General features: G+C 51.6%; 51 protein-coding genes, 1 riboswitch and 1 other annotated feature (1 of these 53 running past the window's edge). Of the genes, 6 read left to right on the top strand and 45 right to left on the bottom strand.

Annotated features, from left to right (window positions below):
• Window positions 1–30 precede the first annotated feature (30 nt).
• The 41 genes from QW71_RS18815 to QW71_RS18625 form a co-directional block, all read right to left on the bottom strand.
• Complete coding sequence (locus tag QW71_RS18815) at window positions 31–1,125, bottom strand: prephenate dehydrogenase (protein WP_039301851.1); 1,095 nt, start codon at window positions 1,123–1,125, stop codon at window positions 31–33.
• A 57-nt stretch (window positions 1,126–1,182) separates the two neighbouring features.
• Entirely contained in the window at window positions 1,183–2,280 is a 1,098-nt protein-coding gene (gene hisC / locus QW71_RS18810) for a histidinol-phosphate transaminase (RefSeq protein WP_039301848.1), read from the bottom strand.
• Window positions 2,281–2,336: 56 nt separating this feature from the next.
• Window positions 2,337–3,158 (bottom strand): tryptophan synthase subunit alpha, encoded by an 822-nt coding sequence (gene trpA / locus QW71_RS18805; RefSeq protein ID WP_039301845.1) that lies wholly within the window; start codon window positions 3,156–3,158, stop codon window positions 2,337–2,339.
• Complete coding sequence (gene trpB, locus QW71_RS18800; RefSeq protein WP_039301842.1) at window positions 3,158–4,354, bottom strand: tryptophan synthase subunit beta; 1,197 nt, start codon at window positions 4,352–4,354, stop codon at window positions 3,158–3,160. Before trpB ends, trpA begins: the two co-directional genes overlap by 1 nt.
• Window positions 4,351–5,031 carry a phosphoribosylanthranilate isomerase gene (locus tag QW71_RS18795; protein WP_039301839.1) on the bottom strand — a complete coding sequence of 227 codons (681 nt, stop codon included), beginning with the start codon at window positions 5,029–5,031 and terminating at the stop codon, window positions 4,351–4,353. The genes trpB and QW71_RS18795 overlap by 4 nt, the downstream gene beginning before the upstream one ends.
• Complete coding sequence (gene trpC / locus QW71_RS18790) at window positions 5,024–5,854, bottom strand: indole-3-glycerol phosphate synthase TrpC (protein WP_039301837.1); 831 nt, start codon at window positions 5,852–5,854, stop codon at window positions 5,024–5,026. The genes QW71_RS18795 and trpC overlap by 8 nt, the downstream gene beginning before the upstream one ends.
• Complete coding sequence (trpD, locus tag QW71_RS18785; RefSeq protein ID WP_039301835.1) at window positions 5,844–6,884, bottom strand: anthranilate phosphoribosyltransferase; 1,041 nt, start codon at window positions 6,882–6,884, stop codon at window positions 5,844–5,846. Before trpD ends, trpC begins: the two co-directional genes overlap by 11 nt.
• 133 nt (window positions 6,885–7,017) lie before the next feature.
• Complete coding sequence (trpE, locus tag QW71_RS18780) at window positions 7,018–8,574, bottom strand: anthranilate synthase component I (RefSeq protein WP_039301833.1); 1,557 nt, start codon at window positions 8,572–8,574, stop codon at window positions 7,018–7,020.
• Between the two features lie 351 nt (window positions 8,575–8,925).
• Window positions 8,926–9,297, bottom strand: coding sequence for a chorismate mutase (gene aroH / locus QW71_RS18775; protein WP_039301832.1), 372 nt, complete (start codon window positions 9,295–9,297; stop codon window positions 8,926–8,928).
• Window positions 9,291–10,394: a 3-dehydroquinate synthase gene (gene aroB, locus QW71_RS18770; protein ID WP_039301830.1), complete on the bottom strand. Its 1,104-nt coding sequence runs from the start codon at window positions 10,392–10,394 to the stop codon at window positions 9,291–9,293. Before aroB ends, aroH begins: the two co-directional genes overlap by 7 nt.
• A 1-nt stretch (window position 10,395) precedes the next feature.
• Complete coding sequence (gene aroC, locus QW71_RS18765) at window positions 10,396–11,565, bottom strand: chorismate synthase (RefSeq protein WP_039301829.1); 1,170 nt, start codon at window positions 11,563–11,565, stop codon at window positions 10,396–10,398.
• A gap of 186 nt (window positions 11,566–11,751) precedes the next feature.
• Window positions 11,752–11,928 (bottom strand): hypothetical protein, encoded by a 177-nt coding sequence (locus QW71_RS40990; RefSeq protein ID WP_171716680.1) that lies wholly within the window; start codon window positions 11,926–11,928, stop codon window positions 11,752–11,754.
• 108 nt (window positions 11,929–12,036) lie between these two features.
• Window positions 12,037–12,840, bottom strand: coding sequence for a protein-glutamate O-methyltransferase CheR (locus QW71_RS18760; protein WP_039301821.1), 804 nt, complete (start codon window positions 12,838–12,840; stop codon window positions 12,037–12,039).
• Between the two features lie 27 nt (window positions 12,841–12,867).
• Entirely contained in the window at window positions 12,868–13,311 is a 444-nt protein-coding gene (gene ndk / locus QW71_RS18755) for a nucleoside-diphosphate kinase (protein ID WP_039301819.1), read from the bottom strand.
• Window positions 13,312–13,448: 137 nt separating this feature from the next.
• Window positions 13,449–14,417 carry a polyprenyl synthetase family protein gene (locus QW71_RS18750; RefSeq protein ID WP_039301818.1) on the bottom strand — a complete coding sequence of 323 codons (969 nt, stop codon included), beginning with the start codon at window positions 14,415–14,417 and terminating at the stop codon, window positions 13,449–13,451.
• Window positions 14,414–15,274 (bottom strand): menaquinone biosynthetic enzyme MqnA/MqnD family protein, encoded by an 861-nt coding sequence (locus tag QW71_RS18745; RefSeq protein ID WP_039301817.1) that lies wholly within the window; start codon window positions 15,272–15,274, stop codon window positions 14,414–14,416. The genes QW71_RS18750 and QW71_RS18745 overlap by 4 nt, the downstream gene beginning before the upstream one ends.
• 3 nt (window positions 15,275–15,277) lie before the next feature.
• Window positions 15,278–15,880: a UbiX family flavin prenyltransferase gene (locus QW71_RS18740; protein ID WP_039301816.1), complete on the bottom strand. Its 603-nt coding sequence runs from the start codon at window positions 15,878–15,880 to the stop codon at window positions 15,278–15,280.
• Window positions 15,877–16,752 (bottom strand): UbiA-like polyprenyltransferase, encoded by an 876-nt coding sequence (locus QW71_RS18735; RefSeq protein WP_039301813.1) that lies wholly within the window; start codon window positions 16,750–16,752, stop codon window positions 15,877–15,879. Before QW71_RS18735 ends, QW71_RS18740 begins: the two co-directional genes overlap by 4 nt.
• Entirely contained in the window at window positions 16,745–17,473 is a 729-nt protein-coding gene (locus QW71_RS18730) for a demethylmenaquinone methyltransferase (protein ID WP_039301884.1), read from the bottom strand. The genes QW71_RS18735 and QW71_RS18730 overlap by 8 nt, the downstream gene beginning before the upstream one ends.
• A gap of 27 nt (window positions 17,474–17,500) precedes the next feature.
• Complete coding sequence (locus QW71_RS18725; RefSeq protein WP_039301811.1) at window positions 17,501–18,370, bottom strand: heptaprenyl diphosphate synthase component 1; 870 nt, start codon at window positions 18,368–18,370, stop codon at window positions 17,501–17,503.
• 113 nt (window positions 18,371–18,483) lie between these two features.
• Entirely contained in the window at window positions 18,484–19,023 is a 540-nt protein-coding gene (locus tag QW71_RS18720) for a hypothetical protein (protein ID WP_039301809.1), read from the bottom strand.
• 107 nt (window positions 19,024–19,130) lie between these two features.
• Window positions 19,131–19,379: a trp RNA-binding attenuation protein MtrB gene (gene mtrB, locus QW71_RS18715; protein ID WP_042138627.1), complete on the bottom strand. Its 249-nt coding sequence runs from the start codon at window positions 19,377–19,379 to the stop codon at window positions 19,131–19,133.
• 110 nt (window positions 19,380–19,489) lie between these two features.
• Complete coding sequence (locus QW71_RS18710) at window positions 19,490–19,762, bottom strand: HU family DNA-binding protein (protein ID WP_019909963.1); 273 nt, start codon at window positions 19,760–19,762, stop codon at window positions 19,490–19,492.
• A 364-nt stretch (window positions 19,763–20,126) separates the two neighbouring features.
• Window positions 20,127–21,605, bottom strand: a complete 1,479-nt coding sequence (gene spoIVA / locus QW71_RS18705; protein WP_039301803.1) for a stage IV sporulation protein A — start codon at window positions 21,603–21,605, stop codon at window positions 20,127–20,129.
• A 755-nt stretch (window positions 21,606–22,360) separates the two neighbouring features.
• Window positions 22,361–23,113: a DUF3939 domain-containing protein gene (locus QW71_RS18700; protein ID WP_039301800.1), complete on the bottom strand. Its 753-nt coding sequence runs from the start codon at window positions 23,111–23,113 to the stop codon at window positions 22,361–22,363.
• A gap of 51 nt (window positions 23,114–23,164) precedes the next feature.
• Complete coding sequence (locus QW71_RS18695) at window positions 23,165–23,533, bottom strand: 2Fe-2S iron-sulfur cluster-binding protein (protein WP_039301797.1); 369 nt, start codon at window positions 23,531–23,533, stop codon at window positions 23,165–23,167.
• Window positions 23,534–23,558: 25 nt separating this feature from the next.
• The gene (locus tag QW71_RS18690) at window positions 23,559–24,176 is read right to left on the bottom strand and encodes a hypothetical protein (protein WP_039301794.1); all 618 of its coding nucleotides are present in this window, start codon (window positions 24,174–24,176) and stop codon (window positions 23,559–23,561) included.
• 80 nt (window positions 24,177–24,256) lie between these two features.
• A complete protein-coding gene (locus QW71_RS18685) occupies window positions 24,257–24,436 on the bottom strand; it encodes a DUF2768 family protein (RefSeq protein ID WP_039301791.1) in 180 nt (59 codons plus the stop codon).
• 191 nt (window positions 24,437–24,627) lie between these two features.
• Entirely contained in the window at window positions 24,628–24,903 is a 276-nt protein-coding gene (locus QW71_RS18680) for a stage VI sporulation protein F (RefSeq protein WP_039301788.1), read from the bottom strand.
• Between the two features lie 66 nt (window positions 24,904–24,969).
• On the bottom strand, window positions 24,970–26,010 hold the full coding sequence (locus tag QW71_RS18675; protein WP_039301785.1) for an NAD(P)H-dependent glycerol-3-phosphate dehydrogenase: 1,041 nt from the start codon (window positions 26,008–26,010) through the stop codon (window positions 24,970–24,972).
• The gene (gene plsY, locus QW71_RS18670) at window positions 26,003–26,620 is read right to left on the bottom strand and encodes a glycerol-3-phosphate 1-O-acyltransferase PlsY (protein ID WP_039301782.1); all 618 of its coding nucleotides are present in this window, start codon (window positions 26,618–26,620) and stop codon (window positions 26,003–26,005) included. Before plsY ends, QW71_RS18675 begins: the two co-directional genes overlap by 8 nt.
• Before the next feature lie 12 nt (window positions 26,621–26,632).
• Window positions 26,633–27,958, bottom strand: coding sequence for a ribosome biogenesis GTPase Der (der, locus tag QW71_RS18665; protein WP_039301779.1), 1,326 nt, complete (start codon window positions 27,956–27,958; stop codon window positions 26,633–26,635).
• Window positions 27,959–28,131: 173 nt separating this feature from the next.
• Window positions 28,132–29,445, bottom strand: coding sequence for a 30S ribosomal protein S1 (gene rpsA / locus QW71_RS18660; RefSeq protein WP_081970066.1), 1,314 nt, complete (start codon window positions 29,443–29,445; stop codon window positions 28,132–28,134).
• A gap of 156 nt (window positions 29,446–29,601) precedes the next feature.
• Complete coding sequence (locus tag QW71_RS18655; RefSeq protein WP_039301777.1) at window positions 29,602–30,189, bottom strand: 1-acyl-sn-glycerol-3-phosphate acyltransferase; 588 nt, start codon at window positions 30,187–30,189, stop codon at window positions 29,602–29,604.
• On the bottom strand, window positions 30,186–30,896 hold the full coding sequence (gene cmk / locus QW71_RS18650; RefSeq protein ID WP_039301774.1) for a (d)CMP kinase: 711 nt from the start codon (window positions 30,894–30,896) through the stop codon (window positions 30,186–30,188). The genes QW71_RS18655 and cmk overlap by 4 nt, the downstream gene beginning before the upstream one ends.
• Window positions 30,897–31,109: 213 nt before the next feature.
• Window positions 31,110–31,763 (bottom strand): flagellar brake protein, encoded by a 654-nt coding sequence (locus QW71_RS18645; protein ID WP_171716691.1) that lies wholly within the window; start codon window positions 31,761–31,763, stop codon window positions 31,110–31,112.
• Window positions 31,764–31,950: 187 nt separating this feature from the next.
• Window positions 31,951–33,309: a germination protein YpeB gene (gene ypeB, locus QW71_RS18640; RefSeq protein ID WP_039301768.1), complete on the bottom strand. Its 1,359-nt coding sequence runs from the start codon at window positions 33,307–33,309 to the stop codon at window positions 31,951–31,953.
• A gap of 151 nt (window positions 33,310–33,460) precedes the next feature.
• Window positions 33,461–33,607 carry a hypothetical protein gene (locus tag QW71_RS40985; RefSeq protein WP_171716693.1) on the bottom strand — a complete coding sequence of 49 codons (147 nt, stop codon included), beginning with the start codon at window positions 33,605–33,607 and terminating at the stop codon, window positions 33,461–33,463.
• Window positions 33,608–33,683: 76 nt separating this feature from the next.
• Window positions 33,684–34,379 (bottom strand): glutamic-type intramembrane protease PrsW, encoded by a 696-nt coding sequence (gene prsW, locus QW71_RS18635; RefSeq protein ID WP_039301765.1) that lies wholly within the window; start codon window positions 34,377–34,379, stop codon window positions 33,684–33,686.
• 150 nt (window positions 34,380–34,529) lie between these two features.
• Window positions 34,530–35,144: a genetic competence negative regulator gene (locus tag QW71_RS18630; protein WP_039301763.1), complete on the bottom strand. Its 615-nt coding sequence runs from the start codon at window positions 35,142–35,144 to the stop codon at window positions 34,530–34,532.
• Between the two features lie 286 nt (window positions 35,145–35,430).
• The gene (locus QW71_RS18625; RefSeq protein ID WP_039301760.1) at window positions 35,431–35,802 is read right to left on the bottom strand and encodes a hypothetical protein; all 372 of its coding nucleotides are present in this window, start codon (window positions 35,800–35,802) and stop codon (window positions 35,431–35,433) included.
• A gap of 85 nt (window positions 35,803–35,887) precedes the next feature.
• Between QW71_RS18625 and QW71_RS18620 the strand changes: the two genes are divergently transcribed.
• Complete coding sequence (locus tag QW71_RS18620) at window positions 35,888–36,814, top strand: polysaccharide deacetylase family protein (protein WP_235441497.1); 927 nt, start codon at window positions 35,888–35,890, stop codon at window positions 36,812–36,814.
• A gap of 918 nt (window positions 36,815–37,732) precedes the next feature.
• Here the strand turns inward: QW71_RS18620 and QW71_RS18615 are convergent.
• Genes QW71_RS18615 through QW71_RS18605 form a run of 3 tightly spaced genes read right to left on the bottom strand, consistent with a single transcriptional unit; the run spans window position 37,733 to window position 39,527 of the window.
• Window positions 37,733–38,563 carry a metallophosphoesterase gene (locus tag QW71_RS18615; protein ID WP_039301757.1) on the bottom strand — a complete coding sequence of 277 codons (831 nt, stop codon included), beginning with the start codon at window positions 38,561–38,563 and terminating at the stop codon, window positions 37,733–37,735.
• Complete coding sequence (locus QW71_RS18610; protein WP_039301754.1) at window positions 38,560–38,937, bottom strand: hypothetical protein; 378 nt, start codon at window positions 38,935–38,937, stop codon at window positions 38,560–38,562. Before QW71_RS18610 ends, QW71_RS18615 begins: the two co-directional genes overlap by 4 nt.
• Window positions 38,934–39,527 carry a CPBP family intramembrane glutamic endopeptidase gene (locus QW71_RS18605; RefSeq protein WP_039301751.1) on the bottom strand — a complete coding sequence of 198 codons (594 nt, stop codon included), beginning with the start codon at window positions 39,525–39,527 and terminating at the stop codon, window positions 38,934–38,936. Before QW71_RS18605 ends, QW71_RS18610 begins: the two co-directional genes overlap by 4 nt.
• 65 nt (window positions 39,528–39,592) lie before the next feature.
• Between QW71_RS18605 and QW71_RS18600 the strand changes: the two genes are divergently transcribed.
• Entirely contained in the window at window positions 39,593–40,498 is a 906-nt protein-coding gene (locus QW71_RS18600) for a hypothetical protein (protein WP_039301748.1), read from the top strand.
• Between the two features lie 113 nt (window positions 40,499–40,611).
• Window positions 40,612–40,838 (top strand) — a binding site (T-box leader).
• 239 nt (window positions 40,839–41,077) lie between these two features.
• A complete protein-coding gene (gene serA / locus QW71_RS18595; protein ID WP_039301745.1) occupies window positions 41,078–42,670 on the top strand; it encodes a phosphoglycerate dehydrogenase in 1,593 nt (530 codons plus the stop codon).
• A 128-nt stretch (window positions 42,671–42,798) separates the two neighbouring features.
• Here serA and QW71_RS18590 read toward each other — a convergent pair whose 3' ends face one another.
• Complete coding sequence (locus QW71_RS18590; protein ID WP_039301742.1) at window positions 42,799–43,650, bottom strand: SDR family NAD(P)-dependent oxidoreductase; 852 nt, start codon at window positions 43,648–43,650, stop codon at window positions 42,799–42,801.
• Between the two features lie 216 nt (window positions 43,651–43,866).
• On the opposite strand from QW71_RS18590, the gene QW71_RS18585 reads away from it, so the two are divergent.
• The 3 genes from QW71_RS18585 to QW71_RS18575 form a co-directional block, all read left to right on the top strand.
• Entirely contained in the window at window positions 43,867–44,826 is a 960-nt protein-coding gene (locus QW71_RS18585; RefSeq protein WP_039301739.1) for a YafY family protein, read from the top strand.
• A gap of 123 nt (window positions 44,827–44,949) precedes the next feature.
• On the top strand, window positions 44,950–46,200 hold the full coding sequence (locus QW71_RS18580; protein ID WP_039301736.1) for a methyl-accepting chemotaxis protein: 1,251 nt from the start codon (window positions 44,950–44,952) through the stop codon (window positions 46,198–46,200).
• A gap of 504 nt (window positions 46,201–46,704) precedes the next feature.
• A riboswitch (cyclic di-GMP riboswitch) is annotated at window positions 46,705–46,801 on the top strand.
• Window positions 46,802–46,949: 148 nt separating this feature from the next.
• Window positions 46,950–47,092, top strand: the 5' end (the start) of a protein-coding gene (locus QW71_RS18575; protein ID WP_235441496.1) for a thiamine pyrophosphate-binding protein. It continues 1,471 nt past the right edge of the window; only the first 143 of its 1,614 coding nucleotides appear in the window; its start codon is at window positions 46,950–46,952; its stop codon lies off the right edge, out of view.

Genomic DNA, 47,092 nt, shown 5'->3' with positions numbered 1-47,092 from the left:
AAAGCCGGGGCATCACGCCCCGGCTCTTCGCTACACATATACCGTATAATCATTCTGCTGCAATACAACCTTGGCCCGCTCCATATCATGCTCCTGGCGGAACGACAGGCGCATGATCCCGGGAACATCCTCCCGGCTCTCAATAATCTGCACGTTGCTAAGGTTGATGCCCTGGTCGCCAAGCTCTGTAGTGATGCGTCCGATAATCCCGGGATGATCGGGAACATCAATATGAAGGTCGAACAACGGGACAATCATTCCCTTCCGGCGCTCTGGCAGCTGGCTGCGGAATTCATTCGCCTCATGGAAGGCCGACTCGATCCCTGCACCATCCCCCTGCTCCAGCAGATGAATGAATGAAGAAACCTCGTCATTCCAGTCTTTGAGCAGACGCAGCATAACCGAGCGGTTATTCAGCAGGATATCGCGCCAGATGATCGGATCACTTGAGGCAATCCGCGTAATATCCCGGAAGCCGCCGGCCGCAAGTGTGCTGTACAAAGAGTCTGAATCATGGTAAGCATGAATCTGATTGACCAGCGCCACCGCAATTATATGCGGCAGGTGGCTGATCGCTCCGACAATCTCATCATGGCGCTCCGGGTCAAGCCGGACAATATGCGCTCTGGTATGTAGAAGCAAGGATTCCAGTGCATGATAAGCTTCCTCCGGAACTCCGGGCGGAGGCGTCAGCACGTAATAGGCATTCTCGAACAGCAAGGAGGAGGCTGCCTCTACACCCGAGCGTTCCGAGCCGGCCATCGGATGGCCGCCGATGAAATGCACACCGGGAAGGTCAAGGGAAACTGCGCAGGCGGCTATGCTGGCCTTGGTGCTGCCGACGTCGGTGATAATACAGCCCGGCTTCAGCGGCAGGCGGCTTAGCTGCTGAAGATAATCCTCTATCATGCCAACAGGCACACACAGAAAAATATAATCGGCGCCAAGCGCCGCTTCTTCAAGCGATAGGGTAGCCTCGTCGACTACACCTCTGCTGACATATTTGATTGCTGATTCAGGACGGTGGGCATGCCCTACTACGGTCAGGCCCTCCTTGCCTTTGAAGCAAAGGGCCAGTGAGCCGCCGATCAGACCGACACCGAAAATTGCTATTTTTGTCGTCATGTTCTTAGAACTACCTGCCTTCTGTGATATCGTCAATCCTGCTTCTTCTGATATAGGTTATGCGCGTACTCCCTGTTCTTCAAGCGCCTTCTCCAAAGCAGCGATGAAGGCCGTATTCTGCTCGGCAGAGCCGACAGTAACCCGGATGTAGGTCGGGTAGCGGTGGTGGCCTGCTCTCACGATAATACCTTGCCGCAGCAGGGCATCGAAGACCTCAAAGGCCGGCTTGCGCACATCCACCATGATGAAATTGCCGTGTGCCGGGAAGGACTCAAGGCCTAGGCGCTGGAATTCAACCTGCAGCTGGACAATACCCGCACTGTTAAGCGACCGGCACTGCTGGACATATTGCTGATCAGCCAATGCAGCCAGCGCCCCTACCTGGGCTAAGCGGGTGGTATTGAACGGTTCCCGCACTTTATTGATCAAGGAGATAATCTGCGGGCTGGCCACGCCGTAACCGATGCGGAGTGCTGCAAGACCGTAGATCTTGGAGAACGTGCGGAGTACAACGAGATTGGGGTAAGTATCCAGCAGCTTAATCCCGTCAGAGTAACTCAGATCGGTCACGTATTCGAAATATGCCTCATCCAGTATAACCATAACTCCGGCCGGTACTGCATCCAGGAAAGTAATCAGGGCATCCTCCGGCACAATGGTTCCGGTCGGATTGTTCGGATTGCAGATCCAGATTGCCTTGGTACGGTCCGTAATCTTCGCCAGCATGGCATCCAGATCATGGGTACCATTCTTCAAGGGCACTTCAATAGATACAGCACCCTCTATATCTGCGTTACTCTTATAGACGGAGAAGGTCTGGTCCGCCATTATGGTCTCGTCACCGGGCAGGAAAAAAGCACGTGCGATCAGAGCAATAATCTCGTCAGACCCGCAGCCAAAAATAATGTTGTCACTTGCTACTCCCAGATGCTCTGCCAATGCTGCAGTCAGCTCGGCAGCGGAACCGTCCGGGTATAAATACAGATTATCCAGTTCCGCTACAATAGCGGCTTTTGCGCTTGGTGCTGCCCCGTAAGGGTTCTCGTTGGATGCCAGCTTAATAACATCACTTAAGCCCAGCTCCTTCTTGACTTCTTCGATCGGTTTCCCCGGCTTGTAGACAGGGAGGTCGACGATATTAGGTTTCGGGTTCATGGCCCATCCTCGCTCTCTAGAAGTAATTGGCTAGTATCAGGTCAGTATGCAGACCGTTATGGTCTTAATTGTGCCACAAATTCACGAATTTGCAACAGTCCTGCACTTCTTGTCTCCGGCTGGGCCAGCAGAGGAATGACATCCTCTACCTTGCGGACAATGGCACTGCCGACGACTACACCATCGCAAATCTTCGCAAACCGGGACACCTGTTCTCCAGTGGAAATCCCGAATCCTACAGCGATCGGCAGGTCTGTAGAGCGGCGGACGGACTGAATGAAGTCATCCACCCCGGTATGAAAGGTAGAACGTTCTCCGGTTACACCAAGCGAAGATACGCAGTAAACGAACCCGCTGGCGCCGGAAACAATCCGTGCAATCCGCTCACTGGAAGTCGGGGCTACCAGCGGAATCAGATTCACTCCGGCTGCACGGCTGCGCTCACGCATGTCCTCCGACTCTTCAACAGGCAGATCGGGAATAATCAGCCCGCTGATTTCATGGGCATCCAGCTCAGCGAAGAAGGTATCCAGTCCCATCTGCATCACCGGATTATAGTAGGTGAACAAGATGAAGGGCAACTGGCTGCCGGCCTGACGTGCCTTAAGGGCTGTCTCCATGCAGGTGCGGAGATGAATGTTGCTGCGCAGGGCTCTGGAGGAAGCCCGCTGAATGACCGGACCGTCGGCTAACGGGTCGGAATAGGGAACTCCGAGCTCGAGAATGTCCGCACCGGCCGCCTCCAGCTCAGCGATAATATCCAGCGTAGTCTCAAGATCGGGATCGCCTACGGTAAGAAAAGGAATCAGGGCTGCCCGGCCCTCTGCCCGCAGCTTTTTGAAGGTCAAATCCATCCGGTTTGTAGTTTCGGTAGTCATTATTTCCCCGCCCCTTCCGTATAGGCCATGATCGATTCCACGTCTTTGTCGCCGCGTCCGGACAGGCAGATGACTACAATATCATCCTTGGTCAGTGTCTTGCCGAGCTTAACCACATGGGCAATCGCATGGGCAGATTCCAGGGCAGGGATGATGCCTTCCGTCTGACAGAGCAGCTTCAGCGCATCCAGCGCCTCGTCATCCGTAACCGGCACATACTGTGCGCGGTGAATATCCTTCAGATAGGAGTGTTCGGGTCCGACACCGGGATAATCCAGTCCGGCCGATATGGAATGCGCTTCAGTCACCTGTCCGTGCTCATCCTGCAGCAGGTAGCTGAGCGATCCCTGGAAGACGCCATGACTCCCCTTACTCATGGTTGCTGCATGGAACGGAGTATCAATTCCCTTGCCGGCAGCTTCAACACCAATCATGCCAACCTGCTCATCCTCCATAAAAGGATAGAACATGCCGATGGCATTACTGCCTCCGCCTACCGCGGCAACCAGCAGATCCGGCAAGCGTCCTTCAGCCTCCAGAATCTGGCGGCGGGTCTCATCCCCGATAATCCGCTGGAAATTACGGACCATCATTGGATAGGGATGCGGGCCTACCGCAGAACCAAGAATATAGAAGGTATCCTCAACGTTGCTCACCCAGTAGCGCAGTGCCTCATTACCGGCGTCCTTCAGGGTTCTTGACCCGGAGGTTACAGGAATTACCTCTGCACCAAGCAGCTTCATACGGAAGACGTTCAGTGCCTGGCGGCGGGTATCCTCTTCGCCCATGAATACCTTGCATTCCATACCGAGCAGGGCTGCAACTGTAGCGGTAGCCACGCCGTGCTGCCCGGCTCCCGTTTCGGCAATCACCTTGGTTTTACCCATCATTTTGGCCAGAATGCCTTGTCCGATAGCGTTGTTGATCTTGTGCGCACCTGTATGATTCAGGTCCTCACGCTTCAGATAGATCTTGGCTTCGCCCAGATGCTTGCTTAGCCGCTCCGCATAATACAGCGGGGTCTCGCGTCCGGAATACTGCTTAAGCAGGTAATCTATTTCCTCCTGAAAAGCCGGGTCTGCCGAGAATTTACGGTAGGCCTCCTCCAGCTCAATCAGTGCATTCATCAAGGTTTCAGGAACGAAGCGGCCTCCAAAAGAACCAAAACGTCCGTTCTTGTCCGGTACTTGTATCATGATTGCTTCACCCTTTCCACGAAAGCTGTCATTTTTGCGATATCCTTAAGGCCGTTACTCTCCACTCCGCTGGATACATCCACGCCATATGGCGCGTAGCCGTCCAGCAGCTCATTCACGTTGTCCGGGTGCAGTCCTCCGGCTATAAATAAAGGCAGCGCTACTTCCGCCGCGGCCTGCTGATATAGCGGAATCTGTTCCCAGTCAAACGTACGTCCGGAGCCTCCGCTGCCCTGCGGATCATAGGTATCCAGGAGAAGCGCATCGATTGTACCTGCGTAGCTCTCCAGGAGAGCATGAATGCCGGTTCCGGCATCAGGGGCATGGCCCGCCACAGAAAGTGCCTTCCATACTTGAATCTGCGGAAAAGCCTGCTTGACCCCGCTGCAGAACAGCGGGCTCTCTTGACCATGCAGCTGCACGACGTCCAGCGGTACAGTTCTGAGCAGTTCAGTCAGCTCTTTAAGCTGCGGATTGACGAAAACTCCCGCAGCGTGGGGTGCCTTCCCAGTCTCCCACTCCTTCAGCTCTGCAACAAGCTCGGCAGCAGCTTCAGCAGTCACTCTGCGGCGGCTCGTGGCAAATACGAATCCGATATAATCCAGTGGCAAACTCTTCATAGATTTTAGCACTTCAACGTCCTGAAGTCCACAGATTTTTACGAGTGTGTCAGCCATGCACAGCACGGTCCTTCCCTGCGGGAAGCGGTCCGAGCAGCTGATTCACTGCCTGCTCTACATCCGGCTGGCGCATCAGATATTCTCCTACCAGCACGCCGGTAGCCCGGGTCTTGCTTAAGAATGCGATGTCCTCCGGACCGGTAATGCCGCTCTCACTGATGACCGGCAGTCCCTCCGGAAGCAGTTCTGCAAGCTCGGCTGTGGCAGAGAGTGAAGTTTCAAAAGTCTTCAGATTCCGGTTATTGATGCCAAGCAGCACGCCGGGATGGACAGCCTTGCCGGTGGCCAGCACCATTTCCAGTTCGGCGCGGTCATGTACTTCAATCAGGATATCCAGGCCAAGCGCTGCAGCGGTATCGGTGAATGCGCTCAGCTGCTCAGATGTCAGAATAGCGGCAATGAGCAGAATAGCATCTGCTCCCAGTAGGCGCGCTTCGTAGATCTGCTTCTCATCAATGATGAAGTCTTTGCGCAGCAGAGGAAGCTCCACCGCTTCCCTTACCTGCTGCAGATACGATCCGCTGCCCTGAAAATATTCCCGGTCCGTAAGCACCGACAGGCAGTCCGCGCCTCCTGCTGCATAGCCTTTAGCAATCGCAACCGGATCAAAATCGGCACGGATCAGGCCTTTGGAAGGCGAAGCCTTCTTCACCTCGGCGATCAGCCCCATGTCCCTGTTCCGCCGCCCGGTCAGCGCAGCGCGGAAGCCTCTCGTTGCAGGCAGAGCAGCGATAGCCCGTTCAGCCTCTTCCAATGAAAATGTCTTATTTAACGCCTCAACCTCTTTCACTTTGGTGGCAACAATCCGGTCAAGATACATAATCAAGCTCCTTCGTCATGGCTTTTAACTGTTCCAGCTTGCGCAGTGCTGCTCCTGAATCCACTACCTCTCTTGCCCGGTCTACGCCTTCCCGTAGTGTATCTGCAAGACCGGCAACATAGATGCATGCCCCGGCATTCGCTAATACGATATCACGGTATGGATTGATTTGTCCTTCCAGTACTGTAGTGATAATTGCCGCGTTCTCGGCTGCATCACCTCCGAGCACATCCTCCAGCGGATGCTGGCTCAGCCCGAGCTCCTGCGGTGTAACCTCGTAGGTTGTGACCACACCATTTCTCAGCTCAGAGACTTGGGTCGGCGCCGAGATGCTGATTTCATCCAGACCGTCCAGACTGCTGACAATCATTGCCCGCTTAGAGCCCAGCTCGCCCAGCACTTTGGCCACAGTTTCCGTTTTGTTGCGGTCATAGATGCCCATGAGCTGCCGGTCAGCCCCTGCCGGATTTGTCAGCGGGCCAAGCATATTGAATACAGTACGTACACCCAGCTCACGGCGGGGAGCAGCAGCATGCTTCATTGACGGATGGTAGATTTGTGCGAACAGGAAGCAGATCCCTATGCTGTCCAGACATTGACGGGCCTGCTCCGCATTCAGATGAATATTGACGCCGAGCGCCTCCAGTACATCGGCGCTGCCCGCTCTGCCGGAAGCCGAACGGTTGCCGTGCTTCGCAACTCTTACAGAGGCGGCTGAGGAGATGATTGCCGAGGCGGTGGAGATATTAAATTTATGGATACCGGAGCCTCCGGTGCCGCAGGTATCGAGCAGCTGGCTACGTTCCGTAAGTACCGGAGTCCCGAAACCGCGCATCGCTTCCGCGAACCCGGTGATTTCCTCTACCGTTTCACCCTTGATACGCAGCGCCGTGAGCAGTGCACCGATCTGCGCGTGTGTTGCCGCTCCCTCCATAATGGTCCCCATTACCTCCCGTGCCTGTGTGCGGGTAAGATCCTTTCCTTCGATTAATCCGGCAATTCCTGATTGTATTAACTGGCTTGCTTCCATATTGATTCCCTCCTAAGAGTTTTGTAGGCGGACTTCCTGAATCAGCTTCTTACAAACCGGCTCCGGAAGCATACGCCAAAAATAGTATGGAGCATTCTCTGCTCGTCTTAGCTCATCTCTGCTTATCCCCGGCTCACGGGGTGTATTCGTACATATAATCCTGGTTGATAACCTGCTTCTCCTTAACCTCGGCGGGGAACATGGCTTCGGCCATCCGGATCGCCTTCAGCATGCCCTTGGCCTTGTTCAGGGTCTCTTCATATTCCTTCTCCGGAACCGAGTCCCAGACAATTCCCGCTCCAGCCTGCACATAAGCCCGGCCTTTGCGGAAAATAATTGTGCGAATGGTTATGCAGGAATCCATATTCCCGGAAAAGCCGAGATAACCGATGGCGCCGGCATAAGCGCCGCGTGCTTCCTTTTCCAGTTCGGCAATGATCTCCATCGCCCGCAGCTTCGGTGCCCCCGATACAGTCCCTGCCGGGAGGCAGGAGAGGAAGGCATCGAAGAAATCTTTATCGTCTGCCAGCGTCCCGGACACGTTCGAAACGATATGCATCACATGCGAGTATTTCTCGATCTCCATGAACGAGTCGCATTTCACCGTGCCGAACTTCGACACACGGCCCAGGTCATTACGGCCCAGATCCACGAGCATCAGATGCTCCGCGCGTTCCTTCTCATCCTCCAGCAGTTCAGCGGCGAGCTGGCGGTCCTGCGCCTCGGTCTCTCCGCGCGGCCGGGTTCCGGCAATCGGGCGGGTCTCAACCCGTCCGCTGCTATCCACCTTTACCAGCGCTTCCGGTGAAGTGCCTACGATGATCTCTTCGTCCATTTTTAGATAATACATATAAGGTGAAGGGTTCAGCGTCCGCAGCATCCGGTACACATGCAGTGGAGATACCTCGGTTTCTATATGCAGCCGCTGGGACAGCACCACCTGGAAGATATCACCGGCGCGGATGTACTCTTTGGCCTGCTCCACATTGCTGATGTATTGTTCCTTGGTCAGGTTGGAGTGAATCTCACCCAGCTCAATGTCCTGCGGGATGCTGCGGCGGTTAACATTCTCCTTCGGTCCTTCCTTTTGCAGCTCTTCAGCCATGTTTTCCAGGCGGCGGCTCAGTTCCTCATAACCTGCCCGGATCTCGGAATCGGTATCTCCATCCTTGATATGCAGATTGCCCACCAGCAGAATCTGCTGCTTCACATGGTCGAAGACGATGATGCGGTCACAGAACATGAAGCGGATATCATCCATATTGAGGTCATCTACGGCATGAGCAGACAGCTTCTCGTAATACTGCAGCAGATCATAACCGAAGAATCCGATAGCACCGCCCGTAAACGGAGGCATCCCGTCCAGCTTGGGACTGCGGTAGGAGCGGAGCAGCGCCTTAAGCTCCTCGACAGGTTTGCCGGGCAGCTGTTTTTTTTCACCGCCTACTTCAACGTGGATCAGGCCTTTTTTGCCTGAAATCATCAGGAACGGATCACTGCCGATAAAGGAATAACGTGCCCATTGACTGCCGCCCTCTACACTCTCCAGCAGGAATGCACGATCCTGCTCGGCAAAACGCTGGAACAAGCGGATGGGTGTTTCCATATCAGCCAGCAGCCTCTTCACTACCGGGATCAGATTATACTTCCGCGACAGCGACACTACTTCTTCAATGCTCGGATTCGTCACTTGGCTAACCTCCTGGGATTCTATAGGTAATGTCCGAAATACAGAAAAACCTCTACCGGAGTAGAGGTTTGTGTTAGCAAGTATGTGAATAAGCGCCTGGGACCGGCAAAAACCAAATCGAGTACAGATCATCCCCTCAAAGGATATACTTATAGCGTATGGGCAGCTGCTGCACAAACTCTATACGGGTATACCAAAAAAGAATGCTGATAATCAATGGTCTGCTCTTCAAAAAAAGTCCTGCACTCTGCTCAACTATACTCATCTAAACTAAACTATACTCTGCTTCACTCGGCTAACTACACTATACATGATGACGGCAGTTCATGACAACCCCGCATATGTAATTTATTACTTGCCCTGTGAGAGATCCGGACGAAGCCGCTGGGCTTCATTCAGATACACATGGCGGATGTCCTGCTGTGATTTATCCGTATTAACCTGGACCATCAGGCGGATGCACTGCGGCAGGCTGCCTTTGACCGGAATCTCTACCGAACACATCAGCGGCACCATTTCCCAGCCTTCAATCTCACGGATGGCACGCGCCGGAAAAGTGGCGTCCAGGTCTGCGGTCATCGTGATCCACACACTGCAGATATCCTCGGCAATAACATCGTTGCGCTCAACAATTTCCCTTAGCAGCACAACAGTCTCGCTTAAAATTTCTGTTTCCTCATTCTTCGTTACGGTTGTTGCACCGCGTATCCCCCGGTTCACCATGGGCTTTCCTCCTTCTTGAGCTGGGCGATAACCCCGCGCACATCACTTGCCTGCACATCGCCCACAATACTGACAGCACCGATGTCGTCCGGCACGATAAAGGTCATTCTGCCTTCCTTGAACTTCTTGTCATGCATCATGGCTTCCATCAGCTCATCCTCATCGTATTCCACCGGCAGTCTGACCGGTAGAGACAACGCGGTGAGCATAGATACCGTATCTTCATAGATCGCTCTGTCCCGGCCCAGCTTCGCGGCCAGCAGGGCTGAACCGGCCATTCCAATAGCAATAGCCTCACCATGAAGAAATACGCCGTAGCCGCCTACTGCTTCAATAGCATGTCCAATGGTATGTCCCAGGTTCAGAATTGCACGCTGCCCCTGCTCCGTCTCATCATTGCAGACAACGTCAGCCTTGATCGCACAGCCGCGTTCCAGCGCGTAACCCAGAGCCTCCGGGTCCAGGGCAAGCAGCTCTCCGGCATGCTCACGGCACCAGTACGCGAACTCTTTGTCAAGGATCAGACCATGCTTCACAACCTCAGCTAGTCCCGAAGCAACCTGTCTTGGAGGAAGTGTAGCAAGGGTGTCCAGATCGTACAGCACCATGGACGGCTGGTAGAAGGCGCCAAGCATATTCTTGGCCAGCGGATGGTTGACCGCAACCTTGCCGCCTACACTGCTGTCGTGGGCGAGAATCGTAGTAGGAATCTGCATGAATCCGATTCCCCGCATATAAGAGGCGGCAACGAATCCGGCCAGATCCCCTACTACTCCCCCGCCAAGCGCTAGCACTGCAGAGCTGCGGTCCAGCCCGCCCTGAATGGCTGTCGTAATGACCTCTTCATAGACGGCCAGAGATTTGGAAGCTTCACCAGCCTGAATTACATGGCTGACCACCGTATATCCGCTGCCGCGCAGGGAAGCCTCTACCTGATTCAGATAACGCGGAGCCACTTCACTGTCCGTGACAACCAGCAGCGGACTGCGCTGCGGGAAACCGGCTTCTATGCAGAGTTCACCAATATTCTGCAGCAGTCCGCTGCCGATATAAATAGGATAAGAGCGTTCACCCAGAGCTACCGTAATGCTGCGCATCTTAATAGCTCTCCAGCTGCGCCAGGTAATTATTATAGTTGGCTTGGATCTCTTCCATTGAATCGCCGCCGAATTTATCCAGGAAAGCCTTGGCAATCTCCCAGGCCACTACATTCTCCAGGACAACGCAGGCTGCCGGAACCGCACAGGCATCCGAACGTTCCACCTGGGCAGTGAATGGTTCTTTCGTATCGATATCCACGCTTTGCAGCGGCTTGTACAGGGTCGGTATCGGCTTCATCACTCCACGGACCACCACCGGCATCCCGTTGGTCATACCGCCTTCAAATCCGCCAAGCCGGTTGCTCGCCCGGTAGTATCCCTGTGAGGCTTCATACATAATCTCGTCATGAACCTGAGAGCCGCGCAGCTTGCCGGCCTCGAAGCCGATGCCGATCTCCACGCCTTTGAAGGCATTAATTGACATAACGGCTCCGGCAATGGCTCCGTCCAGCTTGCGGTCAGACTGCACATGACTGCCAAGGCCGACCGGCAGACCCTCGACAATACATTCCACAATCCCGCCGATGGAGTCGCCTTCTTCCTTGATCTTGTCTATGTAAGCCTCCATCTTCTGTTCCGTCTCTTTGTCGACGACTCTCACAGAGGACTCTTCGGTCTGCACGATCAACTCATCTACCGTGAGCTGGTTGGCAGGTGCTTCGATTTCACCGATGCGGATCACTTGTCCGGCAATCTTCACCCCGAATGCCGCCAGCAGCTGGCGGGCTACTGCGCCTACTGCAACCCGGGCAGCCGTTTCACGGGCGCTGGAGCGCTCAAGTACATTGCGCAGATCCGTAAGGTTATACTTCAAGCCGCCGTTCAGGTCGGCATGTCCGGGACGCGGACGGTTGACCCGGCGCTTCTCCTCATCACTGCCTGGAATCGGCTCGATATTCATGATGTTCTTCCAATGCGTCCAGTCCTTGTTCTCCACCACCAGGGCAACAGGAGCACCCGTTGTGGAACCATGGCGCACGCCGCCTACAATCTCGGCGGTATCCTTCTCAATCTGCATCCGGCGTCCGCGGCCGTAGCCCTTCTGTCTCCGGTGCAGCTGGAAATTAAGCTCTTCGAAATCAAGTGTCAAATTGCTGGGCAATCCCTCAATAATGGCTGTAAGCTGGGGGCCGTGCGTTTCCCCCGCTGTTAAATAGCGTAAACTCATGCTGCGTTCCCCCTTCACACTTTTAGACTGTAAACCGCTAAAATGTTAAATGTCTTTGCTTATTATAGTATAGGCCATCGGCTTTGACAAGAAAGTGATCACCTTCAAGAGCTACTCTATTCCTGAACAAGAATAGCGCCGCTCCTGCTCTTTCGAGCAGAAACGGCGCTGCTGTGCATCCCCGCCCTAAGAGCCTGTCTCCAGCTGCCGGTCACCCGGTGCGGGAGGCAGGCTGCCGGTTCTGCCCTCCTCCGCTGCAAGCAGGCTCTGCAGCTGCAGCTCCTCAATCCCGAGAACCTGTCCGCATTCGCGGACTGTGAGGAAGCCGCGTCGATACGCGGCTATAACCTTGCTTTTGTCCATCTAATATAACGACCTTTCACTTGGCATACGGTTTCTACTCTTCAGTATCACTGAAAAGAAGTTAAAGTATACCTGTAGTGACAGGCAATGCGGATAAGCAGCAGCTGCCTACTTCTTGCGGTAGAAGAAGGTTTCTGTAGATTCGAAGCCATACTGCGCAGGCGTGAAAATCTGTTCCGTGCTGCCCACGAACAGATAGCCGCCGGGACGCAGGCTGGCCGAGAATTTGTGATACAGCTTATTCTTGGCTTCTTCTGTGAAATAGATCATTACATTCCGGCAGATGATCAGGTCGAAGCCTTCATCAAACTTATCGAGCAGCAGATTCTGCTTGCGGAAATCGATACTCTTCTTCAGTCCTTCACTGACCTTGAACACTGGTCCCTCCGGAGTGAAATACCGGTCAGCCACATCTTTAGGGACATCTTTCAAGGAGCGCTCCAGATATAACCCCTGCTTCGCTTTGGCCAACGCCCCGTCATCAATATCCGTTGCCAGAATACCGGTCTGGGCCAGAATATTCTTGTCTGACAGGATCATCGCAAGGGTATATGGTTCTTCTCCGGTAGAGCAGGCGGCACTCCACAGCTTCAGTCTGCGGCCGGAACGCTGAAGATCAGGCAGAATAACATCCCTTAATACTTCCCAGCGGTTCGGATTACGCCAGAATTCGGAGACATTAATGGTCATCCGGTCGAGAAATTCATAGAATAAAGCCTTGTCCTTCATCATTGCGGCATAAAAATCACTAAAAGAATTGTAACCGTTCTTCATGCGGAGCGTCGTAAGACGCCGCTTCATCTGCGCTTCCTTATACTGGGCGAGATCAATTCCGGTGCTCTGTTTGACATTATGAATAAATCCGGTGTAATCCGGGTCTGGGGTTAATGCGGGTTCTTCACGTTCTGCCATAAATATTCTCCTGTCTTCCGCCGGACCTTACATCCAGACTGAGATGTCTTTGTTATACTGGGCCAGTTCAGACGGAGCAAAGAAATTGGCAATTTCACGTGCTGCGCTTTCCGGCGAGTCTGATCCGTGGATCAAATTAAGCGGGGTGTGGCTGGCATAGTCACCGCGGATCGTTCCCGGCAATGCCTCGCCCACTTTGGTTTTGCCGATCAGCAGACGCGACAACGTTACCACATCATCGCCTTCCCATACCATGGCAAACACAGGACCGGAGGTGATAAAGCCTACCAGTTCCGGGAAGAAATCTTTACCTTCATGCTCTGCGTAGTGCTTCTTGGCTTGTGCTTCTGTAATGGTAATCAGCTTCGCCGCAACCAGCTTGAATCCCTTATCCTCCAGGCGGGCGACAATACGCCCGATCAATCCGCGTTGTACACCGTCCGGTTTGATCATCAGATACGTTTGTTCCATAGAGTCACTCTCCATTTCCCCAATTCTTAATGAATGCTAGGTTTGTCTATACGGGATTGCATAATCAGGTTGTTCATTTTCTGATATTATCAGAAACCTCGTCATCTGTGAACGCTTAATCTGCGGAAGCTGCCAGATTAATAAGCGCGTCCTGTGACAAAAAAGGCGATGTCGCGCAGATTACGTTTGGTCCGGTTGCCCGGGAGCTGCTCCAGCGCCTCAAGCGCCTTGGCGATGTAGCGGGAAGCCAGCTCCTCCGCACGGGCAATTCCGTCCCCGGAAAGGATCAGGTCGATTGCACGGCCAACCCCGCCATTCCCCCCGCGGATCAGTTCCAGCTCTTCCATCAGTCCTTCGCGCAGCCTTGAGTCCTGCAGGCTGTAAATCACCGGCAATGTAATGTTGCCCTGGCGCATATCGCTGCCCGGCGGTTTGCCGATTTGCTTCTCCGTTCCGGAAAGATCGAGCAGATCATCACGGATCTGAAACGCCATCCCCACGTTGTATCCGTAATTATAGAGCAGCCTTGCTGTCTCCGGCTCTGCTTCTGCAGCCAGGGCGCCGAGCTGACAGCTGACGGCTATCAGCAGTGCTGTCTTGCGGCGGATTCTCCGCAGGTAATGACGCACGCTCTGCCCGCTGTTGAAGAAATCACGAATCTGCTCCATCTCTCCGATCGACATCTCCACCATAGCTTTGGAGAGAATCTGATGAATCCGGGGATTCTTCAGCTCCGAAGTCATGACCAGTGCCTTGGCATAGATATAGTCGCCGGTATACATGGCGATCTTGTCGCCCCACTTCGCCTTGACGGTGGGCTCTCCACGCCGGAGTTCAGCATCGTCGATAACATCATCGTGGACAAGTGAGGCGCTATGTATCAGCTCCAGCGGAATCGCTACACGCTTCAGCTTGTCGAGGTCATACTGTCCGAATTTGCCGCCCATGAGGACAAATACCGGACGAAGGCGCTTGCCTCCCGCCTTGAGCAGGTGCAGCGAGGTTTCTGTCAGCAGGTCATCATCACCCTGGACACTGCGGTACAGTTCCTTTTCAATCTGATCCATATCTTTGTTCAGCAAGCCGAATATTTGCATTCGCTTCATTCTTTCACCCGTGTCAGCAGATTGTGGCTCCAAAGCTCCATCTTCACTTCCTGCGGCAGCAGGCCCATTTCATAGGCATAGCGGAAATAGAGGTTCAGACCTTCCTGCTGCCTTTCCCCAAAGTCGTAACATAAATTACGGAAGTAATCGTTCCAATAGGATGCCGTACCTCCGATGGTGCAGCGGGCTTCATGTGTAATTGGCGCCAGATCACGCAGGCCTCGTCTTTTGCTGACGGCAAAGGCTTCCGCTATCTCGGCAATCACTTCCGGATTACGCAAAGCAGCCCTACGGTTAACTGCCCAGACGGCAAAAGTCATGCTGAGTCCGGTCCATTCCTTCCATAGCTCACCCAGATCCGTTACGTAATATCCCTGATCCTGCCAGGATGCCCGGATGGCATGATCCCCGATCAGCAGACAGGCATCTGCCTGATCCATCATTTCGTTCAGATCAGGAGGGACACTGATGTATTCAGGGGTGGCACCTATAGCTTTGTCCATCAGAATTTTCAGCAGATTGACAGAAGTGGCCGATGTATTCGTTACGGCGATCCTGCCGCTGCCGATAGACTGCACCGGCATTCTTGAGAAGAGCAGGATCGATTTGACCGGCCCGTCAGCACTGACGGACAGATCCGGAAGCAGCAGAAGCCGGTCGCTGGCCGCTGCGTACGCGAAGGAGGATAATGCGCCTACATGTATGCTCCCGTCGGCCATGCCTTGATTGAGAATGGCGGGTACTTCACTCACCATCTCTGCCGGGAAGCTGAGAGAAGAAGGATGGAAATTATGAAATACCGGCCATGAGTTGGTGTAACTGATTTTACCGATAACGGTGTGCTCTGGATGTGTCATCCTTCATTCCCCCCATCTGCGAAATAAAGTATGTTCAATATTAAAGCTGTCCAGCACTTTGCCTACCATGAAATTAATCAGATCATCGACTGTTGCGGGTCCAAAATAAAACGCCGGCATCGCCGGGATAAGCTTGACTCCCATCCGGGACAGCTTCAGCATATTCTCCAGGTGAATCGCGTGCAGCGGTGTCTCCCGGGGAACAAGCACCAAGGGGCGCCCTTCCTTCAGCATGACATCTGCAGCCCGCGTCATCAGATTGTCAGAACTGCCCTGCGCTACAGCAGACAGTGTTCCCATCGAGCAAGGCATAATGATCATCCCTTCCGTCCGGAAGGAGCCGCTGGCAATCGAAGCACCAATATCAGCGATAGGGTGATACAGAAGAGAACCGGGATAGCTGCTGAACCGCCCGTCCAGAAACCCTTCCCGGTCTGAGGCCGTGAAGCCTAATTCTTCTTTGAATACGCGCCAGCCAGCATTGCTAACCACCAGATGTACCGTGTAACCGAGCGAGAGCAGGGTTTCTGTCAGCCGGATGCCGTAGATCCCGCCGCTCGCGCCGGTAATGCCAACCACGAAATTTTTAGGCTTAAGCTCGGTCATTTGTAGAACTGCACCACCAGGTCAATCAGAGTAAAGGAAAAGACTACAATACTAAGCACCCCGTTCATTGTGAAAAATGCCGTCTGCAGTTTACTGAGGTCGCTCGGGGATACTATATAATGCTCATAAAATAAAATAATGTAGGCAATCAGCATACCCGCCACATACCACCAGCTCAATTCGGTAATAAAGAGCAGCGATACAAATCCGATTCCTGTAAGCAGATGAAACACCTTGGCAATAAGAAGCGCACGGGCAACTCCGAAGCGGACAGGAATAGAGTAAAGACCTTCCTTAAGATCGAATTCCACATCCTGGCAGGAATAAATAATATCAAAACCCGCTGTCCAGAAGACGATAGTGAAATAGAATACCATGGAGGTCCAGTCTACAGTGCCCGTAACGGCAACCCAGCCTCCGAGCGGCGCAAGCGCGATCGTAAGACCGAGAATCAGGTGGCAAGCCCAGGTGAAGCGTTTCGTGAACGAATAGAATACCAGCAGGAAAACAGCAATCGGCAGCAGCTTCGCTGACAGCGGATTCAGTTTAAAAGCAGCCCAGAACAGCAAAAAGAACGAGAAGGCGATAAATAGCGATACTTCTCCAACCTTCAGCAGTCCTGCAGGAATCGCTCTCCCGGCTGTCCGGGGATTCTTCGCATCGCTGATCCGGTCGATCAGCCGGTTAAGTCCCATAGCCGCGCTTCGTGCACCGAACATGGCAATCACAACCCAGCCGATCTGGCTCCAGGAAGGCAGTTCACCAAACATTACGACCGATCCGAGCAAAGCGCCCATAAAAGCAAAGGGTAATGCAAAAACCGTATGTTCAAATTTAATCATTTGTAGAAAGATGCCGATTTTCTTAAACATTGCTGTTCTCCTTGAGCCCAATATGTAATGCCGCGATGCCGCCGGTCAAGGGGAAGGATTCCACTTTTTGCAAGCCGGTTTCACGGAAGATCACTGCCAGCTGCTCTCTGTCCGGGAACAGGGCGAGTGACTCGGGAAGCCACTTATATTGCTCATACCGCTTGGCAAAAAGCTTGCCGAGCAACGGAAGCACACGCTGGAAATAGAAAAAATAAATTCCTTTGAACGGCTGCTTCATCGGCTTCGAAAGCTCCAGGCACACCACCATACCGCCCGGCTTCACCACACGCTTCATTTCGTTCAGCACTTGAACGGGATCAGGCACATTGCGGAGTCCGAAGCCAATCGTCGCATAATCGAAGGAATTATCACCGAAGGGCAAATCCATCGCATTGCCCTGAATCAGGGATATCCGGTCCTGGAGTCCGCGCCCCTCTACCTTGCGCTTGCCGACCTCCAGCATGCCTGCACTGAAATCCAGCCCCATGACACAGCCGGTCTCACTGGCCTCAGCCAGGGCGATGCTCCAGTCGCAGGTCCCGCAGCACAGATCCACTGCCGAATCCCCGCGCTTCATGTTCATCTTGCGCATTGTAAACTTGCGCCACGCTTTGTGGCGGCGGAAGCTTAAGATATCATTCATCAAATCGTATTTGCCGGCAATGCTCTCAAATACGGAATGTACGAATTGTTCTTTCGGCTTGATGCCTTGGTCACCCATAACGGAAGTTTTATCTACAGTCATCCTCTAACCCTCCACGGCAGCTTGTCCGGAAATTTTCATTTGCAGAAGAAGGCGGTCCAGCGCAGCACTCAGCTCACTGATCAGTTCCTCGTCCTTGATACTCTGCAGCAAGCCCTGAATGGACTCAAGCGATGCATGCAGCTTGTCTGTCAGCAGGGCATCACATTTGCTTCTTAGCTTAAGCTTCTTCCAGTCCCTGCTATCCAGCTCCTGCTGTCCCAGCAGCTGGCGCTCTTCTTCCGTCGCCGACTCCAGCACCTTCCAGTAACAGTAGCCTTCCAGAGCACTTACTGGGTCTGCGCCGCGGCGCAGCTCCTGCGTTACGGTTTCGCACTGGCTGAACTCCACCAACAGCTTCTCCCAGCTATCCCGGAGCGGCTCCTCAATCATCGGTGTAAAAGAAAGAAACAGCCTCATATTGAGCTGTACCGTGTGCTTCAAATATTGTTCGGCTGTGAAAAGCAGCCCTTTCATCTTGCCGTAAAGATTAGCCTTCATCACATTAAAATCAGCGATAGCCGTACTTAGAATACCCACCATCTCAATTTGTTCGTGTTTGGCGAGCAGGTGATAGAACCAGCTGCTGAAGTAATCGCCGGCCAGCACCTTAAGCTGGCGGGAACGCATCATATCACCGCCGGGCTCATCATGATAACGGTCGATGCTCTCATGTGTGTCCAGCCCGAGCTGCACAAGCCCGGTCACCAGAGTGAACAGCTCTCCACTCTGGAATCCGGCACTCCGGCCGTGACCCAGAAAAATATATAACAAATGACCCCGCCCGTCTGAGAACGGCGGCAATTCCGTATGCCGCTGAATCATGTCGTAGTCGGTGTAGGGTTTAGCCAGTTGCGGTATGCGGTACGGTTTCATTTCAGCCTCCGAAGCCATTGACGTTTGACTATATCTTTGTTCACAATCTTGTCTATTATATCACATGTTTTTTGGTCACGCACGGTCGTGCATTCTAGTTTCTTTTACCCACTTCAGGGATAAATGAACTGTTTTTTCCACAGCTCGCTTTCACTAATGCGGAAGCCGTTCTTCAGCGAATCGGGCAGCGGGGAATTGCCGGCATTCTGCAGCTCATCCTGCAGCCGGGGAGACCATTCCTCCCGGCGGATGTCACCAGCCAGCAGCAGGCGGCGGGTATCCAGCCATTTATCCTCGGCCACCACTCGGAGCAGCAGCTGATTTACATTACCGGTCTCCTGAAAGGCAAAAGCAATCGCCAGCGCCATGTTCTGATACAGCTCCTGCGGTTCATGGTCATTGCCGGTCACCTTAAGATCCAGAGTTAACACCTGGTCCTTCCAGCCTGCCTTGTCTATAACCAGGCTAAATGGGATCTCCCCGAGCCTATCTACCAGATTGTCATCACCCAGAACAGTGCTGTCCCGGCTTATAGTCTCCACCGTACCATAGGCGCCCTGGGGGACTGCCCCGAGACTGGCGAGCTGAGGCAGCAGCATGGTAGATGCCGCGGTCAGCAGCAAGACAGTTCCAATCAGCCAGCTACGGTTCATGACAAGCCCCCTTACTCAGAATTTCCGCTGCGCAGCAGGATTATACTGAACCGCAGACAGCCCTATATCTAGTTATATTTTGAAAAAAAGCAGGCTATGCCTGCTTCTCAGCTTTCACTCTCTAATTGTCCGTGTTTGCTCCAGATTTCAGCTTTGCCGCGGATTTTCATTGCTGAGGTATGATCTGTGAATTGGGCAATGAGGACTTCGCCTTTATCGAGCTTCTCCGTATGGTGAAAGCGGGTATCCAGGCCCCTTGTCAGTCCGATGACCTGAACTCCGTTCTCTTTGGCTTTGATTACGATATAATCGCTGCCTGATGGTGCAGGATTCACTTCATTGTGCTTCTCAGTCATTTGTGATCCTCCTTAAAGTATGGTAAGCCTAAGCTTCTAAAAAACAAATGCCGCCTTGGAGGGCGGCATAGTTGTTATTCAAAGACTATGGGATAGATATGTAGAAATCTCTATTTGATTCCGTCTTTCAGCGCTTTACCGGGTTTGAATGCCGGTACCTTGCTCGAAGGAATTTCGATTTCTTCACCAGTCTGCGGGTTACGGCCTTTACGTGCGGAACGTTCGCGCACTTCAAAGTTTCCGAATCCAACCAGCTGTACTTTATCTCCGCTTTGCAGTGCACCTGTGATAGCTTCGAAAACGGCATCTACCGCTTTAGTAGCATCTTTCTTGGGAAGTTCAGTTGCTTCTGTAACTACGTTGATCAAATCTGATTTGTTCATGTTTTCTCACCTCCCTGGGCAAATTTCCGGTATCATACACTGTTTCCGTTTCAACGCAAAATATACGTGATAATCCCGTTTATTACTGGATACTGGCGCCTCTCTTCTAGAAGCGCAACAAACTTATAGTAATACAGCCCACCCATAATTTCAAGGCGTTACTCAAAAAAGGAGCAGAAAGTAGCATGTTTCCACATGTTTTCGGGGTTTCGCGCAGTCTATTACTACCATTTATTCCGTAAAATCGGAGTCTTCCCTGGGAGATTCCCCCTTTTGCCCGCCGGTAAGCTATCTTCGAAATCTAAAAATCAGCAGCAAAAAAGAGCGGAAATTCTTCCGCTCTTATCGCTAGGCCTGCTTACATTTAGAGAATTATGGCAATCAGTCCGCCTGAACCTTCGTTAATAATCCGGCCCAGCGTTTCCTGCAGCTTATAGCGGGCATTATCCGGCATCATGGCAATCTTGCCCTGGATGCCCTCACGGACGATGGAATGCAGGGAACGGCCGAAGATATCCGATTCCCAGATCTTGATCGGGTCATTCTCAAAGTCCTGCATCAGGTAACGCACCAGCTCTTCACTCTGCTTCTCTGTGCCGATAATCGGCGAGAATTCAGATTCGACATCGACCCGGATCATATGGATCGAAGGTGCTGTAGCCTTCAGCCGGACCCCGAAGCGGGAGCCCTGACGGATCAGCTCAGGCTCATCCAGAGCCATCTCAGCCAGGGATGGGGCTGCTATACCATAACCTGTAGTTTTGACCATCTCCAGAGCTTCCGAGAAGCGGTCATACTCACGTTTGGCATGGGAGAAGTCCTGCATCAGCTGGAGCAGATGGTCTTTGCCGCGGATCTCCACGCCGACCACCTCCATGAGAACCTGATCATACAGCTCTTCAGGAGCATATAGATCGATCTCCGCTACCCCCTGGCCCATGTTCATGCCGCTGAGGCCAGCCCTGTCGATGAAATCATATTCTGTAAACTGGGAGACGAGCCGGTCCACATCCCGCAGGCGGCGGATATCCTTCACCGTATCGCGGACAGAATTCTCGTAGCTGCTGCGCAGCCAGTGATTCTCGCCCAGCACCATAACCCAGCTTGGCAGATTGACATTAACTTCATGTACCGGGAATTCATACAGCACTTCACGGAGTACCCCGGTCACATCATCTTCCGTCATATTGGCGGCGCTGAGTGTCATTACCGGAATATCATATTTGAGTGCGAGCTCATTGCGCAGCTGCTGTGCTTCCTCACTGCGCGGCCGGGTGGAGTTGATTACAAGCACAAACGGCTTGCCAACCTCCTTCAGCTCAGCGATGACGCGCTCTTCGGAATCCACATATGAGTTCCGGGGGATTTCAGCAATCGTACCGTCCGTTGTCACTACCACACCGAGTGTGGAATGCTCCTGAATCACTTTGCGTGTGCCGATCTCAGCCGCTTCCTGGAACGGAATCGGTTCCTCAAACCACGGTGTTGAGATCATACGCGGACCATTCTCATCCTCATAGCCTTTGGCACCTTCTACCGCATAACCTACACAATCGACCAGCCGGACATTGACTTCCAGACCTTCTGCCACCTTGATCTGCACCGCGTTATTCGGTACAAATTTGGGCTCAGTAGTCATAATTGTTTTGCCCGCCGCACTTTGCGGCAGTTCATCCACTGCTCTTACCCGGTCCGCTTCACTTGTGATGTTCGGAAGAACAATCGTTTCCATGAACCGTTTGATGAATGTCGATTTCCCCGTGCGAACCGCGCCGACGACGCCGAGATAAATGTCTCCGCCGGTACGCTCGGCAATGTCCTTGAAAATATCCACTTTTTCCAAAAGAGATCCCCTCCTCATATTACTCCGAAGAAAAAATGCCTGAAGAGCATCGACTTCGCGTTCCGCCGGCAAACTGACCCTTGCAGGACAACCACCGGACTAAGCTTTGCCCGCCCGAAGCCTAGCTACTGCCTGAGGCGGAACATGTTGCCCCGCGCTAAACTCCGAATGCTCGGACATGCATTTGGACTAGTATCATCATATGTATCCAGAACGGATTTATGACCCTCGTCCGTGCATTTTGCAGCTGAAATTTTGTATGCCCGCTCTAGCACGCCAATGCGTCACGACGCCCGGAAGTCTTCTCATCAATCCTATGAAGCCGGGTTTTCGCCTAGAACCACTATATGGTTTGACTCAGGTATTTTGTTTTGAGTGCACGCTCTAACTGTATTTTGTGCAACTAAAGCGGTCGATTATCATGCTGCTAGAGCTTTAATTGTATTTTCTACATCTAAAAATCCCCATAACACGAAAAGAGGGCTTTCCGCTAATTTTAGTTGTACAAAATACAGTTAACCTGAAAAGTCCGTTTTTTCACCGTCTTTTAACTGCAAGAAATACAACTAAACGCTGTGCACTCCAAACTATTTACGCCCTGATCCTCCGGGTTGCCGCTGCGGAATGCCAAAATAATCAGGAAATCCGTGGACAGCTGCCGGGGGAGCGAATCTAACCGCGGTGCTTACACTGAATAAATTCTGTACAAATACAAAAAAACACCGGAATTATAATCCGGTGCTGATCTAAAGCTTCTATTCCAGCGGAGCCTGCGGAACCGGCTGGCCGTCAACCCACAAATAAGGCAATGACTTAACGGGTACGTAATACGACGCCTGCTCCAGCTCCAGACGCAGGTCGCGGTCTGCCTCAGGCGCCCCGCCATTCTTATCTATAGCTGAGCTGATATCCGCACCGTAATCGGCATATACCGTTCCGTCCTTGTCCATAAGGAACTGCAGGGGCTGGCCGGAATACACGCTGTTCAGCTTAATAGACGCTGTTCCCGCCTTCTTGGCATCAATCGCAGAGAGGCCCGGATACACTTCTTCTTCCGCCGGCAGTTCTCCACCATGTGCGGACTTGTAGAGGTTAACCTTGCGCTGGACATCGTTAACCTTCTGCACGGTCACCAGGTCCATCAGCTTCACCTGAGGATCACTTTCTTCGTCCAGAATCAGAAAATATGCGCTGCCGCCCTTCTCAAAAGCCGCTGCCGGTATTTCATCCAGGTACCCTGCCTGCTGCAGCTTATTCAGATCGACCACGAATTTCTCATATCTTGGCGTTGCTTCATCGCTGGTCTTAATCGGAAGCAGGCCCTCCTGCTTCTGATAGTCATCTACCGCTGCCTGCACCCGCTTCACACTCTCGCGGTACCCGCTGCCGGGCTGCCGCTGCTCAGAATCTCCGGGATACATGCAGCCGCCAAGTGACCATAGCAGCAGGGCAACCCAAGGCAGCAGGGCTGCTCTTCTCAGCGATTGCCGGCGTTTCACCTGATACATGGAGTTGATAAATACGCCCCCTTTTTCTGGTTATCTGCTAAGCCTTCCCAATCACCATAAGTCCTCTGCTTCTCCACGGCGCGCAGCTTCCAGTCTGCGGCGTACGGCCGCCTTAAGCGGGTCCTCGGGAATGTGCACGCTCACATCATCCCAGACAGCGGCCTGGCAGGCCAGACGGACGCCTTGATCCAGCAGGCTGCCCAGCTTGCGTCTCTCCGCCTCTGAAGGAGGTCTCAGCGCTGCTGACTCTCCAGGATCTATTGACACTTTGCACATCAGGCATCCGGCTTTACCTCCGCAGCGGGTGGGCAGAACGATTCCGGCTCTGTGTACAGCCTCAAGCAGCGATACTCCATGCGGCACGGAGACACGCCGGGTGTCGGGCAGGAAAGTGACATTTATTTTTTTATGAGGTGCCATGATGTTGTTCCTTCCTTGGTTCATCTTAAATCTGTATGGATGTGGATATCTCCAGCAATTCCTCCAGCTTCGCCTGCAGGTGATCTTCCAGATGGTTCTCTTGAATAAGCTGATACAGCAGCGGCAGATGGGCGGCCATATCCTGTTTGATCAGCCCCGCGATTGCCTGGCAGCGCCCGTCCCTGCCCCGCAGCAGATTAAATATCAGCTCATGAACCACCGGCATCAGACGCACAAGGCCAATCCCTTCGTAATTGCGTACCGGGGCATACTGCTGCAGCATGCCGACATCCACTGAATATTGCCATTCGCCGCAGCCCATTCTGAACCCGCCCACCAGCTCAACCTTGGCCTCCCCCATGAAATAGAGAGCGCGCAGGGAATAACAGCTTCCGCTGAAATCCTCTTCCGGCGGACTGACTGCATACCGGAGCAGGGATTGATGAAGCTGCCAGGTATCCTTCAGGTCGCAATAGACATCAATATCACGCGGCGGGACAGCCAGTTGGGCCCCGTGCAGCAGCAGCCCGCAGCTCCCTCCCAGAAGCCATTCAGGGGGCTTGCCCAGCCCGTAGAATTCTAATTCTTCTACCATGCTGCCCAGTGCTGTCTCAAGTGCATAGGGGATTCCTGAACCGGTCATAGATCAACACACGCTCCATTCCTGTAAAATCATCAATCGATTCTGTCAGAAATACGTCTGTCTGAGTGTATTGTAAATGCTTACATAATTGAAGCGGCTCCGCCTAATATCCCGATCAGCATAATCACAAATGCAAGTACGGATAGTACGCCTCTAAGCCAGCCTTTGGTCCTGCTGCGTGCAAATGTAATCAAAAAAACGGATAAACCCATAATCAGTACCGCAATCAGAGACAGCCACATTTTCGTCATCGGATCCATGGTCCATGCGCCTCCATTTCACTATACCCGGATTGCGACTATTATAGCGTGAAACTTTAGATTTTATAAGTCTTTATATTAAAAAAAGAGCAAAAACCTCGGAATCTGGCTAGATTCCCGGGTTTTTGCCCTACACAAGCAGACAAGCAATTTGCCAGCCCTGGAGGGGTGGCTCCTTTATGCATGATATGCTATTTTTTCAGCAGCATTTTCATTAAAGACTCCATCGAACCGGAACCCGCTCCGCCTTTTTTAACGGCATTGATGATTTCCTGCACGGTTGCTTCACTGACTGGCACTTTGGCCATTGCTGACACCTGCTTAATTAACTGGCGGAGCTGGGCTTCATTCTGCGTGGTGCCCGGCTTGACCGTCCCGGCCAGCTTCTTGATGGCACCTTCCGTAATGTTCTTGCCCGCCTTCTTGTTAATGGCGTTCAAAGCATCCTTGGAAAAATCTCTGCTCACTATTCATCCCTCCTCCGTCAATCCCCAATACAACATATGAGGCTCTCCGGCAAAAGGTGAACGCGATCAGGAATGCCATTGCTCCCAGGTTTCCTGTGAAATGGCTTCCATCTCTGTCTTGCGGTCACGGCCCATCAAGGCTTCCACCGCATTACGCGGTGTTCTTCCCTTGAACAGCACATGATAAATCTGGTCCGTAATCGGCATCTGCACGCCTAATTTAAGCGATATCGCATAAGCAGCTTCCGTTGTCCGGATACCCTCCACTACCATGCCCATGGACTCCAGCACCTCTGCCAGCGGCTTGCCCTGGCCCAGCATGGAACCGGCACGCCAGTTGCGGCTGTGCTGGCTGGTCGCCGTCACTACAAGGTCACCGAGTCCGGCAAGGCCGGAGAAGGTCAGCGGGTTCGCCCCAAGCTCTACGCCGACGCGGGAAATCTCGGCCAAGCCGCGGGTAAGAAGCGCTGCTTTGGCATTGTCCCCGAAGCCCAGCCCGTCGGATAGCCCTGCCCCCAGCGCGATAATATTCTTCAGTGCGCCAGCCAGCTCTACGCCGACCTGATCGCGGTTTGTATAAACCCGGAAGTCATTGTTAATGAACAGCCCTTGCGCTGCAGCAGCACGGCTATCGTCAGGTGAAGCCACCACAACGGTAGTCGGACAGAGCCGTACTACTTCCTCCGCGTGACTCGGACCGGAGAGGACAACGACCTGACTTTCATTGCAGCCGAGCTCTTCTGAGATCACTGTCGACATACGCTTCATGCTCTCCGTCTCAAAGCCCTTCGTAGCATGAATACAGAGCATATCTTCCTTCCAGAAGGGCTTCAGGCTGTGCGCAACCTGCCGCATCCCGGAAGAAGGCGCAACAATAACTACTGCCTTCGAACCGGAAACAGCCGTCTCCATGTCCGTAGTGGCAATAATGTTCGCAGGAAGAGTGATTCCCGGCAGAAAATGATGATTCGTATGGGCTTCATTAATCTCGGCAGCTTGTTCCGGCTTTCGCGTCCACAGATAAACCTCCGAGTGGTTAGCCGCCAGCACAGTGGCCAGCGCAGTTCCCCAACTGCCCGCGACCAGCACGGTTACTTTATCAGACAACGCGATTCGCCTCCTTAACTTTGGAGCCGATTTTGTTCTCCCGGCCCTGTGAAATCTTGAGTATATTGCTGCGGTGACGCCAGAACGCAAACAGTGCGATAATCAGGCTGCCCCACAGCTCAGGCGTTGTGAACCCGGTAAACAACAGGAATACCGGTGTCAATGCCACGAAGATCAGAGAACCCAGCGACACATACCGGGTCAGAACGATTGCCAGAATAGCAATCAAGCCCGCAATCAGTGCAGGCCAAAATACAAGCGTAGCCATTACGCCAATTGTCGTTGCAATGCCCTTCCCTCCGCGAAAGTGAAAATAGAGCGGCCAATTATGCCCGATGATGGCAGCGATCCCACAGCCCACTGCAATCCAGGTTCCCCAGCCGCCGGCCCATGTTCCAAGCCAGACTGCGGCAATTCCCTTCAGTACGTCCAGAAACAGCACCAGTATGGCCGGTCCCTTCCCCATCACACGCAGTGTATTGGTTGCTCCCGCATTGCCGCTTCCATATTGGCGGATATCAATGCCTTTAAGCAGCCGGGCGAGCAATACACTGAAGCTGATAGAGCCAAGCAAATAGCTTACAACGATAACCAGAAGTTCAAACGCCACTACTCTTCTCCCCTAACCTTCGTTTTCGGATTTGCGCCGTGTAAAGAGACGGATCGGTGTGCCTTCGAAATTGAATGCCGCGCGCAGCTTGTTCTCCAGATAACGCTCATAGGAGAAGTGCATCAGCGAAGGATCGTTGACGAATACCACGATTGTCGGCGGCTTCGTAGCAACCTGGGTTACATAATTGATGCGCAGACGGCGTCCTTTGTCTGTCGGCGGAGGATTGATCGCTACTGCATCGGATACCACATCGTTCACCAGATGCGTGGTAATCCGGAGTGCATGCTGCTGTGCGACATGCTGCACGACCGGCAGCAGCTTCTGCAGGCGCTGTTTGGTAAGCGCAGACAGGAACACCACTGGCGCATAACTCATGAACAGGAAGTGATCACGGATATTGCGTTCGAAATTCTGCATCGTCTTATCGTCTTTCTCAATGGCATCCCATTTGTTGACGACAAAGATAGAAGCTTTGCCCGCATCATGGGCATAACCGGCAATATGCTTGTCCTGATCGATAATGCCTTCTTCACCGTTGATTACGACCAGTACAACATCAGCACGCTCAATAGCCTTCATGGCTCTCATCACGCTGTATTTTTCCGTGTTTTCATAGACCTTACCGCGTTTACGCATGCCCGCAGTATCAATGAGCACATAACGCTGGCCATCCCGTTCAAACGGTGTATCGATCGCATCGCGTGTAGTACCCGCAACATCGCTGACAATGACGCGTTCTTCACCAAGAATAGCATTCACCAGCGAGGATTTCCCTACATTCGGACGACCGATCAATGCCACTCGAATGACATCATCCTCATATTCCACCTCGGTCTTATCCGGCAGACGTTCAACAACCGCATCCAGCAAATCTCCGATTCCGGTTCCGTGGCTTCCTGAAATCCCAATCGGATCGCCAATTCCAAGGCTGTAAAATTCATAAATATCTTCGGTGCGCTTCATGTTATCCACTTTATTAATAGCCAGAACGATCGGCTTGCCGGAACGGAAAAGAATCTGTGCAACTTCTTCATCCGAACTCGTAAGTCCGCTCTTCGCTTCGCACATAAAGACGATGACATCCGCTTCTTCGATTGCCAGCTCCGCCTGAACGCGGATCGACTTCAGAATGGCGTCTTCACCGTCAATTTCAATCCCCCCGGTATCAATCACACTGAAGGATTTACCGTTCCAATCTGAAACTCCGTATATCCGGTCACGTGTAATCCCCGGTTTATCTTCTACAATGGCCAGTCTATCGCCAATCAGCCTGTTAAAAATCGTCGATTTACCGACGTTAGGCCTGCCAACGATGGCCACAACGGGTCTTGCCATATTCATTCCTCCTGTCTTCCTTACGTTACTCATCATAGCAAAAAACAATACAATTGGCTAACAGTCTTACAACTGTTCTGCCGCTCCGTACTTGCCTGTAAAACACAATCGGCGAACCCTCTTATCGAGGGCTCGCCGATTACTTTACCCGTTATGATGAAATAACAAAGGGATTAGTTGTTACCCTTGAATTTGTCCAGCTTGTCGCCGAAACGTTCAGCCAGTGTGAAGCTGAGGCCTTCATTGCTGAGCGATACGTTAGGATTGTTCAGCACTTCTTTAGGCGCTCTGTCTCTGCTGTTGCTGCGTTCAGGTCTAGCCGTAGGAGCCGGAGCTTCTTCGGTTTCCTTAATGCTGAGGCTTACGCGCTTCTCGGATGGATTGAAGTCAAGCACTTTCACTTGTACTTCCTGTCCTTCTTTGAGCACTTCATGCGGAGTGCCAATGTGCTTGTGGGAGATCTGGGAAATGTGCACAAGGCCTTCAACGCCTGGAAGCAGTTCAACGAATGCGCCGAAGTTTACAAGGCGTTTAACTTCGCCTGTAACTACATCGCCGATGTTGATTTGGCCGGCTGCGGAATCCCAAGGACCCGGAGCAGCGGCTTTGATGCTGAGGCTGATTTTGCCTTTTTCAGGATCAACCTTAAGTACTTTTACGCGAACCTTATCACCTTCGGATACTACATCGGATGGCTTCTCCACGTGGTTCCAGGCGATCTCGGATACGTGAACCAGACCGTCAACGCCGCCTACATCCACAAATGCGCCGAATTGGGTCAGACGTTGTACAGTACCTTCGATGATTTGTCCTTCGGACAGCTCGGACATGATCTTCTGCTTGTTAGCTTCGAATTCTTCTTCCAGAACTTCTTTGGCGGAAAGAATAACCTTGCTGTTCTCACGGTCAAGTTCTTTCACTTTCACACGCAATGTGCGGCCTTTGTAGTCGCTGAAATCTTCAACGAAGTGACGCTCAACCATGGAAGCCGGAATGAATCCGCGCGCGCCAACATCAGCCACGAGGCCGCCTTTGACAACGTCAGCCACAGTAACTTCGAACGATTCCTGGGAAGCGAAGTATTTCTCAAGATCCTCCCATGATTTCTCGCTGTCGATTGCACGTTTGGAAAGAACCAGGCTTTCCTTGTTGTCGTTGATGCTGACAACCTTGCATTCCACTTCTTGTCCGACTTCTACCGCTGCTGCGGCATTGTCCAGTTGTACGGAAGACAATTCGCGAATAGGAATGACGCCGTCGTATTTATATCCAATGCTTACATAAGCTTGGTTATCTTCGATTTTGACGATCGTTCCTTTCACGGTATCGCCTTTTTTCAAAGAAATGATTTCCAGGCCTTCTTGGCTTGTCACTTCTTCTTCGGTACCCGTAACAGCTTCTGCGGATTCCACAGCTTCTGTTGCTTCCACGGTTTCGTTGTTCTCAACGTTATCCGCAGCTTCTTGATTTTTGATTTCTTCAGACATGTGATTACCCTCCTCGATTCAAAACCCCATTTATTTAAACCCGCGTATAGCAGAGTTCAAAACAATCATCAATTGCACTTTGTACGTTAGTATGTTCCAAAAAATAGCGGTTATGCTATTAATCATCTGCGATTCGCAGATGCAGGGCGCCCGGGCTTAACGCGTACTGGGCTTGCCTGTTCGGACCATCTCGTGGATACGACCCATAATAACATCGGTTACCGCTTCCAGAGATTCACTTCCTGCTCCTTCAAACGAACTGAGATCTATGGGAGCCCCGTAAACAACAGTCATCCGGCGAAAGGGCTTGTAAGATCCGATAATAGCTGCAGGTACAACGGCTGCGCCGCTGCGAAGGGCAAAACTTGCTGCGCCTTTCTTAGCTGCACCGGAGTCAGAGTTGCGCGTGCCTTCCGGAAAGATGCCCATAACATTTCCGCCGCGAAGCGTATTAAGGGCCGTTTTTATGGATTCTTTGCTTACGCCGCCACGTTTGACAGGAAAAGCCCCCAGTTGCTTAATGAGCCAGCCTAATACAGGAACAGTAAAGAGCTCCGCCTTGGCCATGTATTTCACCTGTCGTTTCAGCTTAATCCCAATCGTCATCGGATCGAGCAGGCTGATGTGATTTGCGCAGAGCAGGACTCCGCCCTCCTTTGGCACATTTTCTCTTCCCACAATCTTAAGCGGGAACAGTATGGCATAAATAAAGCGAAGCAATCCACAGCAAATTGCATAAATCATAGATGATTTCTCTCCCCGTCAACATAAGTTCTGCAGTGGGAGACGATGGCTTCCACGGCCTGACTGATATCCATATGGGTCGTATCCAGAAGAACAGCGTCTTCGGCACGGCGCAGCGGTGAAATCTCACGGCCCTCGTCAAGACGGTCCCGCGCTGCAATATCATGTTCAAGCTGCTGGAGAGTCACTGTTTCCGTATCCTTCAGTTCCTTGTAACGACGGAGAGCACGCTCCTCCACACTTGCCGTCATGAAAATCTTCACTTCGGCATCCGGCAGTACGGTTGTACCGATATCCCGGCCATCCATTACGACTCCCTTGCGGAGTGCCATCTGGCGCTGCAGCTGGCTGAGTCTGGATCTTACACCCTCGATCTTCGAATACTGCGACACTTGGCCGCTGACCTGAAGACTCCGGATATGCGGGGTCATGTCTTCCCCATTAATCAACACTTTCTGCACGTCTTTCTCCGGAAGAAGATCAATATTCATGTCCTGGACCCTCTGATCCACCAGTTCATGCTCCTCCGCAGATATGCCTTCACGAATCATATACCAGGTGATTGCCCGGTACATCGCACCCGTGTCTACATAAATGTAAGACAGCTCCCGTGCTACCAATCGGGCTACAGTACTCTTGCCTGCCCCGGCAGGTCCGTCGATGGCGACGTTAATTCTGTCGTAAGTATGTGTCCCCTGCCTGTCCAACGGGGCATTCCTCCTCAAACACTCTTCCGCAGGAAATATGCCTATCGACATATCTCTCTAGGGACTTGCTGATATTATCAAGAAAAAAGCAGGCATTGCCTGCGACTTATAAAATTATACCACAGTTTATACCTCAGTGCAAAATGACTCGGAGGTTTTTGAGGAGAAAAAAGCTTATATTGATGCCTTTTGGGGAATCCCCGCACTGTCCCGTCACCGGTTACGGAAATCAAATTGGCGTTCAAAACAGTAACGGATTATTTTTTGGCGTTCCGAATCAGAAATGGACGAAAACTTCAGCATGACCAGATTACGCCCGGTTTCGAGCTTCTTGATCCGTACAATTTCACCTTCGAAATTAACATGCTCCGTGCTGCCGTTTCGGTACGCTACCAGCAGCCAGCAGCCTAGCTTATCTCCAACCTTCAAAGTAATTTTGGCATCGCTTAAGAATGAGGTCCCGCCGCCGCCGATATCCTCAGTCCGCACCAGAAAGCGGCTGCCCAAGGAATCTTTAACAGCGAGCTCCAGCTCGGCATTCACGCGGAAAAAGCTGCGGCGCTGAATTTTGAAGATGGATTCCACTGCAGGCTTGCGCAGGCGCACCATCCGGATAACCTCTTCCTTGAAGCCAATTACATGGGTGTTGAAATAATTTTTAATTCCGCCTTCTGTAAGAAAATAAACAGACAGCTCATCTCCGACAAACAGTTTTTTCAGCCGCCCGTTACTCTCCTGCATGGGGATTTCTATCAGAAAAGTATCTTCCTCCATGTCAGCAATTCTTGCCCGGTATTCGACCTCTGACTCCGCTGCATCGCTGGAAGCAACCTGCAGGTATAGATATTCGTTGATTTTGGGATACACACCTGTCACCGCCGCTTGAGTTAGTAATTAATGCTAACCCGATTATAGCATGGCCTTTCATGCCCGGTCAGAAATATTATTTGGGCCAAGTGGTTAAATACCGTTATCCGGCCAGCAAAAAAGGCGCTTTCCACTTTTGGAAATGCGCCTTTTCTTAAAGTTAAGCTTACTCTGCCTGTATCTCCGGTTATTTGTCCTGTGCTCCGGAAGAGGTACGGATCTGCTCTACCGCTTCCTCATTACCGTCAGCAGCATTCAGGTAGATCCGGAACTGTGAGCCGTTGATTTTGCCTCCGAATTCATAGGTCAGCAGTTCTTCAGCATCTTCATTCTCAATCCAGGCCAGCCTGTTATACAGCTCCTTGAACTCCGGGTTCAGCCTGGCTCTGACTTCGGCCAGGGACAGCTCCGGCTTAGGAATCACGCGCTTCTCCTTATGCTCATGCACATAATCGCTGGCCTGGAATCCGGTGGCTTCTCCCGTGTCCAGTCCGACCCGTACCGTCATCTTCTCCGGATAGATCAGGACACCGTCCTGGCTGGTAACAAAGGTTAAGTTGCCCAGGTTATCATATCTGTCTGCACTGACTGCGGTCATGCCGGGATAACCCTTCTTCTCCAGAAACTTACCCGCCTTCTCCACGGCCTGCTTCATGGACACCTTGGCCGGACCCACTTCACGGTTGTCATTGTAGGAGATCAGCAGTCCGCCTTCAGCCGTGAAATCCATGGTGACCGGCTCTTTGTGGTCTGCCGAGGTAATAGTTGCTGTGTAGGATGCCCATTCGGTCCCCTTACCGTTCTCCTGGATCTTCACTTTTGCATTCCCACCCAAATCGGCGAATTTCAATGCCTTGGCTTTGATCTGCTCTGCTGTGACGGGCTTGCCGCCCAGCTTCTTGACTGAACGCTTATCATAGATGCTTGCTACCGAAGGGCCATAGTCCAGCTCAGGATAGGCAGCAACCCGCTTGTCAACTGTTTTGAACCCGTCGATGATCGTGTTGTCTTCCGCTTTCTCCTCTGTAGCAAGTGCCGTTTCGACGTCCATCCAGCGCAGCCTGTTGCTGATGACTTTGTTCTGGACATCCTGCAGATCCTTGGAGATCTCCGCCGAATTCGCATAAAGTGTCTTCAAGTTAGCCATTTCACCTTCGGTCAGCGGCTTCTTGGTGAAATCCCGTACCGCTGCCTTATAGGAGAAATTGGAGATCTTCGAGAGGAATTCCTCCGTCTCACTGAACGGCAGCAGCGTAAGCGGCAGCTGGTTGATCTCGTTCTGCGCCTCGCTCGTAATCCGCCATACATTCACCAGACCCTTGCGGTGCATTCCGTTGGAGGTTGTGTTGACTGCCAGCGTGTTACCCAGCTCTCCATGAAGCCGCTCCACATGATAGGACAGATCATGGAACGCACGCTGATATTGGTTCTCCGCTTTGATCAGAATCGAATTCTTCTCCTGGTTCTCCTGATACCCCCAGACCAGTGCTCCAAGCAGCAAGAGTGCGGTCAGCGGGAACATTATGGCGCTTAATCTTTTGTACATAGGTCCACCAAACTCCTTTCAGTAGCTTATTGCCGTTAGTTTGACAATAACTGAGAAGTCTTATGCACCCATGTGGAAACAGCTGCGCCGGTCTTTAAAGGACGGGGCGTTTCAGGGAGAAATAGAAATTCTTCTATTCGGTTAACAGCTGTCAGGCGCGCTCTTCAATATCGAAGCCGCTGACACTGCTGCACAAGCATTGCTTGAAGCCGGTCTGAATGACTCCCTGCTCCTTGTTTCCTCTTAATATGTAGGTTTCGCCGCACTGTTTGCAGACAATCCGAACTTTTACACGCAAAAAAAGACACCCCTCTCCTCTCTGGAATTCCTAGCCTTACGGAACTGCCTTGTAGGATTAAGTGTGTCCATCTCTATTATAGGTTAACCTCTTCCTCCCGCTTCAAAAAACGAAACGGGGAGCGGCTGTTGGCCCGCGCCACCTTGCCCATCCCTCCGTACCATAAAACAGCCATCAGGGGCACGATGAACCAGATCCAATAATTAGCCGTAGTTGTCAGTATAAAATCATAAATCCCGTGCCAGAGCCATGGCAGCAGCAGGGAAATAAGCAGAATCCCTCTGGTCTTGACTCCTTTTGAAAACTTGGCCCTCCCCATATGATATCCCATAATCACGCCAAACATGGCATGGCCGGATACCGGGAGCAGCGCCCTCATGACCATTGAACCGATTGAAGCATTGCTGTACCAGGCATACATTACATTCTCTATCGTTGCGAAGCCGAGCGAAATCGCCACGGCGTATAGTATTCCATCATAGGGCTCGTCAAATTCGGTATGATTGTAAATCATATGGTACAGCACAAACCACTTCAGACCTTCCTCCACGCCGGAGGAGATCAGAAACGAATCTACATAAGGGCCGCCGTCCAGACCAAGCACAAGACCTCTCTGGATAATCATCACCGGCAGTACTATAATCAGGCCGAGCAGGAACACCTTCAGCACCATGTGGAGCGGCTCCTGATCATACTTGTCTTTCAGATAGAAAAAAGTCAGCAGCGCAAGTCCCGGTGCCACTGCTGACGAAATGACCGATAACAAAAGCACCGAATAGCCTCCCCCGCGCCTAAAAACTAGTATCTTTCTGAATTTCAATCCAGGGCTGAACTACTGCCCGTCCTTAAATACGATCGTCTCCCGTCAGCAAAACCTCAGGGAAGGGCAGTTAAGCCGATGCTTCCTTGCCCTTCTCCGTCTTTATTCCTGGCGTTTAAAATGAGTGCATAAGGTCTCGATTGCATTCTCCGCCATCACTGTCTTGCCGTATTCAGCCAGAACAGCCTGAGTAACCGGAGATGAATCTCCAAACTCTGCAAGCACGCCTACAAGACCCGATAATGCCGCTTCTTCGAATTCCTTCGGATCAAAGTAGAGATACCATTTATCATTATAAGAATACAGCTGTCCTTGAGAAGTAATATTGCCGATGAGCACATGGGCCGCTTCAACCAGAACCTCAAAATCGCGGAATGCATACACAATGGAGTCGCTTTGTTCAAGAGTAACTTCCATCTCGTAAATCTCTTCAGGCAATTCATCTTCCCCGGGACCACCGTACGAATGGTGATCATATTTCCCCCGGGTCACAATAACGACCATGCCTTGCGCGGGCAATGCGAACACTTCCACGGCAAGCGGACCCGTAGCGTCAAAACCAAGTTCACTGTACGCCTGATCCATCATTTCCGTAAAGAGGTCGTGCACCTTGGGAACTTCCTGCCACATGTCTTCCTTCTGGATGCCCCGCTCGCTCAGGTCGTCAAAAGTGAGGAAAATCCGTATCTTATCTTGACTTAATCGCTCTATTCTCATGACAGGATCCTCCTTTTGCAAGCTCATTTAGTATTAATGTATGATGAGTCCCGAGTAATGAGCCAAAAATGGTTACTATGTATGTATGTTATCATTTTGACGCTACAAATGCACGTAAATAAATATAGAAAAGGCCCAATTAACTGCCCAATATCTGCAAAGCCCGGCTTCACCGCCTTTTCGTTGTATGCACATGCATGTATCCGAAACCTCTTCGCGGGCAGAAAAAAGAATCATTCTGGCGACTTTGGTGTCCCCAAAATGATTCTGCAGCGGCCTATTCCGGTTACAATCCCGGTATGGCTGTATGTGTATCCTTGAGAATCTGTTCTACTTCATGTTTCACATCGGGATTGCTGCGGATGAAGTCTTTGAGCATATTCAGGTTGGATTCTTTGGACTTCACCGGTGAATCCTCCTTCTTGTGTTCGCTGCTGCCGGAAGCATGGGAGCCGTTATCATGGCTGCTGCCCTCAGCGGTACTTCCGAAGCCGGTCATAGCCATTCCCATAATTTTGTCCTTGGCTTTCTCACCGGCACTTTCTGAAGAACCGCCCGTGTGAAGCAGTGAAGACATCATGGCGCTGCGTTTTTTGGACATAATCATACTGGCGGCCGCACCCATCAGCACTCCGCATAGAAATGACGAAGTATTCATATCTCTAACCTCCTTGTATGGTAAAATCATGCTTAGTGTTCGCGGAAAGATTCCGGCTCATACAGCCAAACAACAAGAAAGCGAGATGAAAAAAGTGGGTAAAGCAACAACACTGCTGCTCCTGGCTGCTTTTCTGCTGTCAGCTTGCAGCAACAACGACGTGAATACAGGCAACACCGCTGCGGGGAACGCATCACAGCCTCCGGCTACAGTACAGCCTGCCACTGACCAGCCTGCCTCTGCTCCGGCTCAGACGGACTCTCCTGCCGGTGAATCCCCCGCCGCGCAGACAACGCCTGCCGCAACAGCGGATGCGGCAGTTACAGCAACCGCTCAGCCAACCGGGGCAGCAGCTTCAGAGGAAATACCGCTGCTGTACCATATGAACAAAAACTACGACATCATCTCGAACGATGCCGCAACCAACAAAAAGGTCGTCCTGCTGACCTTCGATGACGGGCCCAAGGATGCGGAACTAATCAATCCGCTGATGGATACGCTGGACAAGCACAAGGCTAAAGCCATTTTCTTCGTCAACGGGTACCGGGTGAAGGAGCATCCTGAGCTGCTTGAGCTGATTCATAACCGCGGCGGCATTATCGGGAATCACAGCTGGGATCACATTGTGCTGAAGGATAAATCCGAGGCGGAAGTAAAGAAACAGATTGAAGATGTGCAGAATATTGTCAAGGAGGTCACCGGTGAGACTCCCGTGTTCTTCCGCCCGCCGCACGGTGCTGGCGGTGACGTCGGCAAAAAAATCGCCGCTGACAACGGACTGCTCTATATGACCTGGTCTGTCGGCTCGCTGGACTGGGAGATGAAGGAAAAGGACACGAATAAAACGGAAAAGCTGATCACAAATGTTACCAGCCAGCTGCATTCCGGCAGCAATATTCTGATGCATGAGCTCCCGTGGACCGTGGAAGCGCTGGATACACTGCTGACTACGCTTGAGGGCAAAGGCTACAGCTTTGTCGATCCGCGCAGCATTGAACTGAAAATGCGTTAAGTCTATCTGAAAACCGCAAAACAGCAAGAGGCTGTCTCATAAGTAGATTTTCAACTAAAGAAACAGCCCATATTTATTCAAAAGCCAGTAAAAAGACAGCAAGGCCGTGATTCTCCTGTTATTGGAGAATCACGTGATTCTCCTGTTATTGGAGAATCACGGCCTTGCGTTTTTGATCCACCGTGGCTTGCTTTAGCATAGGATCGGCAAGCGAAAGCCAACCGACCCCAAGCGTCACTTTTTCCATGTGCGAAGCAGAGCGCACCGGAAGCCCCAATTATACTTCAGTTGTCCAAATACACTACCACTCCCCCATTTCCTGCATACTTGGTGCAGCGTTGCCCCAAACAAAGGTGTAGCAATTGGCATTCGCCTCGCCAGAAACCGAAGCACGGCGTTATATACCGCTTTGAGGACATTCCTCATCCATCCGCTCAGAGCGGAAGCAATTAATTAAGCGTTCGAAAGTCGGGTCGCTGCCGAGCGGTTTCTTTTAATGTGTGTTTTTTAAGATTGAAGATTCGTTTTTCGCTTAAACAGTGGAGAGGACGGACTGATTGTGGAAAAGCGGTAGCGGTCGCCTTGGTCTCCGGATTTTCACCGCCAAGGGGAATGAAAAAAATCTGGAGAGCACAGCGATTGGAACAACGGTCCGTTCGCGGAGCGTCCAATCAAGTGCAAAACGTTGATCTTGTGGAGAGGACGGACTGATTGTGGAAAAGCGGTAGCGGTCGCCTTGGTCTCCGGATTTTCACCGCCAAGGGGAATGAAAAAAATCTGGAGAGCACAGCGATTGGAACAACGGTCCGTTCGCGGAGCGTCCAATCAAGTGCAAAACGTTGATCTTACTCAAAAAAAGGAGACTTCTCAGAAGCCATTACATGGCTTTTGAGGCAGTCTCTTAATTGTTTATAAGTGTTAATTCTGCCTGCAGCGGAGTGTAAGTACATGCATCTCGGCCGGGCTGCCCCAGCGCAGCGGTAAGTGCGCAGTACCGAAGCCACGGCTGATCAGCAGCTTCAGCGGGTGAGCGGCAGTCCCGTACCCGGGAATTTCGTACATGCCGGCATTATAGTGACGGTAGAATTCATCACCATGCCTGCTTCCGATAAAGGGAAGCACCACTTGTCCTCCATGTGTGTGTCCAGCCAATATCAGATCAGCGGGCACCTCCTGCTGCTGGGACAGCCACAGCGGATCATGCACCAGGATGATCCGCAGGAGCTCTGTATCTGCGGCAGCCACGGGCGGCAGTGCTGCATAAGCCTTCTTGCCGCCTTTTCTCGGGAAATCCATGCCGGTGAGTATTACCCTTGACCCGGACCGTTCAATAGTCACATTCTCATCCAGCAGCAGTCTGGCTCCGCTGCCGCGGATGATATTATCGACAAGCGAGATATTCGCCCGGTAATCATGATTGCCATGAACTGCGTAGACAGGCGCCAGAGATGCTGTAAGCGTCATATTATCCAGCAGGCGCTCCGCCGGACTGCCCTTTTCCGTCAGATCGCCGCCCAGGAAGACTGCATCCACCTTCCCGCGGAGCGGTGCCAGCATGGCAGCCGGAAGACGGCGGCGGTGAATATCGGTAATGAACAGAATACGGAAGCCGTCAAAAGCAGCCGGCAGTCTGTCCAGCACTATTTCCTCGGCAATAATGCGTTTTTTGAAGGCTGCGGCAACCATGACTATACCCGCAGTCCCCGCCGCTCCAGCACAAGCGCTCAAGAGAATCAGCAGCCACATCATTGCCATAGCTCATGCAGCGGAGGTGCTCCTTTTATTCCCCAGAACAATAGAAAAGCGAGCAGCATTACAAATATGACGATCAGCGAGTTAATAAACATTTTGCTGAAACGGATTCGTTCTGACGGATAACTCTGCGCCCGGGAGGGAGTTGCCTCTCCTTCCTGCTGCTCCACTTCACGCTTCGGTTTCCTGGAAGTCTGCTTCTCAGCATGTCGGACCTTTCTCGATAAAGTTCCTGGAGCAGGGACTGGAGCCTCCAGCTGTCCGGCAGCTGATTCGGAAGAACCATTTCCATTATTTTCTTTGACAGGAGACTGTCCTCCGCCCTTATACTGTTTCTGGCGGGACCTTACCCGGCTTAGTTCTTCGCTCATGATGCCCTCCTGTAACGAATCACCATTCCTGAGAACAAATCTATGAGGAAGTGGCACAGGATCGGTGCCCATAGACTGCCGGAATGGATATAGATGTAGCCGAGACCGTAGCTGCTGAGAAATACCCAGCCGGTTGGAATCCAGTGGCGCAGATAACGCACATGAATAACAGCGAAGAGAATGCTCGTCCAGTATGGCCCCAGTGAATGCTGTATGGCACCACGGAACAATAGCTCTTCGCATACTGCGACAATCGCCGCAATGACAATAATATGCCACAAAGGACGGTTGCCGAACAGCAGCTCATTAATCCCTCCGTCATCCATGCTGTCCTCAGGTACAATATGGGTCAGCAGGAAATCAACAACCAGCATAACAGCAGCAAGTCCAAGGCCCCAAAACACAAAATGTGCATTCTCCGGAAAATTTAATATGTGAATAGGATTTCTTTTCTGTAATAATATCCATATCAAACCGATAAATAGAGTAAGGCCCTGAGTAATATACAGATTAATTAACAGCAGCTTGTCCGTTAACTGCTGAGGATCAGCCTTTTTGATTTTGATTTCACCCAATTTGAATTTTTTCATCGTAACCTGCCTGTTCTTTAATATTTTTACATAAGATAATTTCCCTATACGAAGGAGCACTAATTATGAACAGCCGTACCTCCCGCACTCAAATGTTGTACACACTAGGTTTTATATTGTTTCTAATATCCGCATTCGCCTCATTTTTTACGGGAGTAAAGGTTGGAGCAGACAAAACGGAGGCCAAATATGCACAGCTGGCCGGGCATGAAGTTACGGAGGAATTCTCCGGCTCCTACCAGCAGCAGGATCTTGTTACGTTCTATCATAACGTATTTTTGCCCTATCGGGAATTCAAGCGCAACTGGAACGATCAGGTGGACAGCCTTGCACGCAGCACAGATGCACGGCAGAACGCGGCAACGTTGAAGAACCTCAGCATTCTGGCGGACAAGCAGTATGACAAGGTCACGCAGGATTCCCTCTTCACCAATTCGCCGCTGCTGTATGAGTCACAGCTTAACGTCCTTAAGAGCCTGACTCTCTTCTCACAGGCTTCAGGGAAGGTCACTGCCGGATCTTCAGGAGCCGAAGCCGCCAAGCTGTTGAGAAGTGATAATTTCACCGCCAGCGCTGTGAAATTCGGACTGACGGCCCAGAAGAACTTCTATGATTCTATGCTGAAGTGGGGGGCCAAGGCCAACTCTGCTATACCCGATGCATCCGGGGAACTGAAGACACTGACTTTCATTCAGTGGAAAAAGATGCCTTTGCTCCTCAAGAATGCTTCTATCGCAAACATAATGCTGAACCGCGGAATTTATGCCGGCTATGACCCGCAGGATATTACAGCCAAGATCGACGATATGATCTATTCCGGAACCGCCAGTTCCCTGAAGCTTGGGGATATCCAGTCGTCGGTCAGCCTGCTCATTTCTACCGGTGCTGTGCAGGAGCAGGACTTCATTAAATGGCGGGAGCAATATTACGGCAAGGAAACGATGCCTCAGCTCCCTTTCTTCTATGAGTAGGACCAGTTATTGCATCATAACGAAAAACAGGGCTCACTTCAAGGCGGCCCGCCGCAGAAGAAGCCTATTGACACACTTGGCATCACCATGTTACATTATGAAAAATTAATCAAGCAAAACCGATGATGGAACAAAGATTACTGATGTCTTCAGAGAGCCGGTGGATGGTGCAAACCGGTGGCAGACGGAAATCTTTAGCGCTCCTGAGATATTGTATTGAACCTTGAGTAGATACAATCGGATCACCTCCGTTACCAGTGTGGCCTATTCAGGCCAATGAGGCTGCTTCTTAACCGTTGCAGTGAATTAGGGTGGTACCACGAGAACTCTCGTCCCTTACTACGGCAGTAGTATGGGGTAGGGAGTTTTTTTTGTACCCGGATTCTCTAAATCTGCCTACCCGCCCATACGCTGCCTGAATCAGCACTTCTGCATGCCTTTTCTTTTATGCGACAACGCGTTGCCCCGTTGTTCCGACAAATTTCATTCTTTTGTATGAATCTGGTACTGCGGATTACCCCACCAGGGAATCCTTGGCATATATAATAGGCTTTCCAATTTGAAGGAGGACAAGAGACCATGTTTAAAGTATTAGTATCGGATCCGATCAGTGATTTGGGCATTCAGCAATTGATGGACGCAAGCGATGTGACTGTGGACAAAAAAACAGGACTTAGTGAAGACGAGCTTATTGCAATCATCGGCGAATACGACGGCTTACTCGTTCGCAGCCAGACAACCGTGACTGAGAAAATTATCGCAGCCGGTACTAATCTTAAAGTGATTGGCCGTGCCGGGGTCGGTGTGGACAATATTAAGCTGGAGGCAGCTACACAACGCGGTGTAGTGGTCATTAATGCTCCGGACGGAAATACGATTACCACCTGTGAGCATGCCTTTGCCATGATGATGGCTCTGGCCCGTCACATTCCTCAAGCCTATGCCAAGACCATTTCCGGCGTATGGGACAAAAAGACTTTCCTCGGCGTAGAGCTGCGCGGCAAAACGCTGGGTGTGCTCGGCATGGGACGGATCGGCAGCGAAGTGGCCAAACGGGCCAAGGCTTTTGGAATGGATATTCTGGCCTACGACCCCTTCCTGACTGCAGACCGTGCGGAGAAACTGGAAGTAAAGCTGGCTTCGGTAGATGACATCGTCCGGGGAGCAGACTTCATTACTGTTCACACACCGCTGACACCGGAAACCCGCCACATGATCTCCCGTCCGCAATTTGAAGTCATGAAAAAAGGAATGCGCATCATCAACTGTGCCCGCGGCGGTGTAATTGATGAGATGGCGCTGGTTGAAGCTATCGACAGCGGTATTGTTGCCGGTGCAGCCTTTGACGTCTTTGAGAAAGAGCCGCCGGAAGCGGATCACCCGTTCCTCTCGCATCCGAAGATTATCGTGACTCCGCATTTGGGTGCTTCTACTGTTGAAGCCCAGGAGAATGTTGCGATCGATGTATCGGAGCAAGTGCTGCATATTCTGCGCAACGAACCGTTCATTAACGCCGTGAACATCCCTCCGGTTGCTCCTAGTGTAATGAACAAGCTCCAGCCTTACTTCACCCTCGGCGAGAAGCTCGGCAGCTTCGTGACTCAGATTACGGATGGAGCGATCCGCGAGATTCATGTGGAATATGCCGGTGACCTCTCCGACGTGGATACGCAGCCGCTGACCCGCTATATTGTCAAAGGCGTGCTCTCCCGCCATTTTGCCGGGGATGTTAACATCGTCAACTCCATGCACCTGGCAAAGACGCGTGATGTTAACGTAGTAGTGACCAAGGCTTCCAAGACCAAGGGCTTCACTAACCTTATTACTGTTACACTCAAGGCTGAGCATGACGAAGAACGCCTGGTTGCCGGAACCCTGCTGCAAGGCTATGGCGAACGGATTGTGCAGGTTAACAAGTTCCCGGTAGATATCGCTCCGGAAGGTCATCAGATCGTCATTTCCCATAACGATAAGCCGGGTATCATCGGACTCGTCGGTACACTGCTCGGCCAGAACGACGTCAACATCGCCTCCATGCAGGTTGGCCGTAAAATTGTCGGCGGAGCTGCGATTATGCTGCTGACTGCTGACAAGGCTGTTCCGCAGGATGTACTGGTCAAGCTCGCCGGATTGCCGGAGATCAATACTGCGGAAGAGATCACTCTGCTGTAACTGAAGAACGCGGGCTTATATTCTTGGAATACCTGAGTTCAATATAAGCGCACCAAAAAACACTCTTGAGGAATGCCGGCCCGTGCCGGCATTTCAAAAGAGTGTTTTTGCATCCTCCGGCTTACGGGCTACTCCGGAATGTTAAATACCGGGACCCGCCGCCCGTCTGTGTCTGTATACCCATATTTCTCCGCCAGACTCCCCACCTGCTGGGGTCTGCCTGTCAGCTGCATCACCTCAGGATCAGCAGCGAGCGCCACGGCAGCCCGGCCGATGTACGCTGTAGACTCACTGGCCTGCAGCTCCTCTACCTCCTGCCAGTGCTCTTCATCCGTCTTCATGCTCTCCAGCACCAGTTCTGTACGCATCCAGCCAGGCGATAAGGGAATCACAGCGATCCCATCCGCAGCCAGCTCAAGGGACAATCCGTAGGCCATGCGCACAAGCGCATTTTTGGACAGATCATAATAGAAGTTCCCTACATATTTATACTGGTCCCAGAAGGTGGTATGAATGATTAGCTTCCCGGTTCCAGCACCTGCACCTTCACTGCGCAACAGCGGAATAGCATAATAGTTAGTCATGAGCTGCGCCCTGACTCCGGCATTAAACATATGGTCCCAATGAGCGGCCGGGAGCTCCCAGAAGGGCTTGTTCTCAATCGGAAGATTATTGCCTCCCCAGACATTATTGACCAGAATATCAAGCTTGCCCTGCTCCGCGGCAATCTGCCGGATCACAGCTTCCGTCTCCGCGTCATTGGTGTGGTCACAGCGGATATACGCGCCTTCTCCGCCGAAGCTGTGAATCTCACTGAGTACACCGGCAAGTGTCCGTTCGCCCCCTTCCTGCATTGAACCGGCGTTTCTTCCCGTAAAATACACATACGCTCCTGCCCGGGCCAGCTCCAGGGCAATGCCTCTGCCCGCTCCCCTGCTCCCGCCTGTAACTAATGCAACTTTCCCCTGTAAATCTGTCATTATATCCGCTCCTCTCAGCTTTCATCAGATGATCATGAAGTTATCTAGAAGCTATCTTGCACCAACCGGCTCTCTTTATTAATATTAACTCTTATATATGACATCAACTGACATATATATATGATAAACTTAAAATATGTTCTGCTTAAGCGGAAACGGCTTTGCCGTTCTTGAATAATCGGGAAAAATTTCATTATAACCAGGAGGCCTTCATCCATGAGAGCAGACCGTTTATTATCCATTCTGCTGCTGCTGCAAAGCCGCGGTAAAATAAGCTCCCGCGAGCTGGCACAAACGCTGGAGGTTTCCGAACGGACCATCTTCCGGGATATGGAGTCACTGAGCATCTCCGGCATTCCCGTGCTGGCAGAACGCGGCCGTGAGGGAGGCTGGAGGCTGGCTGAGGGTTACCGGACCTCCCTGACAGGTATGAACCCCAAAGAGATTGGTGCACTGCTGCTGCCGGCAGACCCGGCAATTCTGCAGGCACTGGGGATTCAGGAGGAGTTCTCTTCCGCTGTCCGTAAGCTGCAGGCTGCTGGTGCAAGACAGCCCGCTGCTGCCTTCAGTCTTCTTAATGAGCGTATTCATATTGATGGCGCGGGCTGGCATCCGTCGGGTGAAACCTATCCCAGTCTAACTGCATTACAGGAGGCTATATGGGAAGACCGTAAAGTGAAAATCAGTTACATGCGCGGGGAGGAGAGATCAGAGCGGCTGATTTCACCCTTTGGACTCGTAGCTAAACGTGGTGTCTGGTATACCGTGGCCGAAACAGGCGGTGAAATGCGGACCTACCGGGTATCCAGAATAAGTAGTGCTGAAGTCACGGATGAATATTTTAGCAGACCTCAAGATTTCAATCTGGCGCAATACTGGGAAGCTTCTACCATGGCATTCAAATCTGCATTGCCCCGCTATCCTGCCAAGCTGCTCGTGAAGGACAATATAATGAAGGATCTTAAACAAGAACGTTATGTTTCCGTACTATTCCAGGAGCATTCAGCCTCACCCGGCTGGCACTCAGTCGAAGCCGAATTCAATACGCCGGAGTCTGCCTGCCGGATCATCTTATCCCTAAGCCCGGGCATTAGAGTTACCGCTCCGGCGGAGCTTGCAGACAATGTTGCCGCCACTCTGCGGGAAGCGGCTGCATTATATGAAGACAATGTGTAAACATACTTTTTTGGAGCAGCCCGGAAAGAAGTTTTATGTCAGTTCTTACAATAGACCGATTACGCTTTAATCCCCTATAATATTACAATGCACAATATTTATTTCTAGGGGGAACTATAGTCTATGGACTGGATGAACAAGCTGCCGTTAAAACAAAGAATCGTTGCCGGATGTTACCTGGTTGCCGCTTTATTCGCTGTCCCTGTGTTAATTACGCTCATTGCAATGGGAAAGGTGATTATCGGTATTATTCTAATTGCGGTATTGGCTGCACTGACCTACCCGCTTGCGCGCTTCATTGAGAGAACGCTTACATCTTCATTTGAGGATATCTCCAATGTGACGCATACGATCGCCAAAGGCGACTTCACCAGCCGTGCAGACGAGAACGGATCAATGGGCGACATCAGCCGCTCCTTCAACACTATGATCGATAAATTGAAGAAGATCTTAACCGACGTTTCACAGCTTACCCGCCAGGTTATGGATGCCAGCCGGGGTATTGAGGACAAGAACCAGAACCTGAAGATCGTAATGGCACAAGTAGCCTCCTCTTCCAACGAACTTGCCCTGGGTGCGAATGAAATCTCGGTGGATATTGCCGACATGACGGAATCGATCAAAGATATCGAAACCAAAGTCTCCAATTATACGAACTCTACCAAGGAAATGAATAAACGCTCTACCCATACGCTGGAGCTGGTTGAAAAGGGACGCCAGTCCGTGGACACTCAAGCCGAAGGCATGCGGAAGAATATCCAGGCTACACAAAAAGTAGCAGATACGATCGAAGCGCTCTCACAGAATGCCCGCGGAATTACCATGATTACCAAGACCATCACGGAAATTGCCGAACAGACCAATCTTTTGTCGCTTAACGCCTCGATTGAAGCTGCACGCGCAGGCGAGCACGGACGCGGTTTCGCAGTTGTAGCCCAGGAGGTGCGCAAGCTTGCCGAAGAATCAACCGCCTCCACCAAGGAAGTATTCGGGCTGGTCCGCAGCATCGAGGCCGATATCAAGCAGGCTATCGATAACATCGCTATTAATGAAGAGGTTGTTCAGGTGCAGAACGAGATGATTACGGAAACCGCACATATTTTCGCGCAGATCGTACATAGTGTCCAATACATAACCGAGCAGATCTCCTCCTTCTCCGCAGAGAGTGATCTGATGCTGGAGAGTGCGCTCAAGATCTCCGGGGCGATCGAGAATATCTCGGCTATTACCCAGGAGACGGCAGCAGGTACCGAGGAGGTATCCGCAGCGATGAACGAACAAATTCATGCCCTGCAGTCCGTAGCGGAAGAGACCGAGAAAATGACACAATCTGTCTTCCAGCTGCAAAAAACAATCCATATTTTCAAATTCTAGCAGCAGCCCAAAGAGACCTTTTCCGCAGAGCAGTCTGCGGGAATGGTCTCTTTTTGGCATGAAAAAAGAAGATTGTAATGTAATATTCACAAAGTGTTAAAATAGTGCATAACCCTAAAAAAACGCCTTTGCACTTCTTTACTGCTAATTCTTTATTACTAATAAACTAACATTATTTTAAATTTCAATTACCCATTTCTTAAGACCTATTCCCGGGTTCTCCCAGCCTATAATTCTAATACATATGAATGGTTTCATGAGGTTCCTCTAATGTTATGAGGCTTATGGCTTATGCTGATTAAATTCTGCTCTTTTTCTGCATTTGCATTATAAGACTTTGGTCTTCCAGACGCATCCATTTTCAAAAGTTTGAATATCTAATATTTCATCTCCTATTACATCTGAATATTCGCCAAATTTCGCGTTTTGCTGCAAAGGGCTTATTGACAAAAGGCGAGCGAGGAATATATTGTAAAGGAAAATTATCCTTCGCTGTATTGATAACAACATATGAGGCAAAATTCACCGAAAGGGAATGACGCAAAGCCATGGATCTACAGTCTCACTTATCCGGTGAGATCATGACAGCCAGGTTGCTGAAAAACTATGAACGTCCGGGAATCCGCGTTCAGTAATAGTGATTCGTGCAACAGGCCTGTGCTCCTATTTCGAGTACAGGTTTTCTATTGCTAGCATACAATCAAAAAACAACTTGTGGGGTGGATGTTCTGAAGACAGTTGCAGATTATATGGCGGAAGCATTACGCGATCTTGGGGTAACACATTCTTTTGGTATTATTGGCAAGTCCATTTGTCCTATAGCTCTCAAACTTGTTGACTGTGGCATTGAGTTTATTCCCGGCCGGCATGAGTCCAGCTCCGGCTTCGCAGC

The organism is Paenibacillus sp. IHB B 3415 (assembly GCF_000802655.2).
GTDB classification, from domain to species: Bacteria; Bacillota; Bacilli; order Paenibacillales; family Paenibacillaceae; genus Paenibacillus_AQ; species Paenibacillus_AQ phytohabitans.
The sequence above is the reverse complement of the archived record's forward strand: the minus strand, read 5'-3'. Positions and strand labels throughout refer to the sequence as shown.

Coding starts and splice junctions, on each gene's coding strand:
- QW71_RS18815 (WP_039301851.1), bottom strand. CDS start 1,125: ATGACGACAAAAATAGCAATTTTCGGTGTCGGTCTGATCGGCGGCTCA.
- hisC (WP_039301848.1), bottom strand. CDS start 2,280: ATGAACCCGAAACCTAATATCGTCGACCTCCCTGTCTACAAGCCGGGG.
- trpA (WP_039301845.1), bottom strand. CDS start 3,158: ATGACTACCGAAACTACAAACCGGATGGATTTGACCTTCAAAAAGCTG.
- trpB (WP_039301842.1), bottom strand. CDS start 4,354: ATGATACAAGTACCGGACAAGAACGGACGTTTTGGTTCTTTTGGAGGC.
- QW71_RS18795 (WP_039301839.1), bottom strand. CDS start 5,031: ATGGCTGACACACTCGTAAAAATCTGTGGACTTCAGGACGTTGAAGTG.
- trpC (WP_039301837.1), bottom strand. CDS start 5,854: ATGTATCTTGACCGGATTGTTGCCACCAAAGTGAAAGAGGTTGAGGCG.
- trpD (WP_039301835.1), bottom strand. CDS start 6,884: ATGGAAGCAAGCCAGTTAATACAATCAGGAATTGCCGGATTAATCGAA.
- aroH (WP_039301832.1), bottom strand. CDS start 9,297: ATGGTGAACCGGGGGATACGCGGTGCAACAACCGTAACGAAGAATGAG.
- aroB (WP_039301830.1), bottom strand. CDS start 10,394: ATGCGCAGCATTACGGTAGCTCTGGGTGAACGCTCTTATCCTATTTAT.
- aroC (WP_039301829.1), bottom strand. CDS start 11,565: ATGAGTTTACGCTATTTAACAGCGGGGGAAACGCACGGCCCCCAGCTT.
- QW71_RS40990 (WP_171716680.1), bottom strand. CDS start 11,928: ATGGACAAAAGCAAGGTTATAGCCGCGTATCGACGCGGCTTCCTCACA.
- QW71_RS18760 (WP_039301821.1), bottom strand. CDS start 12,840: ATGGCAGAACGTGAAGAACCCGCATTAACCCCAGACCCGGATTACACC.
- ndk (WP_039301819.1), bottom strand. CDS start 13,311: ATGGAACAAACGTATCTGATGATCAAACCGGACGGTGTACAACGCGGA.
- QW71_RS18750 (WP_039301818.1), bottom strand. CDS start 14,417: ATGAAGCGAATGCAAATATTCGGCTTGCTGAACAAAGATATGGATCAG.
- QW71_RS18745 (WP_039301817.1), bottom strand. CDS start 15,274: ATGACACATCCAGAGCACACCGTTATCGGTAAAATCAGTTACACCAAC.
- QW71_RS18740 (WP_039301816.1), bottom strand. CDS start 15,880: ATGACCGAGCTTAAGCCTAAAAATTTCGTGGTTGGCATTACCGGCGCG.
- QW71_RS18735 (WP_039301813.1), bottom strand. CDS start 16,752: ATGTTTAAGAAAATCGGCATCTTTCTACAAATGATTAAATTTGAACAT.
- QW71_RS18730 (WP_039301884.1), bottom strand. CDS start 17,473: ATGGGTGACCAAGGCATCAAGCCGAAAGAACAATTCGTACATTCCGTA.
- QW71_RS18725 (WP_039301811.1), bottom strand. CDS start 18,370: ATGAAACCGTACCGCATACCGCAACTGGCTAAACCCTACACCGACTAC.
- QW71_RS18720 (WP_039301809.1), bottom strand. CDS start 19,023: ATGAACCGTAGCTGGCTGATTGGAACTGTCTTGCTGCTGACCGCGGCA.
- mtrB (WP_042138627.1), bottom strand. CDS start 19,379: ATGACTGAGAAGCACAATGAAGTGAATCCTGCACCATCAGGCAGCGAT.
- QW71_RS18710 (WP_019909963.1), bottom strand. CDS start 19,762: ATGAACAAATCAGATTTGATCAACGTAGTTACAGAAGCAACTGAACTT.
- QW71_RS18700 (WP_039301800.1), bottom strand. CDS start 23,113: ATGTATCAGGTGAAACGCCGGCAATCGCTGAGAAGAGCAGCCCTGCTG.
- QW71_RS18695 (WP_039301797.1), bottom strand. CDS start 23,533: ATGGCACCTCATAAAAAAATAAATGTCACTTTCCTGCCCGACACCCGG.
- QW71_RS18690 (WP_039301794.1), bottom strand. CDS start 24,176: ATGACCGGTTCAGGAATCCCCTATGCACTTGAGACAGCACTGGGCAGC.
- QW71_RS18685 (WP_039301791.1), bottom strand. CDS start 24,436: ATGGATCCGATGACGAAAATGTGGCTGTCTCTGATTGCGGTACTGATT.
- der (WP_039301779.1), bottom strand. CDS start 27,958: ATGGCAAGACCCGTTGTGGCCATCGTTGGCAGGCCTAACGTCGGTAAA.
- rpsA (WP_081970066.1), bottom strand. CDS start 29,445: ATGTCTGAAGAAATCAAAAATCAAGAAGCTGCGGATAACGTTGAGAAC.
- QW71_RS18655 (WP_039301777.1), bottom strand. CDS start 30,189: ATGATTTATGCAATTTGCTGTGGATTGCTTCGCTTTATTTATGCCATA.
- ypeB (WP_039301768.1), bottom strand. CDS start 33,309: ATGTACAAAAGATTAAGCGCCATAATGTTCCCGCTGACCGCACTCTTG.
- QW71_RS18630 (WP_039301763.1), bottom strand. CDS start 35,144: ATGAGAATAGAGCGATTAAGTCAAGATAAGATACGGATTTTCCTCACT.
- QW71_RS18625 (WP_039301760.1), bottom strand. CDS start 35,802: ATGAATACTTCGTCATTTCTATGCGGAGTGCTGATGGGTGCGGCCGCC.
- QW71_RS18620 (WP_235441497.1), top strand. CDS start 35,888: ATGAAAAAAGTGGGTAAAGCAACAACACTGCTGCTCCTGGCTGCTTTT.
- QW71_RS18615 (WP_039301757.1), bottom strand. CDS start 38,563: ATGATGTGGCTGCTGATTCTCTTGAGCGCTTGTGCTGGAGCGGCGGGG.
- QW71_RS18610 (WP_039301754.1), bottom strand. CDS start 38,937: ATGAGCGAAGAACTAAGCCGGGTAAGGTCCCGCCAGAAACAGTATAAG.
- QW71_RS18605 (WP_039301751.1), bottom strand. CDS start 39,527: ATGAAAAAATTCAAATTGGGTGAAATCAAAATCAAAAAGGCTGATCCT.
- QW71_RS18600 (WP_039301748.1), top strand. CDS start 39,593: ATGAACAGCCGTACCTCCCGCACTCAAATGTTGTACACACTAGGTTTT.
- serA (WP_039301745.1), top strand. CDS start 41,078: ATGTTTAAAGTATTAGTATCGGATCCGATCAGTGATTTGGGCATTCAG.
- QW71_RS18590 (WP_039301742.1), bottom strand. CDS start 43,650: ATGACAGATTTACAGGGGAAAGTTGCATTAGTTACAGGCGGGAGCAGG.
- QW71_RS18585 (WP_039301739.1), top strand. CDS start 43,867: ATGAGAGCAGACCGTTTATTATCCATTCTGCTGCTGCTGCAAAGCCGC.
- QW71_RS18580 (WP_039301736.1), top strand. CDS start 44,950: ATGGACTGGATGAACAAGCTGCCGTTAAAACAAAGAATCGTTGCCGGA.